Genomic DNA, 54445 nt, shown 5'->3' on the forward strand with positions numbered 1-54445 from the left:
CCGATACTGGAAACGGCCATTCAATCATTCACTATTTTCGATGAGAACACCTCGGTGTGGGAGTCCATGGAACTGCTGCGGGGCTTTCTGGGTGAAGCGGTCCCGCTGGTGGACCGGCACGGCCGGCTGATGGGAGTGGTTCCGGAAGAAGCGGTGATACGGGCGTACCTGGAAATCGTGCATGACCTGCGAGAGGAAGAAAATGAAGCGGCTTAGCCTGGCGGTCTATTCCGCAATGACAGCCGGGCTGCTGGCCTTTTCGGCTGTCTCGCAGGCACAGCGCGGTAACGAAGGGCCTGAGGTGCTTACGGTAGCAACCTGGGGTGGTGCGTACGAGGAGAGTCAGCGGCGCGCGTATTTCGATCCCTTTACCGAGGCAACTGGTATAGAAATCGAAACGGTGCATTATGATGGCGGCGTGAAGGTACTGCGAGAGCATATTGCCAGTGGCGATATCGAGTGGGATGTCATTGACATGATCCAGTCCGACGCCAGCACGGCCTGTGAAGAGGGCCTGCTGGAATCCATTGATCCGGAGATTCTGGAGGCCGCGCCTGATGGCACACCACCACAGGAGGATTTCATGGAAGGTGCCATTCACCCGTGCTTTATTACCCAGATCGTGTTCTCGACCGTTATCGGATTCGATGACAGGGCGTTTCCGGGGGTCAAGCCTGACAGTGTGGAAGACTTCTTCGACCTCAAGGCATTTCCCGGCAAGCGTGCCCTTCGAAAATCCCCGACGGGACTGTTGGAGTGGGCGTTGTTATCGCTGGCAGTGCCCAGGGAGCAACTCTATGACCTGCTCAGTACCCGGCGTGGGCTGGAGCTGGCTTCCGGACGGTTAGAGGATATTCGCGAGGCCATTGTCTGGTGGACCCGTGGGGACGAACCGGCTCAACTGCTGGCAAGTGGTCAGGCAGCCATGGCCACCGGCTACAACGGTCGCTTTTTCCATGCCAGGGCAATGGAGGGAGCGCCTATTTCAGTGATCTGGGACGGGCAACTGATCGGCTTTAACAGCTGGACCATTCTTCGTGGCACGGATCAGCCTGGTCAGGCTGCGGACTTTATCGCCTTTGCCACGCGAACGGAGAACCTGGCGGCCCAGGCCAACCTGATCAGCTACGGACCGGCCCGCAAATCGGCGCAGGAGAGGGTAGGGTTGCACACAGATACAGGCGTCCCGATGCGCCCCTATATGCCAACGGCGCCGGCCCACATGGATGCCGCCGTTGTGCGGGACCACCACTGGTATTCCCAGACCGTCAGGTTACGGGAGCAATGGTTCCGCGAATGGCTGGAACGCTGACAGACCAGTGTCAGGCCGGTTCGCAGGCTTCGGTGATGACCCGGTTACGGCCGGCGGCCTTCGCCCGGTAGAGCATGGCGTCAGCGCGGTTGATGGCATCATCGGTCCCTTTGCCGGGGATGTATTCGGCAATACCTACAGTCACCGTGACGGGTACGCCGGCAATGGGGGCCCGTTCTATCGCCCTGCGGCAGCGCTGGGCAGCATGGCGGGCAGCGCGAAGATCAACGCCGGGGGTGGCTACAAGGAACTCATCACCGCCCCACCGTGCTGCCAGGTCCACCTCGCGTACGGTGCTGGAGAGAATGTCTGCAAACCCGCTGATAACCGAATCGCCGACCTTGTGGCCGTATTCGTCATTGATGTTTTTGAACTGGTCTATATCGATAAGAATGATGGTCAGCGGACGTTGGTAACGGTCTGCCAACGCGGCCTCGGCAGACAGAAAACGGTCGGCACCACGACGGTTTGAAAGGCCGCACAGGGGGTCGGTGTTGGCCCAGTGCTGCAGGGTTTCGGCGCGGGTAAAGGCGCCCCAGGTTCGCTCGCGTATAAGGGTTCCGGCGCTGGTCAGTGCCAGCAGCACAGCCAGAAAAAGGTGGATGCGCGCCAGGTAAACCCAGTTGTGGCAGAACTCGCCCGCTGCCAGGAAACAGCTCAGAATTTCATGAACTGCCAGGGCTCCGGAAAACAGGAACGTGCCTACCCCGGTCATCATGCCGCCCCGATACCCAAGGGTGATGAAGCCACCAACAATCAGTATCCCTACAGCCCAGTAATGGCCGCCGGCCAACAAAAGAAGATGTTCATTCAAAGGGTCGCTGAACGCGAAATGCCACGCAAGACGGCTGAGAATCATGGCGCCCGCCGTGGCCACCAGGATGATCTCCATGGTTCTGAGGGAGCCTGCTCTGCGCCAAAGAGCGACACAAAGGCCGGCAAGCACCAATGCGAAGGCCGGATAGGCTACGGCAATGAAAGCGTCACCGTTTTCCCGAAATGCCCAGCTGAGCAGAATGATCGCAATGGTGAGGATGAGGACACCCAGATAGATGCTCCGCCGGTAGGTCTCAAGGCGGTTCAGTTCTGTCTGAATGGCGTGAAGGTTGTTCCCGGGTGCTGAGTCCATAGCGCTTGTAAATCCGTTTAATGTGGAATCCCCTGTACGACCTGCATGAGAACCGCAAAATAGTACATGCACACTACAGATATTATCGCGCAATCCGCTCCTGAGTCTACGATTGAGAAACGACTTCCTGTGGTCTCTGAATCTGCTCAGGTGTGCTGTTGTGCACTGCCTTCCAGAATCTCCTGAATGTCTGTGGCCGCGAGTGTTTCTTTTGCCAGAACAGCTTCCGTCAGGGCTTCCAGTTGCTGGCGGTGCTCCGAAAGGAAGTTCACCGTCGCTTTCTCGAGCTCAATCAGTTTTGCCTGAACCTCGATGTCGATCAGCTCCGCCATGTGCTCGCTGTATTCCCTTGGCTGTCCCATTTCCCGCCCGAGAAACACATGCTCTTCACCGATGCCCAGTCCCAGAGGACCGATTTTCTCACTCATGCCCCATTGTCCGAACATGCGCCTCAGCAGTTTGGTGGCTTCCTTGAGGTCGTTCTGGGCGCCGGTGCTTACTTCACCGTAAATAAGCTTCTCCGAGGAACGGCCCCCCAGCATGACCTTGATACGGTCTGTCAGATAGCTTTCGGTATAGTTATAGCGGTCTTCTTTGGGCGTCTGTTCGGTAACCCCCATCGCCATGCCGTGGGGGATAATAGTGACTCGGGTGAGCGGGTCAGCCTTGGGCATGAAATAGGCCATGATGGCATGCCCGCATTCATGGTAAGCCACCACCTGCTTTTCTTCTTGAGTCAGTTCAGCATCGCGTTCTTCCCCAAGCACGATCCGGTCGCGGGCATGCTCGAAGCAGTCGTTGTTGACCTTTTCCAGGTTCAGTCTCGCGGCAGTCAGGGCGGCCTCATTCACCAGATTTTTCAGGTCGGCACCGGAGAAACCGATGGTGCGGGCGGCAATTTCTTCGAGCTCAACATCGTTGTCCAACGGAACTTTTCTGACGTGAACTTCAAGAATAGCCTTGCGTGCTTCCTTGTGAGGCCTGTCCAGCGTCACCTTGCGATCGAAACGGCCAGGGCGTAGCAGGGCGCTGTCGAGAACGTCCGGGCGGTTGGTGGCTGCAAGCACAACAACGTTCTCATGACCTTCAAAGCCGTCCATCTCGGTCAGGATCTGGTTGAGAGTCTGTTCACGTTCATCGTGGCCCCCACCGAAACCGGCGCCCCGGGACCGCCCAATGGCATCCAGTTCATCGATAAAGATCAGTGCAGGCGCCTCCTTGCGAGCGGTTTCGAACATGTCGCGGACCCTTGCCGCGCCAACGCCAACAAACATTTCGATAAACTCGGACGCACTGATGCTGAAGAAGGGAACATCTGCTTCACCGGCAATGGCTTTGGCCAACAGGGTCTTGCCTGTGCCCGGTGGGCCGACCAGCAGGATGCCAGTTGGCATATCCGCGCCCAGGGCTTTGTACTTTTCCGGAGCCGTGAGGAAATCGATAATCTCGGTAATGTCGCGCTTGGCGGATTCGATACCTGCTACGTCAGACAGCCTCGTTCTGGAGAACTGTTTCTCCACCCTGCGAGCCTTGGAGCGGTTGAAACCCAGCACTCCGCCACCCTGCTGCATCATGCGTTTCTGGGCGTACGACCAGAACCAGAACAGTAATGCTAGAAACAGCAACCAGGGGAGTACATTGGTCAGTACCTGTTGCCATACCGGAGGCTCTGCGGGCAGGGCGCTGATGGTCACCCCGTGGGATTCCAGGAGCGGAAGCAGGTCCGGGTCTTCAATCGGCGGCCGAACGCTATGGAAACGGAGCGAACTGGTGTCCTTGGCCCAGGCTCCGCCTCCCTCCTCGGTCAGCTGACCGTCGATATGATCGGCCCGAAGGGTGACCTCCTCCACCTGTTCGTTGGCGACCGCTTCCTTGAATTGCGAGTAGGGTAATTCGGTAACCGGTGGCTGACCACCGTCCTGGAGCCAGAAAAACATCAGAATGATTGCAGCACTGAGCCATAGGAACGAGTATTGAGCCGGAACTTGCGGAGGTTGCGGTTGTTGGGATTGCTGGGGCTTTTGTGTCTCGGTCATGGTGTCCCATCTTTATGGCTGTAGAATCTCCTGCCAATGGTGTTTTACACCGCGACTGCTCAGCTAGCAAGGAATAGAACCATGATTCCACTGGACCCGGAAAACTGGAGCCTGATGCACGGCAGCCTTGTGTTTTGCGCATGCGCTGCGGTTATTGCAGTGGCCGGCACACGCATTACCCGGATTGTCGATCAGCTGGCTGATCGCACCGGCATAGGGGAAGCTGCGGCAGGTGCCGTATTGTTGGGGGCCTCGACATCTCTGGGTGGTTCCGTGCTCTCGGTTACCGCCGCCTGGAATGGTCATGCTGAATTGGCGGTGAGCAACGCGCTGGGCGGCATCGCTGTGCAAACGTTCTTTCTGGCCGTTGCGGACATGGTATACCGCCGCGCCAATCTTGAGCATGCCGCTGCATCTGTTCCAAACATGATGCAGAACGGGCTGCTCATCTGCCTGTTGGCGCTGATCCTCTTCGCTCCCTACCTGCCAGAGTACACGATTGCGGGTGTTCATCCGGTAACGCCGGTGCTGTTGGGCGTCTATTTCTACGGTATCCATCTGGTTCGCGCCGCAAACGAGTCGCCCATGTGGCGACCTTCCGTTACCAGAGACACGCGGGAAGACACCCCGGACGATCTGGCGACCATGCCACCGCTGGTCCGGCTATGGGCCGAGTTTCTGGTGCTGATGTCTGTTCTGGGACTTGCGGGCTGGACACTGGAGCCTGCCGCAACGGTGATCGCGGTGAAGACCAACCTGTCGCAAACCGTGGTCGGGGTCATGCTGACGGCCATCAGTACGTCAATTCCCGAGTTGGTTACATCCATCGCGGCCGTTCGGCGCGGTGCACTGACTCTGGCTGTCGGCGGCATCATCGGTGGCAATGCTTTCGATACCCTGTTCACCGCAGCTTCTGATATTGCCTACCGGGAAGGCTCGATTTACCACGCCATGCCGGAGGATTCAAAATTTTGGGCGGTTCTTACCCTGCTGATGTCCGGCGTGTTGATGATGGGTTTGATTCGCCGTGAGCGTCACGGTATCGGCCAGATCGGAACGGAAAGCGTGGTGATTATGTTGCTCTATGTGCTGGGCGTGGTGTTGCTGCTGGCAGGCGGTTAGTGTCCAGTGGAGACTAATCGAACCGCCTTGCCTGGCTGAAACGGTCCCGCCAGTAATACCCGTTGAGGGAGGAGTGGGTCACACCGATGGACGTTGAGGAGTGAATGAAACTGTCACCGCCCATATAGATGCCTGCATGCTGGTCTTTGCCCTTAATGCGGAAAAACACCAGATCTCCGGCCCGGAGCTGGTCCCGCTCCACGACATCGCCTGCGGAAAGCATCTGGGACGTGGTGCGGGGTAACTGGCGCCCCAGGGCTTCATCGAAGGCCGTGGCTATGAACCCGGAGCAATCGAAGCCGCTGGCGGAGGTGCCACCATAGCGATAGGGAGTGCCCTCATAGCGCTCGAACACCTGCCATAACCGGTCTGCCTTCGCGGCGTCACCGGCGGTAGCAGCTTCACCGGAAGGCTGCCACGTGGTTTCGTCGGTGGAGCGAAGGTTCTGGTTGCTGGCGCAGCCAGCCAAGGTTAGCGTGACCAGAACTGTGACAAGCGGGAGCGTCTGACATCGATTCACTGCATGTAACCTCGGACTTTTCGGTATTTTGCTACTTTAAAGGCCTGAGCATTCCTTTGTCAGGTTAAAGTTTGCTTCGATTTGTCTTCCCGAAAACGCCACTTGACGGCTTGAGGTCGATTCACGAACTATGGATGCACGCTTTCTGCCCCCGAGGTTTCAATGAGCCCGCCATTCTCTGACAAGACCCAGCGCCTTTACGTAAGAAACGCCGCTATCAACGATATTGCCGGAATCATTGCCCTGAGCCGCCGGGTGTATGAAGGGACCGGCATGTATGGTTACACGGCTGGGCCTTTGACCGGGCAGATCAATACCTTTCCGGAAGGGCAGTTTGTCGCCATGCTTGGTGACCGCGTGGTGGGCTACTGTGCCACCTTCCGCATTGGCGAGGACGTGGCGCTGGCGCCCCATGACTGGACCGAAATTACCGGTAACGGCTACGCTTCCCGGCACGACCCGGAAGGGGAGTGGCTGTATGGCATGGAGTCTGTGTGGACCCGGACTGCCGCGGCTACCGGATTGGCGAGCGCCTGTACAATGAGCGCAAGAACCTGTGTCAGTCGCTGGAATTACAGGGAGTGGTGTTTGCCGGCAGATTACCCACGCTGGCCAAACGTCTGAAAAAGTTTGACTCGGTAGAAGCCTATGTTAAGGCGGTAATGGCCAAAAAACAGCGCGATCCGGTGCTGTCATTTCAGCTGCATAACGGCTTTGAGGTCCATGGCATTATTCCTCACTACCTGGATGCAGACCATGCCTCCCTTGGCTACGGCATCCACCTGGTCTGGCGCAACCCGAAGGTGGTCCGTAGTGACGATAACGGCAAGCGTAAACGCTATGGCCGGCGGGTTCCGGATACCGTACGGATAGGTACGGTTCAGTATCAACAGCGCCGGGTGGCGTCGTTCGAGGAATTCAGCGAGATCGTCAGATACTTCGTCGACGTAGTGGCTACCTACAAGGGCGATTTCGTGGTCTTCCCGGAGCTGTTTACATTGCAGTTGCTGTCCATTGAAAGCCGCGAGGGCACGCCTGCAGAAGCCATCGAGGCGGTGACCGAATATGCGGAACCCTTCCGGAACCTGATGCGGGATCTGGCCCTTCGGCACAACATCAATATTATCGGCGGCTCAACGCCGGTCAAGGAAGACGACGGCCGCGTTCGCAATGTCGCCTACGTGTTCCTTCGGGACGGACAGGTGTTTTCACAACCGAAGATTCACCCCACCCCGAACGAGGCCTACTGGTGGAATATAACCGGTGGCAGCCGTGTTACCGCCATTGAAACCGATTGTGGGCCCATTGGCGTGCTGGTCTGTTACGACGCCGAATTCCCCGAGCTGACCAGGCACCTGGTGGACCAGGGTATCCAGATCCTGTTTGTGCCCTTCTGCACCGATGAGCGCCAGAGTTACCTGAGGGTCCGTTACTGTTGTCAGGCCCGCGCGGTGGAGAACCAGTTGTTTGTGGTCATGTCCGGCAATGTGGGCAACCTGCCCAAGGTTCCCAATATGGAGCTGCAATATGGCCAGAGCTGCATTCTGACACCCTGTGATTTCCCGTTTGCCCGCGATGGCATCGCCGCGGACACCACCCCAAACGCGGAGACAGTCGCCTTCGCCGACCTGAGGCCGGAAACGCTGCTCACTGCCCGCAACAGCGGTACGGTCAAGAATCTAAAGGACCGCCGGCACGACCTCTACACAGTGAACTGGCGTGGGCAGTAAGCCGTCATGGCCCGTTTGGTGACGTTGTTCAGGACACTACGTCGGTTACTGTTTTGGGGGCTGCTGCTCTTTCTGCTGCTTGTGATTGCAGGAGGGTGGTACGCCCGCGTTGCATGGGAGGACTGGCGGCAGGCAAACAATCTACACAGTCTCGAATGGCAGGGGATGGAGGTATCTCTGGGCGGGGTTCGGCTGCAGGATTTTTCTGCAAGCCAGGTGCGGGACGGTCAACCGTATTCACTGGAAGGTGGGGACCTGTCGCTGGGCTGGACCTGGGACTGGCATGGGCCGGCGCTCAACGTACTACGGGTGGGCCTGTTGAGAGTCGATATCCCGGTGTGGCCAGGCTCTGAACAACAGGCCGGTGCGTCTGACGGTCTTCCCGCTGATCTGCCGCTCTGGTTGCCTGAAGAGATTATGATTGATCGGCTCGCTCTTACTCTCCCCGACGAGATACGTGCCGAGGGCGATCTGGCCGTCTCAAAACTTTCGAGGCCCGACCAGCGTGAACTTGTCACCAACGCCATGAAGGTGGAGGGGGCGACTCCAGCAATTACCCTGGCCGGGTGGCAACTCCACAAAGGGCAGGCGAAGCTGGTGTTTGCCGGCAAGGCCGACGGGCAATCCGCTACCCTGGAGTTCAACGATGAAACGCGCCTGGAACTCGCCCGGGTGAATGCTCCGGCCAATGCCGCGCAATTGGACAACGTGAAGCTCAACCTGGCGGGCACGAAACTGACTACGCTGCATAGCCTGCAGCCAATGGCGCTTGAGACGCTTGCTCTTGAGGGCCCAGTGGTGGCCACGGCAGCCGCTTTCCATCATCCGCACCTGAACCCGCAGCCTTGGCGCCTCGATGGTTGGCTGGGGGGTAATCTTAAAGCCCTCAGGTTCGATGGCAGGCTTTCCTCAGACGCAGGGGCCAGCGCTGATATTGCTTTCCGTTTCCCGTTCGATGGCATTCCGGCCCTGGATGCCGAAATGACCGCCACCGGTGCAAGAGGGCACCGTGCCCTGGCCGATACCTTCACTGCCTTGCCGGAGGAACTTGAGATCGGGGAGGGCAGCATCCACACGAGCCTGGGGCTGCGTTTTCCGTCCGACGGCCTTCAGATGCAGGGAGAAATCGGCTTCGAAGACCTGGGTGGGCTGTTTGGCCGAACGGCCTGGGCCGGGCTGGCGGGCAAGGTGGCCATCGAGATTTCAGATGACAGGCTGGAGGCCGACAGCTCTGGTTTGTCGGTGGCCTCCGTTAATCCGGGCATCCCCCTCAATAACATCCAACTGGCCGGCCGTTATCGGTCGACGACTGAACAGCTTGCTGCCGGTACCCTGGTGCTGGAGCAGGGGGCTGCGGGGCTCCTGGGGGGCAATCTCCGCATTGAACCCGCAGAGTGGCAATTAACGGAAACGCCCCTGAAGATTTTGCTGGAGCTGAGCGACATTGAATTATCGCAACTGATGGAAGTCTACCCCTCAGAAGGCCTTTCGGGCAGCGGTATACTCCGGGGCACTGTGCCGGTGTTGATCGGCGAACAGGGTGTCAGTATCGATGCCGGGAAGGTTGAAGCGGAGCCCCCGGGTGGCACGCTGAAGCTGCCGGCAGAGCGGTTGAGAAGCATGGCCCAAAATAACGAGGCCATGGCTCTGGTGGTGCAGGCGATGGAAAACTTTCACTACACCGTTCTCAACAGCACGGTAGACTATGACCAGAATGGCAAACTGTTTCTGGGGTTGCGCCTCGAAGGCAGCAGCCCCGAGGTGCGCGACGGACACCCGATCGTACTTAACATTAATCTGGAAGAAGACATTCCGGCGTTGCTGACCAGCCTCCAGCTCAGTGGCCGGGTCAATGAAGCGGTGACAGAGAAGGTGCGCAACCTGATGCAGAAACGGGATGAACAAAACCAGCCAGGCCGATCGGAAAACTAATCAGGAGTAAGGCAGATGAACGGATACAGCTCGGGCGTTTTGCCTGTGAAAATTCGAAACACGCTGGGGATGGTGGCGCTGGCCCTGGGTGCCGCAGCATGCACGCCCACGGTGCAGATGGAGGCACCCAAGGAGCCCATCACGGTAAATCTTAACGTCAAAATTCAGCACGAGATCTACGTGAAGGTGGATAAAGACGTGGATGAACTCTTCGGCGAAAAGGGTTTGTTCTGATGGTCAATTCTGAATCCAGGGAGTCACTCATGAAACCTTTTGTTCAACTCGGTGCAGTCATCCTCGTACTTTGCCTGGCAATGCCCGCATTTTCGATGGGGCTGGAAGAAGCCAAAAGCCAGCTGGATGCCGCCAAGCAGCAGGGATTGGTGGGCGAAACGCCAACCGGTTATCTGGAAGTGGTCAAGGCAGACGGCAACGCCCGGGGTATTGTTGAAGCCATCAACAAGGCGCGGCGGGACGAGTACGCCCGTATCGCCGAGAAACACGATATTCCCGTGACCCAGGTGGAAACAGTGGCCGGCAAGAAGGCCCTTGAGAAAACTCCGGCTGGGCAGTACATCCTGGTGGACGGCGAGTGGGTCCAAAAATAGATGGCTCGTTTCGAGGAAATCGGCACGGCAACCATTCCCGGCAACGGCACCCGGTTGCGTCTGCTGCAGCGCAATGATGAATTTTCGATCAAGATCGCCGGGACCACCGGTGAGCTGATGAATAGCCGGCTACACGGCTCGGAAGATGCCCTGGCCACGCTTGCCTGCGAGCGCATTGCAGAGCTGCCCGGGCCCCGCGTTTTGATTGGCGGGCTGGGTATGGGATACACACTGGCCGCCGCTCTGGGCGCCTTGCCGGAAACTGCCCGTGTGACTGTGGCTGAACTCGTTCCGGAAGTCGAGGTGTGGAACCGGGGCCCGTTGGGGGCCGCAGCCGGCTATCCGTTGAACGATGCCAGAGCCAACGTCCATATCGGTGACGTAGCGGAACTGCTGCGGGAAGGCGATGGCGACTGGGATGCCATCCTGCTGGACGTGGACAACGGCCCTGAGGGGCTCACCCGTAAGGAAAATAACTGGATTTACTCCCCTGAGGGTATTGCTGCCGCCCAGAAATCTCTCAGCGCCGACGGCATCCTTGCCTACTGGTCCGCCGGGCCGGAGTACGCGTTTACCGAGAGGCTACGCCGTGCCGGGTTCTCTGTTGAGCCTGTCACAGTACGGGCTTTGCGTCCGGGCAAGGGTGCTCGCCATGTCATCTGGCTCGCCTGGTAGACGGCGGAATCCTGAACGCCTGTTGCTGAATGGTCATTCGCAATACATGCACGTGGGTTGTATTTTTAGAGGTAGGAGGCAATGCTGTGTAGTAAGAGCCTCGTTTATTCTCTGAGATACTCAGGAGGTATTTCATGAAATCCTCAATGAGTCTTACCGGCGAGCAAGAGAGCCACAAAGTAGCTGCTGTTTTCGACACTGAGAGTGACGCCAGAGGCACTGCCAGGGCCCTGTGTGAAGGAACGAGCCTGACGGATGACCAGGTGGCTGTTCTGAGCCCCCGTGACGGGCATCCGGGCAGAGAGCTGGAGCCTGAGGATCAGGGCATCTGGAACACGCTTGTACGTTCCCATGTCGGGTTGGGTGCCGGTGGTGTGGTGGCGGGTTTTGTCGTGTTTCTCGTGCTGAGTGCCCTTGGCATCGGATTTATTTCCCAGAACTCGGTGGTGGCCGCCTCAGTGCTTGCCGCGTTAGGTCTAATGGTAGGGCTGCTACTCGCAGGGGCGGTGACGATTCGTCCGGATCACACACCCTATCTGATGAAGGCACAGTCCGCGTTAAGCAAAGGCAAATACGTACTGACGGTTCACGCTTCCAGCACACAGCAACTTCAGGAAGCAAAGTCGCTTCTTGATACCCGGAATGTTAAAACCGTACAAACCATCTGATGCGGATGCTGTGGTCGTATTACGGGTTACCCGGTGCGCTGTTTGTGGCGCGTGGGCAGGTTTGTCGGCGAGCCTGGCTCCTGGCTAGTCGTCGCCTGCCTCGGCGTCCCGTATTCGCTCCTGGCGCTCGCGCTCTTCTTCCTTGGCAGCGTCAATAACCGCCATCAGTTCGTCGACATCGGCGCTTTCGGTGTCGTGTTCGAAGCAGCCAGTCAGTCGGCTGTCTGGGTGCAGGTCGCCGGACTCGTAGAGCGCCCAGATTTCCTTGCCATAATCGGTGTTCAGTAACTCCGGGGCGAAACGACCGAAATACCGGCGCATGTTGTCTACGTCCCGTTCCAGCATCTGTTCGGCGCTGTTATTCCCGGATGCATTGACCGCTTGAGGCAGGTCGATAATCACCGGGCCTGTGGCGTCAACCAGCACATTGAATTCTGACAGGTCTCCGTGAATAAGCCCGGCGCTGAGCATGCGCACCACGTCAGCAATCACCTTGATGTGGTAAGCCCGCGCCTGTTCTGGCGTGAGCGTGACGTCATCCAGCCGTGGCGCGGCCTTGCCGTCTTCATCGGCGATCATTTCCATCAACAGCACACCGTCCACGAACCCGAAAGGTTCCGGTACCCGTACGCCGGCACCGGCGAGCCGGTACAAGGCGTCTACCTCGGCGTTCAGCCAGGCATCTTCCTGTTCTTTCTGCCCGTAGCGGGTTTTCTTGCCCATGGCCCGAGCGCGGCGGCTGTTGCGAACCTTGCGGCCTTCCTGGTATTGAACGGCCTGTTTGAAGCTACGTTTCTGCGCTTCCTTGTAGACCTTGGCACAGCGCACACTGTCGCCACAGCGCACCACGAATACCTGCGCTTCCTTGCCACTCATCAACTGGTACAACACTTCGTCCACCATGCCGTCGTCGACAAGGGGCTGTAATCGTTTCGGTATCTTCATAAATCCGTCGGTTGCCTGGTTCGCCTGGCCGGCAAATCGTTCTGGCCGGCATCTCTGGGCGTATACTACCTGAAATCGGTGCCGGAACCCTCATGCCCGAAGTGATCCGCAGCTGCTTCAGATTGCGTAGTCAATCTGCAACACTGGTATAAACACCTGAGGCAGGAGAGAGTCTATGAGCAACGATCCGGTCATGCTGATCACTGGCGCTTCATCCGGAATTGGTGAGGCAACCGCGCGGGCAGCGCAAAAGGCAGGTTACCGTCTGGTTCTGTCAGCCCGCTCTGAAGACAAACTGAAACAGCTGCAAACGGACCTGGGCGGGAGCGAACGGGTAATGATCGCCCGCTGTGACGTGCAGAGCGTGGAGGACCAGCAGGCTGTAGTAGACAACGCCCTGGCCACGTTCGGGCGGATTGATGCGGTGTTTGCGAATGCTGGTCGTGGGGGTGAACCCGGCGGGTTCAGTGGCGCCGATCATGAGGTCTGGAAGGACATGATCCTGACCAATATCTACGGTGCCGGGCTGACCGTCCAGTGCTGTCTGCCTGCCCTTCGGAAAAGTCGGGGGCACCTGCTGCTGACCGGCTCTGCCGCCGGCCGGGTAACCATACCGGGCTCTATGTACAGCGCTACCAAGTGGGCGGTCTCTGCCATGGGTTATGGCGTCAGGGAGGAGCTTCGTGGCTCTGGCATTCGTGTCACTCTGGTCGAGCCCGGGATGGTGGATACACCGTTCTTTGATGAAAGCCCGGCGAACGCCCTCAAACCAGACGACATCGCCCAGGCGGTGATGTACGCGGTGTCCCAGCCAGCACACGTGGATGTTAACGAAATTCTGGTGCGACCAACGCCTCCGCTGGAATAAAGCTGCAGTTGCCGCTCAGTGAGTCGCTTCGCTGGGTGGCTTCTGGTCCATATTTCTGGCGAGTATCTTCTCGGCATCCAGTGACGCGATAGGTACCTGGGTATCCCGGGGAATATCGCCACTGAGCTGGAGGGCAACGTAACGCATGGCACATACCCGCAGAAATGACGTGAAGTTGCCAAGATCGTGCCCTGCGTCGATGGATTCGTGATAGAGCCTGGTGATCATCTGGGGCAGATTCATACCATCTCGGGCGGCGATCTCCGTGAGGGCGTTCCAGAAGGCGTTTTCCATACGAATGCTGGTAACCATACCGTCGATACGCAGGGAGTGGGTGCGGCTGACCCAGAGGTCCGAATCCGCGTGGACGAAGAGTTTGCACATGGCGTTTTCCTCATGAATCCGGGGCCGCGGTAACGGCCCCGCTCCGGTCACTTGTCCAGCAGTTTGAAAAACTGTGTTAGCCACTGGGGGTGGGCCGGCCATGCCGGTGCCGTCACCAGATTACCATCGGTTACCGCGGCGTCAACATCGATGGCGGCGAAGCGGCCACCAGCCAGTTCCACTTCCGGCTGACAGGCCGGATAGGCCGAACACTCGCGGCCTTCAAGAACGCCCGCGGCAGCCAGCAGTTGAGCACCATGGCAGATGGCCGCCACCGGTTTGTCGGTTTCGAAAAAGTGGCGCACCAGCTTTTTCACGTCCTCGTTCAGGCGCAGATACTCCGGCGCTCGGCCACCGGGTACAACCAGAGCGTCGTAATCCGCGGGATTGAGTCCGGCAAAATCCGCATTCAATGCAAATCGGTGGCCAGGCTTCTCGGTGTAAGTCTGGTCGCCTTCAAAATCGTGGATGGCAGTGGCCACGGTGTCTCCGGACTTCTTGTCCGGGCATACTGCGTGAACCGTATGACCCACAGCCTGGAGTGCCTGAAAGGGCACCATGGTTTCATAATCCTCGGTGAAATCGCCGGTAATCATCAGTATTTTTTTGCCGCTCATACCCTTCTCCTTGTGCTTGTCGGTGGTAGCCTGAATACACTAACAAGTGCCAGACGACAGCGGGTATTAGGGGAATACTACAGTGTTATGTTATAACACTGTGACGGGCTGATTCTTTTTTATTTATCAACATGGACACTCTATGACTTCACCAATACCCACCAACCTCGTTCTCGGCTTTCTGGGAGTGGGGAAGACCACGGCCATCCTGGATCTGCTCAGGCAAAAGCCGGAGGGAGAAGTATGGGCAGTTCTGGTGAACGAATTTGGTGAAGTGGGAATTGATGGCGCCATACTGGAAACCGAGGGTGCCTTTGTGCGGGAAATTCCCGGTGGTTGCATGTGCTGTGTGGCCGGATTGCCGATGCAGATTGGTCTCAATCAGCTGATCCACAAAGCGAAACCAGACAGGTTGCTGATCGAACCTACCGGGCTTGGGCATCCCTCCCAGATTATCGAGACGTTAACGGGCGAGCACTATCAGGACGTACTGGCATTGGGACCTGTGCTTTGTCTGGTGGACCCCAGGCGACTGGAGGAGCCCAGGGTTCTGAAAAATGTACAGTTCCGGGATCAGGTTGCTGCAGCCGACATCGTCGTAGCCAACAAGACGGACCTGTGCGAGCCGGAGCAGATTGCTCACTTTGATGACTGGCTGGGGAGTCTGGAGGGATCGCAGAAAGCCGTGTTTCATACCCGACAGGGCCGCATGAACACCGCGTGGCTTGATGGCGAAACCGCATTGTCAGAGGTGGCTTCGCCCAATGCGCATCATCATCACGAGCCGGCAGAGCCTACGCCCGTTCCGGATATCCGGGAGCAGCCCTGGCAACGGATCAGTAACCAGGGCCAGGGCCACTTCAGCCTGGGTTGGAGGATACATCCTGATACCGTATTTTCCGAGACTGCCTTGCTGGCGTTATCCATGGACAGCCGTTTTGTCCGCTTCAAGGCAGTGGTTCGTACCAGTGATGGCTGGCGGACCATCAACATGGCCGACGGCGCGCTGTCGGTCTCTGAATGCGAGCCAAGGGATCTGTCCCGCATCGAGCTCATCAGTGAGCAGGGTCTGGATAGCAATGAACTGGACGCCAGTCTGCGGGAGTCCGTCGCGCAAATGGTGCCGTCATGCTGAAGATTTCCAACACTGTTGAGCTGGGTGATTGGGAGATTGAGCTTACCCAGATCCGGGCCCAAGGGGCCGGAGGCCAGAACGTCAACAAGGTGGCTTCGGCGGTGCACCTGCGTTTCGATATCCTTAACTCCAGTCTGCCGCCGTTCTACAAGGAGCGGTTGATGGTGATCTCTGACCAGCGCATCAGCAAGGAAGGCATCATTGTTATCAAAGCGCAGAAATACCGCACGCTGGAACTCAACAAGGAAGATGCTCTCGGGCGCCTGAAGGAACTGATCCAGGAGGCGGTAAAACTGCAGAAAGCACGCCGGCCCACTCGCCCTACCAAGGGTTCACAACGCCGGCGTGTTGATAAAAAAACCAAAAAAGGCAAAACCAAAGCCTTGCGGGGCAAGGTGCCGCTTTAATTCAATACAGCAGGTAAGTTGCGTAACCGGCACTGATCGCCATGCCAATAACAACCGCCAGGAATACGGCCACCAGAGTCGACCGAAACAGAGACTTCAGAAGAATCACTTCTGTCAAGCTGGCACCCGCACTGCCAATGATCAGCGCCATGACGGCACCCGCACTGACACCCTTGCCCAACAGGGCTGCGGCTAGCGGGATAACGGCCTCGGCCCGAATGTAAAGCGGAGCCCCGATGAGGGCTGCGAAGGGGATCGCGAAGGGCTTGTTGGCGCCGGCGTATTCGGCCAGCAAACCGGTCGGTACGAAACCGTATATTACACTTCCAATAGAAATGCCCAGCATCAGGTATGGGAGCACTTTCCGGAAATCCGACCAGGTTTCACTCCAGAGCCCCGCGAACTTTCCGGACCGGATGTCCCAGAGAATCGATTCATAATAGGAGACGTTGGGAGCTGCATACCCCTGGCCGTAGGTAATTGAACCGCTGCCTCCAGAGCTTCCACCTGAACAGCCAGCCCCTGCATCCTTTGCTGGCTGGGGCTTGCCGGTTGCCGCTTTGCAGCCCTGAACGGTATCGACGTTCAGCACATAGCGCTCGAATCCCAGGCTCTGCAGCGACCATCCGGCTATGAGGGATACGAGGAAAGCAAAGGTAACGTATATTCCCGTCAGCTCCAGGCCGAAGGTTGCGGCAAGCAAGACCACGATGATCGGGTTTAGCAAAGGGGAGGCGAACAGGAAAACCATCATCGGACCGAATCCGGCACGGGCCCGGATAAGTCCTTTAAGCAGAGGGATTGTCGAGCAGCTGCAAAAGGGCGTAATAGCACCCAGGAACGCAGCAAGCAGATAACTACGCCCCTGCCGGGCGCTGAGCAACGCTGCGATCTTTTCCTGCGGCACATAACGCTGCAATATGCCAACGAGCCAACTGATCAACAGGAACAGAAATGATAATTCTATTGCCAGAAAAGCGAACATACCCAGGGTGTCTTGCATTTCCTGTGACATAGCAACCTCTATATTTCTAGATATATGGAAATATAAACTTAAATTGCACTGTCTTCTTGTGTCAAGTACATTTCTAGAATTATCGAATTAAAGGCAATAGTAATGACAAACGAAGAAGCAGCGCTGTGTCTGGCTGAGCTCGGGAATACTCACCGGCTGTCGATTTTCAGGTATCTCGTAAAGGCCGGCCACGATGGGGCGTCTGTTGGGGAGGTGCAGCGCCAGCTTGATATACCGGGGTCGACCCTGTCCCACCATCTCTCGCGCATGGCCAATGCAGGCCTCATTCGGCAAGTAAAGCGAAGCCGTGTTATTACGTGCCTGCCAAATTTTGAGTTGCTGGAAGAGTTGACGGGGTTTCTCCGGGAGGAATGCTGCATGGGACATGAGGTTGGCAGCGAGACTACCGGCGCTCAGTCCTAGCCCCGGAAACGCCTGTTTTCACGTGTGACTCTGGCCTCCCCAGCCCCAAACGCGCCGCTTCCTCGCGCCGGCGCAGGTAAAGATCCCGGCCAGCTGCGCCTGCCAGAAAAACAAATCCAGCGAATTCAGTGATAGCGCTGTAGTCGATAAACAGGGCATAAAGAACCAGTACAGTGCCGATCACGCACAGAATAGCCGGTAACGCTGAACGGTGACGTCGGTATCCGACAGCGATGAATAGTGTTGCAAGGATTGTGAGCAGGGCAATGGTCCCGGCCCACAGGCTTGGGGTGAGCGCCACGCCGGCCCCCAATGCCGCGAGTATGGCCACTGCAGCCAGGGCTCCATAACAATTGATCAATGCCAGTGTCAGGGTCGCCACGCCGAGAAATCCCCGCCGATGCAGGTCCGTCAGCCAGCGCCTGGGATGACATCGCCTCAACCAGCGTTGCCACCACTGCGGTGCCCGGCCAGCCCTTTGGGCCCTCAACTCAATGGAATGGGCACCAAAGCTTTTCGCAATTTCTCGGGTTTGTTGGCTGGGGCTGTGGGCGAAGTAATCCAGTCGACGCACAATTCGGATATTTTCAAACCCCGCATCACCCAGCATGGCCAGCAGGCTGTCTTCTACCGTGGCGCCAACCACGCACTCCACCCACAGGCGGGGGTCGGAGTCGCAGTCGACATTGACAGGCCGGTTTATGACAACGTCCGCCAGTTGCAGTCGTCCACCAGGTCGCAATACCCGGAACATTTCCCGGAGGGCCAGGCGCTTATTCGGTACCAGGTTCAGGGCGCCGTTGCTGGTGATGCTATCAATACTTTCGTCCGCCAGAGGCAGATGTTCGGCGGACGCCTGGATGACCCCTACATTGGGATAACGCCCGTCAGCGTGATACTTGAGTTTTCTAGTCATGGCGGCGGTCAGGTCCAGCGCAATCACCTGACCACCGGTGCCAACCCTGGAGGCCGCAATCAGCGAGTCGTTACCTGCACCGGCCCCGATATCCAGGGAGGTGTCTCCGGGGTGTAAGGCATCTGCCATGAAGGGGTTGCCCACACCGGCGAACGACGCGGCGACGCCTTGGGGCAGCGAGTCCACATCGGCGGTGGCGTAGTCAAGAAAACGAAGAGCCTGCCCGCCAACAGGAAAATGGAAGTGGGCGTCGGGTCTGTCTGCCACTGCAGTGTACATATCCTGGACGGCCTCGGTAATTTGCTGCGGTGAGTATCCAAGAACGGCAACCATGGGTGTTTCCTCCTGTTTCGGTCCGGGCCGGTCAGAAGCGCTCTATCATTTCCTTGACACGGCGTCGCAGCCTTTCCGGGGCTTCCTGCCGGCCACTTTTTGCGACCCGCTCCCGGAGTTTTCGCTCAAACTCCGCCCGGCTGAAGCAGTCGTGGCACCTTTCCAGATGCCGTTCTATTTCGGCGCTGGCGTCACCGTCCAGTTCCCGGTGCAGATAGTCCAACAGGTGCTCGACAACCTCTTCGCAGGAAATCCAGGACTCGTTCATACATCACCTCCACTGGCTCCCGGGTGCTGTCCACCGCATTTCGACAGTCCGGCCTCACGGCCCTGTTGCCATAGTGCTTTCTGCAGGAGCCCACGGGCCCGCCATAGCCGGGAACGTATTGTACCCAGGGGCAGGTCGAGCAATCGGGCTGCCTGTTCGTAGCTGTAACCTTCCACCTCGACCAGCACGGTCACGATTCGATAGGCATCCGGCAAGTTATCTATGGCTTTGCTGATGTCTTCCTGCAGCAACGTGTTGATAAATTCCTTTTCGGGTGTTCCCCACCAGAGCAGGAAGGGTTGGTGCAGTTTCTCGAACAGTGAAAACCGGTTGTCACCGTTCTCGGGTTCGAGTTCAACCTCCCTGTTCTGACGGCACTGCCGGCGTCGCCAGTGGGATATGAACGTGTGATGGAGAATCCTGAACAGCCAGCCTTCCATGTGGTCGAGATCATTGAGCTGGTCCAGCTTGCTCCAGGCAGTTGATATCGCCTCCGCCACCACATCCTCCGCATCGTCCGGATGCCTCGCCAGCCGCAGGGCGGTGCCGTACAGGCGGTCCATCAGAAGCGTTACCTGTTGCTCGAACTGGTCTCTGCGTGCCTGTTGGCTGACCACGGGAGTTGATTGCCGGGTGCTGGTTGCCATGTGCTCTCCTGTTTTTGCCACAAGGACGCGCCGGACGACGAGATTGTTCCCGCCGGCCCTGGTTGCCGATGCCGGGAACAAATCCGGTTGCGACTGCGTCCTTGCGGCCGACCGGGACAGTTCCCGGCCCACAACAACACCACCAATAGGGAGGATAGAACCCATGGCAGGCAACACAAGCATTCGTTCACCCCGCGGGCTGGATATCAACGGCCGCTGCCTTGCGATGGCTGCGCTGTTGACCGCGTCCCCGTTCACACTGGCAGTTACACCGTATAACGGCGAAGGACATATCATGGTGACGCCGTCGGACCTGGAGTGGGGGCCGGTAGGTTCAATGGCCCCTGGGGCCCAGATCTCGATCATTGAAGGGGATCTTGCAAAGGAAGAGCCGTTTACCATGCGGCTGAAGTTACCGGCGGACTACGTGATCGCCCCCCACATACATCCTGCGTATGAACGGGTGACAGTGCTCTCTGGTACCTTCCATTTTGCCCACGGAAAGGAGGTCGACCGTGACAAGGCATCGGCCCTGCCCGAGGGCAGCGTTGCTATCATGTCGCCCGGTGACCCGATGTTCGGCTACACGGAGGAAGAAGTCGTCATCCAGCTGCATGGTACTGGCCCCTGGGGTATCGAGTATCTGAATCCGGAAGACGACCCCCGGAACTGACTGGTCGTCAGTGGTGCCGGATAGCGGCGCCACTGACCTCCATGCTGCCTGGCCTGAGAGGGTGGCGCCCAGGGAAGGTGGTTTCAGTTCTTTTCCAACAATCTCGCGCCCGGCCCGTCTTCACCGAGTTCATCCCAGGGATTTCGCAGTCTGCAGGCGTCTACTGAAAGGCATCCGCACCCAATGCAACTGCTCAGTTGATCCCTGAGCCCGATGAGCATCTCGATCCGCCGGTTCAGGTCGGCCTTCCAGCTCTGTGACAGTATTTCCCAGTCTTTGGCAGTCACGGTTCGATCTGTTGGAAGAGTCGCCAGCGCCTCTCCAATCTCCGAGAGTGGAATTCCGAGCCGTTGAGCCACCTTGATGATGGCAATACGCCTTAATACATCCCGATGGAAGCGTCGCTGGTTGCCGGCATTGCGCCAACTGTCGATCAGTCCTTTTTTCTCGTAAAAATGTATGGCTGAAACGGCAACACCGCTGCGTTCCGCGACTTCCCCCACGCTCATTGCAGCCCTGATCTCGCCCTTGCCTATGCTCGCCATAGCAATCTCCAATGTTCCGGGTTATTGACCTGAAGTTTACTTGAGGTTTTAGGATGCTGTCGAACCTGATGCGACAAAGAGGAGAAAACATGAAACAGATTCAGAGTGACCTGTGGGAAACCGATGTGGAAAGCCCTTTTCCTGGCCTGACAACCCATGCCTACCTGCTGACCCGGGACGATGGCAATGTGCTGTTCTACAACACTGGCCATCAACGCGAAATTGACCGGATGGCTGAACTGGGAGGCGTGGCCTGTCACTTGCTCAGCCATCAGGACGAGTTGGGCGATACCATCAACACGATTCACCAGCGCTTTGGCGCCAGGCTCGGGGGGCACGTTCGCGAACGTGAAGAGTTTGCCAGGGTCCGCAACCCCGACATCCAGTTTGAGCAAAGAGAGACCATCCTGGGAAACGTGGAGGTCATCCCCACACCCGGCCACACACCGGGAAGCACCTGCTTTCAGGTAACTTCCCCGAACGGACTACGCTATCTCTTCACAGGGGATACCCTGTTCATGGCAGATTCGGGAGAATGGCAGGCAGGTTTCATCAAGGGCATGAGTGACCGTGATGAGCTGCGTTCCAGCCTTGAACTATTGGGCACTCTGGAGCCGGATGTTGTGATCTCCAGTGCCTTTGGTGGGTCATCCGGCTTCATGGAGGTTGGTCGGAAGAACTGGGCAGAATATGTCGAAAGGGCGCTGGCCCGGTTGTGATGGAGGCTCAGCGGGGGCGGTTTGCCCCTGCTGACGTTGCCTTCTCGCCATTTACTCGTCCACTATCGTCTCGAAGCCGCCGTAAATCAGCCGCTTGCCGTCGCACGGCATGGGATTGACGTTAGGCTGGATACGGGGGTCCTCCATCACTTTGGGCATGCCCTTGTTTCTGGCTTCACGGGATGGCCAGAGAATCCAGGAAAAAACAACCGTCTCGTCCGGCTTGCATTTCACGGCCATGGGAAAGGAGGTGATATCACCATCGGGCACGTCATCGCCCCAGCATTCCACCAGCTTGAGGGCGCCGTGATCTTTGAAAACCACGGCCGCATCGCTGGCATGTTTGATGTATTGTTCCTTGTTGGCGGTCGGTACCGCCGCTACAAATCCGTCGACGTAAGTCATCGGTGTCTCCTTGCGTCAGTCTTTCGGGGGAAGTTCACGCGCCGGGCGGACTTCAATGCTGCCAAAGCGCGCCGGAGGAATCCGGCTGGCAAGCTGCAGGGCCTCGTTCAGATCGTTGGCTTCCAGCAGGTAGAAGCCGGCAAGCTGCTCCTTGGTTTCGGCAAAGGGGCCATCCGAGATCAGCACTTCGTCATCCCGGACTCTCACCGTGGTGGCCGTCTCGATTGGCTGCAGTGGCTGGCCTGTCACGAATTTGCCCTGCTCCGTGAGCCTCTCCACTCCGGCGATGCACTCCTGGTTAAGGTCATGCCACTCCTTTTCGCTCATGCGGTTAATGATGCTTTCCTGGTAGTAAACCAGTGCTACGTATTTCATAGTGTTCACCCTGTCTGTCTGGGGATGTATCAGTGAGTCGTCCACGAGACCGTGAGATCGACAACCGCGGAATATTTTTTGTCAGGCGTTGTCCAGTTGCGCCAGTCTCTGGCTCAGGAAGCGTTGTTCCGGGCCCTGCTGGGTAAGGGCGAGTGCACGCTGATAGGCTGCCCGTGCCGATGACAGATCTCCTGACCGACGGTAGAGATCGGCCCGGGCGGCATGGAACAGGTAGTAGTTCTGGATTGCCTTGTGGCTTGCAAGATCGTCAATGAGTTTAAGGCCTTCTGCCGGAGTGCCATGCATGGCGACAGCGACAGCTCGATTCAGGGCGATGACCGGGGAGGGGACTTCACGATAGAGCGCTTCGTAGAGTCGTGCGATGCGCGCCCAGTCAGTGTCCTCGGTACCGCTGGCTTGAGCATGGGTTGCGGCAATCGAGGCCTGGAGGGTATAGGGGGCTGTCGGTGTCAGTTCCAGTGCTTTGGTCAGTGCTGTAAGGCCAGAAAGTATCTGCTCGTGGTCCCATAGATCCCGGTTCTGCTCTTCCAGGGTAATCAGATCACCGTTGTCATCCTGCCGGGCGTTGCGGCGTGAATCCTGAAGCAGCATCAGCGCCAACAGGCCGAAGACTTCACCCTCGGGCAACAGTTCGGCCAACAGGCTGGCAAGACGGATTGCTTCTCTGGCGAGGCCAAGGTTGACGATCTCATCGCCTGAACTGGAAGAATACCCCTCATTGAATATCAGGTAGATAACTTTGAGAACGTTCTCGAGGCGTTCGGGTAGTTCCCGACGTTCCGGCACCTCGTACGGAATTCTGGCTTCCTTTATCTTGCGCTTGGCACGGACAATCCGCTGGGCTGTCGTGGCGGGTTTCTGCAGCAGGGCACTTGCGACCTGTTCCGTGGTCAGCCCGCACACTTCCCGCAGAGTCAGCGCCAGTTGCGCCTCGATAGCCAGCCCGGGATGGCAGCACGTGAAGATCAGCCGTAGCAGGTCGTCGTCAATGTGGTCTGTGTCTGTTTCGGGAGTGGCGCTTTCATCGTCAGCAAGCAGGGGCTGATTGTGCCTGGCAGTCTGGCGTCGACGGATATGGTCGATGCCCCGTCGATGGCCGGCGGTTATGAGCCAGGCGGACGGGTTCTCCGGAACCCCCTGCTGCGGCCACTGTCTGAGCGCTGCGGTGAAGGCTTCCTGGGTGACCTCTTCCGCCAGGTCGAAATCGCCAAGCAGGCGTATCAGGGTGGCCTGCACCCTGCGGGAGTACTGTTTGTAGATTTCGTTGATGTGCCTGCCTGTGTTCATGGTCGCGTCACCTGGTTTCCTGCGGCGAGTGCTCTGGCCATTTTGATAACAATAATCATTGTTTTATTGTGTATTCAAGTGAATGCGATGAAAGAAATACCATCCAGGAAATGGAGAGCGCTATGACCGCATCAGAAGACCAGCTTCGAGTGTTCTACGATGGCGCCTGTCCAAGCTGCGTCAAGGACCGCAGACTCTATGAGCGGCTGGCGGGCAGGACCGGCGAATCGGTAGAGTGGGTGGATATCACCGGCCGCGACGATGAGCTTAAGCAGCGGGGCATTGAGCCAGAGGCTGCGCTTCAGGAACTGCACGTGGAAGACAGCCATGGCAACATCCATCGTGAGCTGGATGCCTATATTCTGCTGATGTCGCGGGTATGGCTTCTGAAGCCGCTCGCCTGGCTGATTGGCTTGCCCGGTATCCGGCCCGTACTGGCCAGGCTTTACCATAAATGGGTCGGTGAGCGGCTTGAAAGAACCGGTCGCCTGCCGAAGTAATCGGCTGCGGGTCGACGAATAGCGGCATTCAGTCTAGGGTTTAGTTAAGGATGTTCCCGAAGCTGCGGAGCCTGCCAATGCAAATAGCCTATCGAGCCCGTGACCTTGCGGAAGCCCATATTGTTGCCGGCCTGCTGCAATCAAGGGGCATCGAGACCCATGTGGGCGGGCACTATCTGCAGGGTGCCATGGGGGAGATCGGGGCCGCCGGTTTTACCAATGTCCATGTGGAAGATGAAGACTACGTGCACGCTCGCGCACTCGTCGCCGAATACGAAGCTGCTACACCTCCGGCACCCCCTTCAGACGAGGTTGAAGACCGGGCCAATAGCTACGCGACCTGGTTTTTATTGTTCCTGGCGGTGGTAATGGTGGTCCTGTTCGGTGCCTTGTAAGAGGCGCCCAGTGTTTTGGCGGCTCTCCGGGCCCTCGCCCGAAGAGCCAGGACCATCAGTGGCCGTAAACCCGCATGGATGTGTTGCGGATGGAAAGGTCGTCCAGTGCTACTGATCCGATCGACGTTCCGCCAACCAGAACCTGGCCGATGGACATATCGGCTTCAAACGTATTGATGTCGATTGCCAGGCTGTCGACCCCGGCTGAATTGGCATCCTTATAGATATCCATGTCCACAAGAGTGAACAGCGGTAGTAACGACGGATTGTCCGGGTCGTAACCGGCGCCGGTGATACGCATGTCACGAATTCCCATGGCCAGGAACGGCACATCCATTTCCAGTTCGTCAATGGCGAAACGGGTGGTCAGGTTCAGGGTGTCTGTATCGGTGTCCACCGTGGCCTGAGCCTGGAGAATGAGGCCTTCCGCAGAGAAGTTATCCGCCAGCAGGGTGCTCTCACCCCCGTTGCCTCGCAGTTCCCACGCACCGGTACGGACGGCAAAATCCACCGGCCGTGCGGTAATGGGAAATACGTTGATGATGGCATCGCCGTCGTCAGCAATATCAAAGTCAATCTTGATGTTGTCGATCAGGTCCGTGCTGCTGGTGCCAAAGATGGCATCCCGCCCTGACGTGAATTCCTCGAACATATCGATACGATCAGCACCGCCAACAAAGATGTCGCTGATGCCCAGCGTCCCTTCATCGGTATAGGTGAACTCGTCCATGGTGACCTGAGTTTCCAGTTCAATGGTGACACCGGCCTGACCAGTGATCTGGCCCATGTCGGAGTCATGCAGTGGTTTGAGTTCGGCATACCCGCTCAGGGGCAGGCCGGCTATGGCTAACACTAACGCTGATTTCTTCAGGCTTGTCATTGTTATCATCCTTCCTGGTGTTGTTATTGTGCCGGGAGGCCGTATAACGGCCTCCCGGACTTTCCTCAGAGGTTCGGGGTCAATGTCAGATCAATGCCATTGTCCGGACCGGCAAGGAACTGGTTCAGAACGTCAGTCAGCGGACCGCAGTTCGCGAGCGGTGGCAGGTCGTAGTTGCCGGTTACATCACCACCCTCGGACAGCGAGAAGTTGGTGCCTTCCACGGATTCCAGCCCGATATTGACCGGGTCGGCCGTGCGACAGTCGTTGCCGCCACCTACTGGAATTTGCAGGCCGAACAGCCGAACCGTAACCTTCGGAACTTTCACATAGAGCGAAGAGTTGGCCGTCAGGTTGCCGTTCACCAGCGTACCGGTGGTGACATCAGCCTGTTCGAACTCCACCCTGGCGTTAGCAGTGAGGCTCTTGAACAGCAGCGGGATCTTGAACTGTCCCTGTGTGGGATCCAGTGCAAGGTCCGCCTCGAACATGCCCGTGGCCAGCTCCAGCTGGGTTGCGATGCTGCCTGACAGCGGTAACGAACTGCCGGAGGCTTTGATGTCGGTTTGTCCTGCCAGGTCCAGGAGAACCTCGAGGGTCTCGCCACTGCCATCGTTACCCTGACCACTCAGTGGTACGGAAACGTCCGGGGTGGCCGGGTCGTCGGAGGCAATGTTCAGTGCAGCGCTGCGACCACCTGCGGCGGAGGGCGTAAAGTTGACGGCGACGGTGCAGGTTTCCTCAGGCGCGACGGTGGTGCAGTCGTTGGTCTGAATGAAATCTCCGCTGTTGGTGCCGCTGATATCGACGCCATTGATCATCAGCGATTCATTGCCTTCGTTGGAGATGGTGATTTCCGCGGAAGCCGTTTCCCCCAGCCTCACAGTGCCGAAGCTGATGTCTTCAGGCGTGACCACGATTTCCGGGATCGGAGCCAGCACGCTGGTACCTGTCAGCGGCACTTCCACAACCGGAGTCTCGGTATCGCCGGATTCGATGGTCAGGGCCGCATTCTGGTCACCTTCGCCATCCGGGATATAGGTAACGGCTACATCGCAGCTCTCGCCAGCGGCAATGGTTGTGCAGCTGTTGGTTTGTGTATACGCGGAGGCGTCGGTGCCACCGATACTGATGTTGTTGATGCCAAGCTCAGCCTGGCCAGTGTTGGAGATGGTAACCACTTCCTCCGCGGTGGTGCCGGCCTGTACGTTGCCGAAGTCGATGCTTTCCGGGCTGACGGCAATGCGTGGCTCAAACTGCTCGTCGGGGACCACTTGCAGGGTTTGCAGAATATTGTCCTGTCCCGGGTTCTGTACACACGCCGAGGTGAATTCACCAATGGGCGCCGGCGCAATGTCTCCGTTCTCGACACGGGCAATCATGTCGAGTGTAAGTCCACCGATGCTGATGACCGCTTCGCCAACATCGTCTTCGTTAAATGTAATGGCCGGAGAGGTGCCCTGTGCGGGGACGGTAAACTCGCCGGTTTCGTCGGGAATCGGTGATTGGGGGATGGTGAGCGGTACCGTCAGATCAATTTCGCGATTTGGCGTGACGACGGTTGTTTCATTGGTGGCGGTGCCCTCAATGGTGGCAGAGCCCACCAGTTTGAGGCCCAGGCGGGAATCTTCGTTTACCGTTGTCAACGCATCTACCGTGAACTCCGGAGTCGGGTCGCCCACGGTTGCCTGGGTAGGCACATCGGCGCTGATCTGCGCGCGAATCGGCTGCTCACCAATCAGCGGAAAGGGACAGGTGAATTCCAGTTCCAGTGACACGGGTTCGGCAAAGGCATTGCCGCCACCGGTCATCAACGCAGCGGCTGCTATTGCAGAACCGAGCGTACGGACGCTTTTGTTGGGTTTCCTGAGTTTCATGAGTTCGTCCTCTAGGGTTTCAGTCTTTGTTGTATGGGTATGCAGAAATCACCGATGAGGACTGCCGTATCGGTCTTGCAATCATTCCCTTTATGGCAGCGCTGGAGGTTAATCCCCCGCGCTGTTGTATTAGGCCGCCGGGGGGGAGGGACGGTCATTGCTGTGGCCGGCAGCGTTTTTGTCCAAAGCGGAGAGAAGGCGGGGGGATTTCTGTTTTCGTGACGCTCTTCAAATCCTGGTCGCCGCCGGTTGGGGGCGGGTAGGGATTTATTTAGGGTCTCGTGCCTGCCGGCGAATATCACCCGGAGTATGACCGGTCCAGGAGCGGTAGGCCTTGGTGAACCCCGCCTGGTCGCTGAACCCCAGCTTTTCGGCAATGGAGTCCAGGGGAACCGCGGTGTCGGTCAGATAGAGGGTGGCAAAGTTCTGGCGAATCTCGTTCCGCAGCTCTCTGAATGAGGTTCCAGCCGTGGCAAGGTGCTGGCGCAGGGTACGGGGGCTCATGTCGAGCCGGCGAGCGAGGTTGTCCATAGTGCAGGGGCGGCCCGGCTGGCTCATGATCATTTCCCGAACCTGCATGACCGTTTCATCGGCCTGTTCGGAGGGTTCCCGTTCTCGGGATCGGGCGTTGGCAAGAATGAACTCAAGCCCGGTGTCGTCATTGCGTATCGGCCGCCCGGACAATGGCATGGTGACCTGGCTGGCAGGGGCATTGAAGCGAAATTCGCAATCGCTGGCAACGGTATTCCATTGCTCGGGGCCCAGCCCGGTTTCAAAATCGAATTCAAAGCAGAAATGCGTACACACCTGGGAGGAAATTCGGTGGATACTGCCCATGTAGATCTTGGTCAGGCAGGGCCGCAGGTCTCCCAGGCCCCAGTTGTCGTGCAGTTGTATGCGGAAGGTGGAACCGGTAGAGCTGAGATCCATATCCATCAGTGGCAGGCCCACCCGGAGATACTGCACAATCATACTGATCAGCCGGCGCGGGTTTTCCTGCCCCAGTACCGCGAAGCCCAACAGACCGTGGGCCGGGAGGTCCAGTTGCTGGCCGAACTGAAATGCAGCCCGTTCGTCACCCATCAGCCATTCGGCCTTGCCCAGTAACTGGAGCACCTGGCCCATGGAGAGGCACGCATCCGGGTTGTCCAGCAGTTCGCTGGTAATACCGGTGTCACCAAGGATGGCGTGGCGCCTGACACCCCTGCGCTCCATAAACCGTATAAACTGCCGGGCATAACGAGCGGAGATAATGGGGACTTCGAGTGCCATACGGCTGGAAGTTTCCACCATTCGTTCCATGATAGGGACCCTTCTGTTAATGGAACTGTCGCTTTCAACGTACAGTCGTTCACTGTAATGGGGCCAGTATAGGCTGGGTTTCGGGAGCTGATTTTCCTCATCGTTCACGGTTCTGGTTACATGGCCGGAAATGACAATGAAATAATCGTTAGTTTTTGCAGGAGATGAATCCATTGGCCGAAGATTGCCCGGTCTGTGAGGTACGCGCGCTGGTGCCGTTCCAGACCATCGATAACACCCCCTATCACTGCTGCGAAGTCTGTGAGGCAACGGTTATGGACAAGTCAGCCTGGCTGGACGAGCGCAGGGAGAGAGCAGTCTATGATCTGCACGACAATGATCCCCGGGATGAAGGCTATCGCCGTTTTCTGTCGAAGCTGACCGGGCCGTTACTTGAACGACTGGCACCTGGAGCCCGGGGCCTGGACTTCGGTTGTGGCCCGGGGCCTGCGCTGGCGGCCATGCTGAGGGAAGCAGGTATGGAAATGGCGCTCTACGATCCGTTTTACTATCCTGACACCTCCGCACTGGGGCAGCAGTACGATTTTATTACCTGCACGGAAGTGGTTGAGCATCTGCATCGTCCGGCAGAGATTTTCCGTCGGCTGGACAGGCTATTGGCGCCCGGTGGCTTGCTGGGGGTGATGACCTGTTTCCAGACGGACGATGAGCGATTTGCGAACTGGCATTACCGGCGCGACCCGACTCATATTGTGTTTTATCGCCGGGCCACAATGCAGTGGCTGGCCAGTGCCCATGGCTGGGCGCTGGAGGTTCCGGCCAAGGATGTGGCCTTTTTCCGGAAGGTTTAATCGGAAGATGGGCACTCCAGTACCGGGCAGGCGTTCGGGCTGTTTGTGTTCAGTATCTCCGGGGTTGCCCCGTCGAAGCGTTCAGGTGATATAGCTGCCGCACAGCGGGCAGCGGTTTCAGCAGCGAGGGCACAGCCCTGGGCGGCCAGTGAATGAGCCAGATTGTTCCAGCCGGCCGCCACCCCGGGGAATGTTCGCGTCAAGCGCAGGTAGTGATGTGTGGCGAGCCTGGGGTTTCCCTGCTCCCAGGCGATATTCCCCTGTCCCATAATGGCGGCTGGCTGGTCTGGCCAGGTCTGTTCTGCTGTCTGATAGGCAATGGTTGCCGCCAGGGTTCTGCCTGTTGTTTCCAGATCATTGGCCGACATAAGGTATTTCAGGGCGTCGGCGGTTGCCGGCAACTGGTCAGGCGGTAACATCACAGCGGCCCAGTTTTCGGCGCGGTTCCAGGTGGCGGTGAATACTTCGAGGGATTCCTCGTGGTGTTCACGGGTATCGGTGTGAAGAACGATGTTGCGCTCCTCGGCATCGTACCCGATCACCACAGCGAAATGCCACTGGGGCCACCAGCCAAACCTCAGGTTCTGCATTACCAGCACGGGGTTACCGGCCGCCACTTCTTCCAGCAGGCTTGCCAGTGAACCGTCCAGCGGGTATACCAGCAGCCCGTGGGCGCGCGCTGCGGCCACCAGCTCCACTTTCAGACTGCCTTTGCGCCCTGGCAGGTAAACCAGTTCCTTCAGCACGTCCGGATGGGTGTTCAGGCCCTGGCTGTTGAGCATCATGGCGAGAGAAGCAGGGCCACACTGATAGCGTTCCTGAGCGTAGAAAGGAACATGCTCCAGCACTCGACGTTGATCAACGCCAGTGGCTTGATTCAGCGTGTCTGTGTCCGGCCATTGGGGGCGGTTGGCGCAGCCCGCCAGAATCGTTGCCAGTGCAACACTGACAACGATTCGCAGCAGGCATTGAGGGGTGGAGAGAGTCACAAAGTTGGCGCGCTACCGGATGCAGTTGATGAATGGATAAATGTTGGTGGCGCACAGCATGTCGGTAATGATAAAGACCAGCAGGAAAAGAACGATAATCCCCACCACGTCCTCACCGACGGGTGCCTCTGCCAGTTGTTGTTCGAAGGTCGAGAGTTCCGCTGGTGTCAGATTCTGGATGCGTTTTTCCACCTGTTCCTGGCTGACGCCCATGTCTGCCAGCTTTTCTTTCACGTCGTCCCGCTCAAGCATGTCCAGCAGGGACTGGCGATCGAGATCAGCGCGCTGCTCGGTCAGCAACTCGCCGGTGCCAACCATCCCTGCCGATGCAGACGATGCCCAGACCGTGCCAAAAGCCATCATGATGGCCATAAAAAATGATACGTACCGCAGGTACTTTCTTATGGTCTGCATTCCATTCTCCTCGCTTTCGTTTATGAAACACGCTTCCCGGATTCCGGACTGGCGGATTGTACTTCAAGGCGTCTTTCCGGCCAGTTCAGAATTGCTGAACGGGTGACCATACGCTCTGCCAGTTCGGGAAAATCCTGTTCAATAACGTTGGCCGCAAATTCCGATAGAAACGCGGACTTAAGAGTAGCACGCGCTTTCTGGGTTCCAGGTTCCAGATAAGGCGCGGAAGAGAGCAAAAGAAACCCGTCGTCGGGTATCCGGGCGCTCTCCATATTGGCTCTGATAATGCCGGCCGCCTGGCGGATGGGATGGGACAGGTCCGGGCTGTAGGGCCCGATGATCAGTGCCACATTGGGAACATGGAGAAAATCGAAACCCCGTCCGACGCAGATAACCCACTCACGGTGTTCAATGTTCAGTTCCCGATCGCTCTTCCTGATGTCGGTGATGTGCCGGATGTTGCCATGTACCAGCGGTAACAGGTCCCGTTGCACCGGAATTGGCATGTCGGGGTAGAGCGCGGCGAGTCGTGAGCCAATCCCTCCAGCCTTTGCTGGTGGGATCGTGGACAGGTCCAGCCTCTGGTCATCGCGGCCGTGGAGAACCAGTGCATCTTCATCGGTTTCGAAGCCGCAAACCAGCGGGTAGACCGTCTGATGGCCACTGCCGAACAGCACCTCCACCTGGCGGCGAATACCGAAGGCGTGCGCACGGGCCGCATCACGGTCACAGTTGAAGCCGGCACACCCCCTTTCCCTGGCACCTTTGGAATAATGGTAGGTGATGATGATGAGCACCCGCCTGCCGGCGCTGACGGCCTCTTGCACTGTGTCGGCAAGCATATCTCCAAGATAGGGCCAGCCCAGGTCAAAAATGCCGCCCAAGTTGCGAAAGGGGTGGATGATGCCCAGGGGCGTCTGAGTCACATAGGGCAGATGAATGCGCCCATCCATGCACTTCATGGCAATGATCAGCGTATTGTGTTCCGCCAGGTAACGCTGGCGGGCCAGGTGATTCTCCGCGCTGCAGAAGCTTGCTGAATGGTTTCGGCTCAACTCCATCAGCCAGTCAATCCTTTGATTGATGGGCCGGGAATGGTCGGGTGTGTTCATTGGAATCACCTCTTCAAGTTTAAAACGTAGACAGTCCAGTCGCCTCCATCAACCTGTATTGCCAGTATCGTAACCGGGATTCATCTGCCCAGGCCTCATACGGCAGACTCATGACCGGCGTGTCGCCGGGGCCATGGTTCCATTGCTCATCAAAAAAGCCCGCTGCTTTGAGGACCGTTTCAGAATGCGTTGTTGAACCGATGTGAACACTGGTCTCAAGGTTCAGGTCATCCAGGTTCCTGCGGGTGAAGTTGGCGGAGCCCAGCAGCAGTTGGGCATTGCCATTGTAATCCCGCCTCACAAGGAGCTTGGTGTGGCATTGCTCACCCTCGGTGTGGCACCAGCGTACCGGTACGCCGGCGCTGTTGAGCTCCATGGCAGCCTGCCGATTGGGGATGCCGCTCTTCTCGAGCCCGAAAGCGTCGTTGTTGGCGTCCAGCAGCACACGGACTTCCACACCCCGTGCATGGGCCTGTTTCAAGGCGCGCACCAGGGTGCGGTGGGAGAGGTAGAAGATGGCCAGATCGATGCGGTCTCCCGGTGCGGCCGTGCCAATAATGTCCATGGCGGACGATAGAATGGCGGATTCGGTGACGATTCTGATCGTCTCCTGCGAGTCGGTCTCAGCTTCAGGCAGGCTGCCCAGTGCGGTATCCACCGCGGAAGTATCGGCACCGGACATCACCAGCACGGCCCGCTCCGTTCTTAGCAGGTCGGCCACGGCCGGCCCCCCGAACCGCAGGCCGACGTTGCTGTGCTGGCTGCTGCCGTCGTGTGGGTTGGCTGACGTGACCAGTGCGATCAACCTTTCACCACGGTCCGCCACTACGGTTTTGCGATGGTTGGCTTTAAAATTGGGCAGGGCCAGATAACTGCGCAGGGTGACGGGCTGTTCGCCCAGGGCATTGGGCAGCCAGCCGGCAGACGCTGAATTGCCCATCCACTGAAAACCGACACGCCACAGCCCTGACCAGGCGGGGTTGCTGTCTCGCAGTCGTTCAAGGCGCGTTTCCACAACCGGTATGCCGGCTTGGCGCAGTTGCTGGAAATGGGTTGACGTTGTACCGCCATAAACGGTGTTGATGGGGTCGGATATTACCACAATGTCCATCTCGGGATGGGCCTGCTTGCGTGCGATCAGGGCGTCGGTAAGTTGGCCGGCCAGCGGTGTCTGCCGGGTGCCGTCAGCGCGGGAGTCATTGAAGAGGAACATATCTACCAGCACAAAGCGCTGCGCATTGGCGATCATTCCGAAAATTTCATCGAAGATTTCGTGGTCCAGCCGCGGCGCTTCGTTACCAAAGTGCAGGGTTCTGTCTGTGAGCAATCGTGGATTGATCAGTGGCTGTGCGTCACCATGGTAGCTTAGCCCCTGGGGCAGGGATTTGAAGGAGTGATAGAGGCTGGTGGTGGTGATTGCCAGAACAAACAGGCCAATCAGTAACTTGAATGTCATTGCTATGCTTCCCGGCGGAGACGTCCATGGAGAGGACTATACGGCACATGGCTCGGTGGCGTCCTTTACACCACTGTCATCACCGATTAATTGTGGCAGAGACGTGATGGTTATCCCAGCTAAACAAACCTTTACAAAAAACAGCCCCTGGTAACCTATCACTGCCCGGGCTCACTTTCTAAACTTGCGGGACTGACCATTTACAATAACGGCACCCGTGAACTCACTGGCTTTTGTATTTTCTCGCATTTTCAGTTTGCGCCTGCTCATTATTGGGCTGGCGCTTGCCTGTGTCTTCATCGGTGAAGCCCTCCCGATGCTGGGCTGGGTGGATCGTATCCTTTTCGGGTCACTGGGCAACCCTTCCGGTATTGGCGATGCCAGCGCGGTGTTGGCTATGTCACCGGAGGTATTCGCCTCAGCCATGGAGCTGCGCGAGTTGTCCGAGCCACCCTGGTCTGCGGTTGCAATCCGGGCCGGGCTAATGGTGTCTGCGCTTTTTCTTGTGCTTGCGGTTCCGCGTATGGGTGCAGGGGTGGCCCTGCCTGTTATTCTGCTGGCGGCGGGTTCACTGGTGGTGCTGCAGGCTGCCTTCATGTTTTACCGTGACGCCTGGCTGCCGCTCGGGGAAGTCGTGACGCTGCTGGTGGCAGGGTACATTATCATGCTGTTCTGGCTGCAACCGCGACGGGATATCGACGCGCTGTCCGAAAATGTGCAGGTGGCCCGCACCCGTCTGGGCAGGCTGTTGTTGCAACAGGGCCAGCCGGAGGAAGCTCTGGAAGTGCTGTCTGACTGCCCTCCGAGTGAAGATACCCTTGGTCTGCAGTACGATATCGCGATCCAGCAGGAACGCAAACGGCAGTATGACCGGGCTTGTGCCACCTATCGGCAGATTCTTGATCAGAAGCGTAAATACCGGGATGTCGGCCGACGCCTGGCGGCCCTGGAAAACCTGAATGCGGAAGGCGCCGCTACGATGGTGGGAAGCTTCGACAGCACCCGAACGCTGGTGTTGCCCGAACAGAGTGTAAGCCGGCCAACCCTGGGCCGCTATGAGATTGAGCGGGAGATCGGGCGGGGCGCCATGGGCGTGGTCTATCTCGGCAAGGACCCGAAAATTGCGCGTACCGTTGCCATCAAGACACTCAGCTACCAGGCCTTCGACGATAACGAACTGCGGGACCTGAAGTCCCGGTTCTTTCGGGAGGCTGAAGCGGCGGGGCGTCTGAGTCATCCGGCCATCGTTACTGTCTATGATGTAGGAGAAGAAGCGGACCTGGCGTTTATTGCCATGGACTACGCCAGGGGGCGGCCACTCAGCGAGTTTGGTAAACCGGGCCGGTTGCTGCCCCTGGCTACTGTTCTGGACATTGTCGCCAGGGTGGCTGATGCCCTGGATTATGCCCACCGCCAGAAGATCATTCACCGGGACATAAAACCGGCCAACATTATCTTCAACCCGGACAGTGGTGAAGTAAAAATCACCGACTTCGGAATTGCCAAGATATCGGACGATTCACGGACGCGTACCGGACATGTCATGGGGAGCCCGCTGTATATGTCTCCTGAGCAGCTCAAAGGGCAGAAGGTTACTGGCGCTTCTGACACCTACAGCCTGGGTGTCACGCTCTACAAACTGGTTTGCGGAGAAACGCCTTACCAGGGGGATACGCTGGCCAACCTGACTTACCAGATTCTCAACAAGCGCCCGAAGAGTGTCCGTGAGTTCAATCCGGAACTACCCAATGGCGTTGTCCGTCTTATCAATAAAGCCATACAGCGGGAGCCGGCCAAGCGTTTCCTGAGCGCCGCCACCATGGCGGAAGCGCTGCGACGTCAGGCATCCCGCGAGGCGAAGGAGGAAGCGTCGTGATGACTCCCCGGGTAGCCGGCCTCACCGATGTCGGGGCCGTGCGAGCAGCCAACCAGGACGCCATAGACTGGCAGGTCAGTGATGATAACCGACAGGTGTTGCTGGTCGTTGCGGACGGCATGGGCGGCTATCAGGGCGGAGAAATTGCCAGCCGGATTGCGGTAGAGACGGTCATGGAATCCCTGAAAGGCTATCTTGAGGCCGGAAACAGGAGTGACGAGCCCGCGGACGCCATGCAGGCCGCGATCAACCTTGCCAATGAGCGGATACAGGCGCGCAGAGCCACGGATCCGGAGCTTTCCAGGATGGGCACGACACTGGTGATCGCCTGGGTAATAGACGGCGAAGCCTACATAGCCCACCTGGGGGATTCCCGCTGTTATTTTGTTCACGAGCGGGAACTGCGGTGCCTGACCCGCGACGACACTGTGGTTCAGAACATGCTGGAGGACGGCAGCATCCAGCCGGACGATGTGCCCCACGTGCCATTTCGCAATGTTTTGACCCGTGCCCTGGGTGCGTCGTCAGCACTTGCCAGTTTTACGCGGCTGGCACTGGAGCAGGGCGACTCCCTGCTTTTGTGCTCAGACGGGCTCACCGGGGCGTTACCGGAAGTGGACTGGTTGCCAGTGATATCAGGCGCGGGGGCGCCGGAAGACAAGGTCCGGGCGCTGATCAATGCAAGCCTGGCTAATGAAGCGGCGGATAACGTGTCTGTCGTTCTTTTGACACTCGATTAGAAAAAAGGAGCCCTGTATGGCGTCACTTTCCCAACTGGTGGACAACGTTGTAGTGACAACATTTGAACTGGACCAGCCCGAGATTCGTGTCGGCAGGGGCGGAGACAATGACCTTCGCATTGATGAAATTTCGGTGAGCGGTCACCACGCGGTTATCGAAGCGGTCCCCAATGCTTACCTGGAAGATACCGTGGATTTCTACATCACCGACAGCAACAGCACCAACGGTACCTTCGTAAACGATATCCGCATCAACGGGCGCCAGCGCCTTAACAGCAATGACCTGGTGCGCATTGGCTGGAACGAGTTCCGGTTTGTGGATGAAGATGAAAACGCGATGGAGAAAACCGCCTATATTCTCGACTAGACGCTAACGGTTCATCACTATCCGGGAAAAACGGTCCAGCAGGGAAGAGGCCTCGGGCGCGTTTTCCACTCCGGCCAACAGGGTGTCGGCATCAAGGCCTTCCTTTTTAAGATCCGGTGCCTGGACCTCAAGGTAAGCCCGCATCACCTCCAGCGAAAATTCCGGATGGAACTGAACACCCCAGGCGCATGGCCCCAGCCGGAAAGCCTGGTGGGGCTCGAATTCATTGCGGGCCAGCAGAACGGCGTCATCAGGTAACCGCAGAACAGATTGCCGGTGGGTGAGCTGGGCCGGAAACTGACGGGGAAGCCCTTGCAGCAATGGGTCATCCGAGGCAGCGTCCAACAGCTCGACCGTGTGGGTGCCGGTTTCCCGGCCCCGGGGATGAAAGCCCACTTCCCCTCCCAGAGCGTGAGCCAGCAACTGATGGCCATAGCACACACCCAGTAACGGAATCTCGGCCCTGACCGCGTGGGCAAGCCAGTCACCGGTCTGCTCGCTCCATGGCTCCCGGTCGCTCACCATGGCAGGCGAGCCGGTGATTACAATGCCGTCCCAGTCTTCCGGCCGGCCCGGAAGGTCGTCTGCAGTCACGTCCACCACCTCGACATTGAGCTCCGGCGCCAACCGGGCTGCGAACCAGCTGTCAAAATCCCCGAATGTCTCACGGAGGGGGGGGTAAGTGGTGCCGGTTTTCAGTATGACGACCTTTGGCACTTTACTGCTCCTGTTGGTCTGCAATCACAGCGTTATGGTAGACGTTCTGCACGTCATCCAGGTCATTCAGCATGTCCATGAATTTCTCGAACAGCTCGATGTCGTCGCCTTCGATCGTTGTCGTGGTCTGGGGCAGGAACTGGATTTCGTCAACCTCGAATTCCAGGCCTTCAAAGGCTTCCTGCAGGGCCTGGCGGGCCTTGGCGTATTCCGTGTGGGGTGCGAACACGGTAATCATGCCGTCTTCCTGTTCAATGTCAGTGACATCCACGTCAGCCATCACCAGCGCTTCCAGGGCCGCTTCTTCGTCATCGCCCCTGAACCCGAATATGGCGCAGTGATCGAACATGTGGCTGACGCTGCCCTGGGTGCCGATTTTGCATTTGGTCTTGGTGAAAGCCAGGCGAACGTCGCCAAAGGTGCGGTTGGGGTTGTCTGTCAGGCAATCAATAATGGCCATGCAATTACCCGGCCCGAAGCCCTCATAGCGCGCAGGGGAGAAGTCCTCACCGGTTCCGCCCTGGGCTTTCTCGATGGCTTTCTCTATAACGTGTGCCGGTACCTGATCTTTCTTGGCGCGATCTATCAGGCCGCGCAATGACAGGTTGCTGTCCGGGTCAGGGCCGCCGGACTTGGCACACACGTAGATTTCGCGACCGTATTTGCTGTAAACCTTGGTTTTGGCGGCGGCCGTTTTGGCCATGGAGTCTTTGCGGTTCTGGTAGGCTCTGCCCATTTCGCTGCCTCAATGTTGTTTCAAAAGTGCGAATTTTACTCGACAAAACAGGCCGGTGACAGAGTTATTTCCGGGCTGTGTGCTTCATCCAGAGTTGTAAACCTTCGCCGCTTTAGAGTCAAAGACGCGGGTACAGATCATGGCCCGCACCCGGTGACGAGAGTGTTACCATGTCGTCACTCACCTGCTGGAAAAGGAGCTGCCCATTTATTCACGGAACAAAGGTAAGTATGCTCTTGCTCATGACACACCGTCAGGGTCGCAAAGCACTCACGGAGGACCTGCGATCCTGAACCCGGGAGTAGAATGATGAAACGTGCAACAGTCCTGTCACTAGGCCTGGCCCTTGTTATGGCATTGCCCGGCCTGGTTACGGCTCAGGAGGCTCAGCCGCAGCAGGCAAGCGGCCAGTCTTTCGTCGGCTCCGGGCTTATGACGCCGGAAGAACGGGAGCAGTTACGTGAGCGGATACGTTCCGCCGGCAGTCAGGACGAACGTCAGGCGATACTGGACGAGCATCGCCTGAAAATGGCAGACCGCGCCCGGGCCCAGGGGATGGACCCGGAAAGCGTCGAGGGCTTGCCATCGTCTTCGAGCGATGACCCGCGCAGCCGCCAGATCCGTGGCCAGCCGGGTGGCGTACCTCAGGGCCCCGCTGCGGCTCCCGGTCCGGGTGTCGGTGTGAATACGGGGCCAACAACCGGCACTGGCCGAGGGCCCCAACAACCGGTGCCCGGACAGCAGGACCGTGCCGGTGGCGTTCATTAATCGCTACGCTGACAGATGGTCCACGGGCTGGCGGTAATTTTCCTGGCTGACCATGTCTATACCGCAGTCGACACTGGATACCCAGTTGAGGAACTGATCTACCATGGCGGGGCCTTCAAAGCGCTTGCCGTGCTGAGGCACAAAAGCGCTGACCTCCATCTGCCGAACCATATTGTCCCACAACCCATACACCGGCCGGATCATGCGACCTATTGCGCCGGGTCAATAAACGGAGATCCATCAAGTACTGTTTGCAACGGCGTTCAGGCCAGCCGGGGAACGCGTCGAATGCCCTTACGAATGCCCTGGTCCAGTGCTGAACTTACCAGTTTGCCGGTGTAGGGGACGATGTCGTCGAATAAAATGGTGTACTGCACCCGGGTTCTGCCATCCTCGGCGTCTTCGAAACGGATCCGGCCGAGATGATTGCGGATGGGGCTCATGCTGGAAATGGTGTATTCGATCAGTGTGCCCGGCTCAAAGGTGATCACCGTTTCCTTGAGGCCGATAGGGCCGATCCCGATCTTGCGGATGGACCCCACGCCATTCGGGTCGGCCTGGTCGCTGTCGCGGATTCGTTTTGCCGGTGCGCCCAGCAACTTGCCAAAGCGTTCATGGTCGGCGAACAGGGCAAATACCCGGTCCCGCGGTACATCAAAGGTTTCATCAATTTCAATGGTGTAGGTCGCCATAACTGCACTCTTGATAGACTGTTTCAGACAGAGTATCGGGTTATGTGCTACAACAAAAGTCGTAGGACACCGATGACCAGGCTCTGGCCCGAAAGGGCCATTTCAAAACAATTCAGACAGCAAAGGCATTCTGATCTGCATGGACGAGAACCAGAACAACCAATCGAACAGGGAACCGGGCAACGAAAAAACAACCCGTTCCGATCTTGCCACGCCCCTTAACGGCCTGTTTGCACTGGGCATCCTCTACACCCTCTATCTTGCCCATCAGATTATATTGCCAATCGTGCTGGCGATACTGACCAGCCTTTTGCTGTTTCCGCTGGTCCGGAAAGCCTATGAAAAAGCCGGCATTCCAAGGGTGCTCAGTGCTCTGGTGCTGGTTCTTCTTGTCCTTGCCGGGCTCGTTGGTGTTGGCTTTGCGGTTGCCACGCCTGCGCTTGAGTGGGCACAAAAGGCACCGCAGGGCATCTCCCGTTTACTGGTGGGAGAGAGCGGCCTGAAGAGCCAGATCGACAAGGTCAATGAGTCCGCCAAGAAGGTGGAAGAGTCCATGGAGGAGCTCTCGGAAGAGGAGGGTGATACGGGCGCAACCAGGACCGTCGTCCTGCAAACCGATTCCTGGCGCAACCAGCTAATGACCAAGGCCCGCAACGGAGCCGCCGGGCTGGCTCTGGCGTTGGCACTGACCTATTTCCTGCTGGTAGGCGGCGACCGCATCATCCAGAACTTCGTGCGTCAGCTACCCCGGGGACAACGACGGAATGTGCTTCATATCGCCCGCGACTCCCAGCACGAGATCGCCCAATACCTGGGCGTGCTCAGCCTCAGTAACCTGCTCGTGGGCACCATAACCGGTCTTATTTGCTGGGCCGTTGGCCTGCCTGACCCCGTTGTCTGGGGCCTGGTTGCTGGTCTGGCCCGGTTCATTCCCTATCTGGGCGTGATCCTTACCATCACCCTGCTGGCCGTGGTATCCGCCACCAGCCTGGACACTCTCTGGATGATGGCCATCGCACCGGTCGGGTACCTTGCCCTGACATCCACGGTAGGTTTTTTCATCGAGCCCTGGATCCATGGTTTTCGCATGGCTATCAACCCGGTCATCATTTTCGTTTCCATCTTCTTCTGGGGCTGGTTATGGGGCCCGGTCGGCGTTCTGTTGGCCGTGCCACTGATGACCGTGATTCAGGTCGTGCTCAAACAGATCCCGAAGCTGCGCCCGATCTATAAGGTCATTGCGCGCTGATGCTATCCTGATGGGATATCCCGCACAAAGAGGAGCAGAACGCCATGATCCCCAAGACCATGAAAGCCATGCTGCTCACCGGCCACGGTGGCATTGAAAAACTGCAATACGCGGAAGATGTACCAACGCCGGAGCCAGAGTGGGGCGAAGTACTGGTTCAGGTGACTGCTACGGCCAAGAACAACACCGACCGCAAGGCACGGGAAGGCCTGTATCCGACGAAGGAAAAAGGCGAAGTCACGTCTTTCCAGATGGGCGGCGCGCCAACCCTGACCTTCCCCAGAATCCAGGGCGCGGACGTTGTGGGCCATGTTGTCGCGGTGGGCGAAGGTGTTGATGAGTCAAGGATAGGCCAGCGCGGCCTGCTGGACTTCAACCTCTATGCCGATGACCGCCAGGATATCAACCTGACGCCGGACTATTACGGCCACGGGGCTGACGGGGGGTTCGCCGAATACGTTGCGGTGCCGTCTGATCAGTTCCATCACGTCGAAAACACCGAACTGGCGGATGCCGAGCTCGCATCCATGGGCATGTGTTCCTATCAGACTGCACTGCACATGCTGACCTCTGCCAGAGTAAAGCCGGGTGAACACGTGCTCGTCACCGGTGCCAGCGGTGGTGTCGGTACTGCGCTTATTCAGCTATGCCGTGTCATGGGAGCCATTCCCTATGCACTGAGCCAACAGGACAAGGCGGAAGCGCTGGTGAAACTGGGGGCCGCAGCGGTACTGGATCGCGCGGATATGAGCGGTTTCACCGATAAGGTACGTGCCGTTACCGGCGGGCGGCCTGTAGACGCGGTGATGGACCTGGCCGGCGGCGACATGACCGATAAATTCATCGACACCATGATTTTCGACATGAACAGCCGCAGCGACTATCCCCGCCTCAGCATAGCCGGCGCCAGCGCAGGCAACCTCACTGAAATCATGTGGACCCGGATCTACCTCTACCAGGTGCAGGTGTTCGGCGTGTCACACGGCACCCGGGAAGAAGCCGCGCAACTGGTGGCGTGGATCCGCAGCGGCCAGTTAAAGCCGGTATTGCACGCTGCCTTCAAGCTTTCGGATCTGCACGAGGCAGAGCGCTACTTCGTTAATCGTAACAGCAACTATTTTGGCAAAATTGTGATCGTACCGGACGCGCAGTGGGCCGAACACGGCTCCCCTTTCGCCCTGGAGAAGAAATGATGCACCCCGAGCTTAACCTGCAATTGATGGATACCCACGCCGGCGGCGATGTTAGCCGGATTGTGACGGGCGGTATTATGCAGCTTCCGGGGGCAACGGTGCGTGCCCAGATGGAATACCTGAGGGACGAGGCGGACGGCCTGCGCAGACTGCTTCTGCAGGAACCCCATGGCATTCCCGAAATGTCGGTCGATCTGCTTGTCGCACCGAGTGACCCCGAAGCTGTTGCAGGCTACATCATCATGGAGGTTATGGGGTACCCGATATACTCCGGCTCGAACACCATCTGCACCGCTACCGCTGTCCTGGAGACCGGTATTGTACCCAAGCGGGAGGGTTGGCAGAGCTTTGCACTGGAGGCCCCGGCGGGGCTTGTTCATATTGACGCCCTGGTGCGGGACAATGTGGTTGAAGCCATCACCTGTGAGGGGCTTCCCAGCTATATCGATACCTACCGGGAGACTATTCACGTTCCTTCCATCGGCAACGTCACCTACAGTGTTGCCTACAGTGGCGGGTTTTATGCCCTGGTGGACGCCACCAGCCTGGGCTTCTCCCTGACGCTGTCCGAAGAGCGCAGGCTTGCCGAGTGTGCCTCTCACATTACCGAAGCGATACAGGCAGAGCGGGGATTTTCCCACTATACGCTCGGCGATGTAGGGCCCTTGCCGTTCCTCCATTTCATGGGCCCTGTTGAACACCTGTCGGACCATTCTTACCGTTCCCGTTCGGCAACCTATGTGCATCCTGGTGTGATCTGCCGCAGCACCACGGGCACCGGAACCTCGGCACGGCTTGCATTGATGCACTACGAGGGCACCATCAACCCTGGCGACAGGCTGGAAACCGTTTCCTTGAGGGAAACCGGGTTTATCGGTGAGTTCACGGGTATACGTCAGGAAGGCTCCCACCAGGTGGTTGAAAATACCATTACCGGCAAGAGCTACGTGCTGAACCGGTCTGACATTATCGTGAACTGTGAAGACCCGCTGGTAGACTGCGGCGGCCTCACCCATATTCTGACCAGCGCCCACCCCGAGTGACTGGCGGTTAGTGTTCTTTGAAACGTGGCATAAACCCTGCAAAAGATGACTCCTACGTGCGATTGGTGGCTGTCCCGGCGGGCACCAATCTCAATTCATGCACCAAACAAGTGCGGCCGGACCTGATCCGGGGCGAGTTTGGGGAGGTGAGGGGAAAGGCTCATGATGAACAAGGAACTGATGACCGCAAGAATCCTGGAGGCCAAAGTCGGCAAAGGCATGACCTGGGAAGCGATTGCCGAGTCCATAGGTATGTCGCCGGTATTTACCACGTCGGTGTGTTTCGGTATGAACAGTTTTCCCGAAGACAAGGCGTTCGCGCTGTGTGAGACTCTCGGCCTCGGCAAGGACGTAGCCTTTGCCCTACAGGAGCTCCCGAAGAAATCGTGGGACGGCGGCGTACCGCAGGACCCGCTGATCTATCGTCTGTATGAGGTGGTTGGCGTGTATGGCGATACCATGAAAGCACTGATCCACGAAAAATTCGGCGACGGCATCATGAGCGCCATTGATTTCACCATGGACATTGAGAAGGAGGAGAATCCCAAGGGTGACCGAGTTGTGGTCACCATGAACGGCAAGTTCCTGCCCTATAAGGCCTGGTGATCTCCGTTAGTTTGGAAGTTGCCTGCTTTTTGTAGCCTGCTGGTTTTGCGGGCGGATACGGGGGGTGGGGGTATTTTTTCTTCTGGAAAAAGAACTCGCTTCGCTCAGACATCTTTTTCCTTGCCAGAAAAAATACCCCCACCCCCCTATCGACGTGCAGCACAGGGATACTCAGGTCGAGGAAGCCGCGAACCTGCCTTGGTCAGCTCGGCGCGGGGTGGTATCTGGATTTTTTGCCAGAAAAAGATGTCTGAGCGAAGCGAGTTCTTTTTCAAAAAAAATACAGATGCCACCCCGCAAGCCCGCCCGCAAAACCGCCAGGCTACGAGAAAGAGGGCTCCCCCCAAAGCCTCAGGCCATCTGAACCCGAACTCCAGAACCCTGAACAGAGACGACTTCTGAAACCGTATGCAGCTTCTCCAGTTGCGACTGGAGCATGGTGATTGGCCTGGTGCCTTCCAGGGTCAGGGCGATGTCGAGATGGTCTCCGGCGGATTCGACCGCCATGGTGGCGATGCGGAAGCCGCGGATGCGGACTACCTGGCACAGGCGTTCCAGGGCGGCGGCTTCCCGCGTCATGCGGCAGTTCAGGGTATAGCTGGATATCGGGCGGTCCATTTGCGGGGTCATGCTACGTGCTCCTTGCTGGTTGTACCGGTGCGTCGGGTTTCGTCGATCATGTCGCGGTTGCTGGCACCGGGTTTGACGATGGGCCAGACATTCTCTTCACGGCTGATGGCCACGTGCAACAGCATCGGGCCGTTGAAGGCCAGGATGGTTTCAATGCCGCGTCGTACCTGGTCGGTGCGCTCGATGTGTAACGCCGGGATGTCGAAGGCGCGGGCCATGGCTACGAAGTCCGGGTTGTCGTCCAGGTTTATCTGGCTTTCCCGGTTGTTGTAGAACAGCTCCTGTTGCTGGCGCACCATGCCCAGGCACTGATTGTCCATCACGATCAGTTTGACCGGAAGGTTGTAGCGGCGAATGGTCGCCAGTTCCTGGGCGTTCATCATGAACGAGCCGTCGCCGGTGACGTTGATGACGGTGCTGTGGCGGTCGGCGAACTGGGCCCCGATGGCGGCGGGCAAACCGAAGCCCATGGTACCCAGGCCGCCACTGGTGAGGTGGTGACGTGGGTGGTCGAATTCGTAATGCTGGGCCACCCACATCTGGTGCTGGCCTACATCGCAGGCGATAACGGTGTCATTCGGAGCAATGCGGGAAAGCTGGCGGATAAACGCCGGGCCGGTGATGGGGGCCAGAGGCTCTTCGTTGTCCGCAGCCTGGAAGCCGCCGGTGGTATGCCAGGTGCGGCATTGTTTCTGCCAGTCCCCGATGGCCAGGGGATTCTTTGCCATTTCTGCGGTCAGCGCCACCAGGATTTCATTCAGATCTCCACGGACGGCGAGATCGGCCGGGCGCAGTTTGTTGATCTCGGCCGCGTCCGCGTCGATGTGAATCAGCTTCGCATTGGGCGCGAAGCCCTCCAATTTGCCGGTGGCGCGGTCGTCCAGGCGGGCGCCGATGACCAGCAACAGATCGCATTCGTCCACCGCCCTGTTGGCGACGCGGGAGCCATGCATACCCAGCATGCCAAGACTGTAGGGGTTGTGTTTGCCGGGGTTTCCGATGCCCTTGAGTGTCACAACCGCCGGCAGAGCTGAGGATTGAGCAAAGGCCCGGAAGTTGACTTCGGCATTGGCCAGGCTGATGCCGCCACCGCTGTAGAGCAAAGGCTTGCGGGCGGCGCGAAGCATACTCAACGCCTCGCTCAGATCCGGGCAGTCTGTCGTCTGGTGGGCGGATTCCGCGATAGCGGCGGCACTAACCTCGGTGAGCAGAAGGTCCTTCGGGATATCAATCCATACCGGCCCCGGCCGACCGCTCTGGGCCAGTTCCATCGCTTCTTCCATAATGGCGGGCAGGGCGTCCGCGTCGTCGATCAGGTAGCTGTGTTTGACGATGCCCAGGGTCATGCCCAGTACGTCGGTTTCCTGGAACGCATCGGTACCTATCAGGCCTGAAGGAACCTGGCCTGTGATCACCAGCATGGGTATGGAATCCCTGTGAGCATTGGCAACGCCGGTAATCAGGTTGGTTGCGCCGGGGCCGGAGGTGGCAATGCATACCCCCAGCTTGCCACTGGCCCGGGCGTAGCCGTCGGCAGCGAGGGCGCAGCCCTGTTCATGGCGGCACAGCACATGCTCCACGCCCACATCGTCCACCAGCGCGTCATAGAGTGGCATGATGCAGCCACCCGGATAACCGAAAACCGTGCTGATGTCATGGCGGTGGAACGCTTCAAGAATGTGCTGTGCGCCGTTCATGGTCGTTTTCCCTTTTTGTTGCTGCCAAAAAAAAGCCCCCGGGACCTTTCGGTGCCGGGGGCTTTTCGTGTCTTGTCAGGTTGTTGCTATCTCACCCTCTTGTCCACGCAAAGTCCCCCGGACGGTACCACGACCACCAGGACTAGCTTCACAAGGACAATCACTGAGTTGAGATTCATAAAATCAGGATCTGCTCTGAATTTGTAAAAAATTTATGTGTAGAATCTACCCCACGGAAATAATCGGATGCAACCGTTTTCTGGCAGTTTTTTTTTCGTGCAGGAACCGCAGTTTTTACTGAAACCACCTGTTTCACCTGTGAGCGATCAATGACAAAAGCAAAACTGGGATCCATCGGCCTGTCGTTTCTGGTACTGGCGTTACTGGTTGTCTGGATGGCAACGGGCAACGTCAGGGAGGCACGCGATGAAGCGCCGGAAGCGCCGCCTGAACAGGAAAAAGGTGTGCCTTCGGTGCAGGTCGACATGTTGCGGGAAAGGCCCTACGAGCCGGCGCTGATGGTGCAGGGGCAACTGGAGCCCTGGCGGAGTGTGGCTATCGGTGCCCGGGTGGCCGGAACCGTGGAAGAATTGATGGTGGAGCAGGGCGACCGGGTCGCTGAAGGCGACGTTCTGCTGCGCCTGTCCGAGGATGGTCGCGGCACAGCCGTGGAACAGTGGCAGTCCCGGCTGCGTAAGCTGGAGGCAGACCTCGCGGCCGCCAGACGTCTGCGTGCCCGTGATCTCACGTCCGAATCTGAAGTGCTGACCCTGCAAAGTGAACTCTCGGCCGCCCGGGCAGAACTGGCACAGGCGCGCCTGTCAATGGACAACCTGACCCCACAGGCGCCGTTTGACGGCACTGTTAATCGTCGCGACGTGGATCTGGGCGACCTGGTTCAGGTGGGTTCGCCCTTGCTGGAACTGGTCCGGATCGACCGGCTGAAAGCAACCGGCCAGATTCCACAGCAGTCTGTAGGCAGTGTGGAGGAGGGCCAAAAAGTGGCAATTCGCACACTGGATGGCGATACGCTGGAAGGTCAGGTGAGCTTTGTGGCCAGTGCGGCTGACCGGGAAACCCGCAGCTTTGCCGTGGAAGTGACGGTTGAAAACCCTGAGCGCGAACGGGTAGCGGGCGGTAGCGCGACGCTGCGGATTGCACTGCCGGAAGTCAGGGCCATGTTTATTTCACCCGCCTACCTGAGCCTGGGCGATGACGGCCGCCCTGGCCTCCGTTATGTGGGCGAGAACAACGAAGTCGTGTTTACCACGGTCAAACTGCTGAACGTCACAACCGATGGCGCCTGGGTAACCGGTTTGCCGGAAGAAATCCGGTTGATCACCCGTGGCGCCGGCTTTGTGTCCATCGGGCAGCGGGTTCGCCCGGTGAGCCGTGATTCGGACCGGGGCTGACGGTATGCGAACCCTGATATTCGCAGCGCTTGACCGCAGTCGAACAACGCTTCTCACGCTTGTGTTCCTGATTCTTGGCGGGATAGCAGCGTTCCAGGCTATTCCCAAGGAGGCCAACCCGGACGTCACCATTCCCATGATCTATGTCTCCATGACGCTGGAAGGCATCAGCCCGGAAGATGCCGAACGTCTGCTTATCCGTCCCATGGAGCAGGAGTTGCGATCCCTTGAAGGGATCAAGGAAATGCGGGGCACGGCCTCGGAGGGCCATGCCTCGGTGATGCTGGAGTTCGATGCCGGGTTTGATCCTGACGTGGCGCTTCAGGATGTACGGGAGAAGGTGGATACTGCCCGCAGCGAGCTTCCTCAGGAGGCGGACGAGCCCAGGGTGAACGAGATCAATGTGGCGCTCTTTCCGGTGATGTCCGTTGGTCTTTCCGGACCCCTCTCCGAGCGTGAGCTGGTCACCATTGCGCGGCGATTACAGGACGCCATTGAAGGTATTCCGGAAGTGCTGGAAGTGAATATCGGTGGCGATCGGGAGGATTTGCTGGAAGTCGTCGTCGATCCCCAGGTACTGGAAAGCTATGGCGTTGATTTTGACCGGTTAGCGTCGCTGGTTACCCGCAACAACCAACTCGTGGCCGCCGGTAGCCTGGATACCGGCGCCGGTCGCATGGCCATGAAGGTCCCGGGTGTGATCGAGTCGGTCGAGGACGTGATGTCCATGCCCATCAAAGTGGACGGCGACACCGTGGTTACCTTTGGCGACGTTGCCATGCTGCAGCGGACGTTCAAAGATCCTACCGGTTACGCCCGCATCAATGGAGAGCCGGCGCTGGTACTGGAAATCTCCAAGCGTACCGGTGCCAACATCATTGAGACCGTTGGCGAGGTCAAGGCATTGATTGCGGCCGCGGGGCCGGAGTTACCGGACGAACTGGAAGTCCGTTACATCATGGACCAGTCCACGGAAGTGCGGGACATCCTCAGCGATCTGCTCAACAATGTGCTCACGGCCATTGTGCTGGTGATCATCCTCATCATTGCCGCCATGGGCCCCCGTTCTGCGCTTCTGGTGGGCCTGACCATACCCGGCGCCTTCCTTACCGGTATTCTGGTTATCTGGGGTATGGGCCTGACCCTCAACATCGTCGTCCTGTTCAGTCTGATCCTGGTGGCGGGCATGCTGGTGGACGGGGCAATCGTGGTTTCCGAACTGGCCGACAGAAACCTTTCCGAAGGCCAGAGCGTGCGGTCGGCATGGGGAGAGGCGGCCAGCCGAATGGCCTGGCCGATCATCGCCTCCACCGCGACCACTCTCGCGGTCTTTATCCCGTTGCTTTTCTGGCCCGGCGTGGTGGGGGAATTCATGAAGTTTCTGCCCATGACCGTCATCATCTGTCTGACGGCCTCCCTTGCGATGGCACTGGTGTTTTTGCCGGTTCTCGGCAGTATCAGCGGCGGCCGCCGCAAGCCTCAGGCGGCGCCGGACGGCCGAATGACCGCGCTGTACCGGAAACTGCTGGAGCGCCTGCTGGCGGCACCGGGATTCACACTGCTGGGAGTTCTGGCAGTGGTTGTGGTGATCTACGTGGCTTACGGCAAGTTCAATCATGGAGTGGAATTCTTTCCCAGTGTCGAGCCTGACTCGGCGCAGGTCCAGGTGCGGGCAAGGGGCGACATGTCCGTGACGGAACGCGACGCCATCGTACGGGAAGTTGAGCAGCGGCTGCAGGGAATGCCGGAAGTGAAAGCGTTGTATGCCCGCTCAATGGTCAGTCCCGAAAACCAGATGTCACCAGATGTTATCGGCGTGCTGCAATTCCAGTTTATCGACTGGTTCGAGCGCCGTTCCGCCACCAGGATTCTGGAGGATTTTCGCGAGCGCACGGCCGACATTCCCGGAATCAGGCTGGAGTTTCGTAAACAGGAAGGCGGCCCGGCGGACGGGAAGCCCATAGAACTTATGGTCAGCAGTCTCGACAGTGACAAACTGGACGAGTATGTCGGCCTGATCCGGCAACGTATGGCCAACATTGACGGCTTCGTGGATATTGAGGACGACCGCAGTCTGCCGGGAATCGAGTGGCGACTGAATGTGGACCGGGCGTCGGCAGCCCGCTTTGGTTCCGATGTGCTGAGTGTGGGCAGCGCCGTGCGCCTGATAACCAACGGCCTGGTGCTGGCCACTTACCGCCCGGAAGATGTGCGTGACGAGGTGGACATTGCCGTGCGGGTACCCAACAATTGGCGTGAGCTGGATCAGTTCCAGCGTCAGACCATCAATACCAGCCGGGGGCAGGTGCCATTGTCCCAGTTCGTGGAACTGGAAGCAGGCGACAAGACCGGCAGCATCGTACGGGTTGATGGCCAGCGAACGGTGACGATCAAGTCAGATATAGAGCCGGGCCGCAGGGTCGACGAGTTGCTCAGAGCCCTGCAGGCAGACATGCCCGAGACCCCCGAAGGAATGTCTGTCCGCTTTGCCGGTGAAAACGAGGATCAGCAACAGGCGTCCAACTTCCTGGCGTCCGCGTTCATGGTGGCCATTGCCCTGATGCTGCTGATTCTGGTGACCCAGTTCAACTCCCTGTACCAGACCCTGCTGATTCTGTCCGCCATCGTGCTTTCCACGGCAGGGGTTCTGCTCGGCCTGCTTCTCAATGGTCAGTCTTTTGGCATCGTGATGGTGGGAATGGGGATTATTGCCCTGGCGGGAATTGTGGTAAACAACAACATCATTCTGATCGACACCTACAACCAGATGCGGAAAAGCGGCATGGAAGCCTTTGAGGCCGCACTGGACACCGGGTGCCTGCGTCTTCGTCCGGTGCTGTTGACGGCAATTACAACCATTCTTGGGTTGATGCCGATGGTGCTTGGAGTGAACGTGGACCTTATCACCCCGTCTCTGGGTCTTGGTTCACCGTCAACCCAGTGGTGGACCCAGTTATCCAGCGCGATCGCCGGAGGGCTGGCGTTTGCCACCATGCTGACCCTGTTGCTGACACCCGCGTTGCTGGTTCTTGGTGACAAATCCGGGCGTAAACTGAATCAGCTATCCTACTGGCTGGTGAAAAAACGTTCGACCAACTGATCGAAGGGTAATGGTCTGCTGTACAGGTAACCCTGGAGGTAGTCGCAACCCTGCCTGCGAAGCCATTGTTCGTGGGCCGCGGTTTCCACGCCTTCGGCCACGACGGACAGCCCCAGTCCTTTCGCAAGCCCGAGAATGGACAGGATGATGGCGCAGTCATCCTCATCGTCCGGGATGTTGCTGATGAACGAGCGGTCAATCTTGATGCGGGAAAACGGCAGGCCCTTGAGCCGTGACAGAGACGAGTAACCGGTTCCAAAGTCGTCGATGGACAGTTGCGCGCCTGCGGCCACCAGCTCCTCGAGGAGAACGGAAATGGCATTGAGATCACCCTGGATAGCATCCTCGGTGACTTCGAAATGCAGCGTATTGACGGGAACATCTTGTTCGGCACACATCGTCTTTATGCGCCGGGGAAGCTCGGCAACCAGGACCTGCTCGGGGGCCAGGTTCACCGACACTTCCGGCAATGTGATCTGACGGTTTCTCGCCCACTGCCAGTGCTCACAGACCCGGCGCAGAACGCAATCCCCAAGTGCATACATCAGGCCTCCGCCTCTGGCAATGTCGAGAAACTCGATGGGAGACAGCCATCCCCGCTCTGGGTGGTGCCAGCGCACCAGAGCTTCGACGGATTCCACACTGGAGCCGGAGGCATCGGTTATCGGCTGATAGAAGACATCAAGTTCGTGTTCTTTTATGGCGCTGCGCAGGTCGTTTTCCAGCTCAAAGCGGGAACGTGCGCTTACCTGGATACTGGAATCGAAAAAGCTGAACCGGCCCCGGCCCTGGTGTTTGGCGTTGTACATGGCCGCTTCCGCGCCGCGAAGCAGCTCCTCCGTGGTACTGCAGTCACCGGGAAGGTGGCAGATACCGAGGCTGACGCCTACGGTGATCGAGTGCCCGTTCAGGCGGATGGGCTTGCTGACCTCGTGTCGGATTCTTGAAGCCGTTTGCTCCAGCGTATCCGGATCTGTGCGGTTGCGAATAATAAGGGCGTATTCGTCACCACCAATCCTCGCGAGCAGATCCTTGCCGGGAACGTTGATCTGCTTCAGCCGCTGCCCGATTTCTTCAATGACATTGTCGCCTACTTGAGCTCCGAGCCCGTCATTAATGGATTTCAGCCTGTCCACATCCACCCATATCAGCGCCAGGGTGCCGAGCCCGCGCCGCTCGAGCTTCTCGACCAGGTAACCAACTCGGTCCCGCAGGGAGTTAATATTCAGCAGCCCCGTCAGTGAGTCGTAGCGGGTGGCGTACTCCAGGGCCTGTTTCGAATCGAGCCAGGCCTCATGGGTATTCATCAGGCTGATGGTATCGGCGATCGCGATGACGAATGATATTTCCGGCAGCGTCCACTGGCGGCGGGTTGTCGATTCCAGGCAGAGCACTCCACTGAGCCGTGCGCCGTCAAAAATGGGCGCATCCAGCATGGAGCGTATGCCCCTGGGCACAAGGTAACCGGGGGCAAAGGCACGGGTTCGTGGATCTTCCTGTGCGTCGGGAACAGACAGCACCCGCTCGCTCTCCAGGGCGGAAAAATACTCCGGGTTTGCTGACTTGTAGAGACTGGTCGCCTTCGCGTTTGCCCCATCCGGCGTATGCAGCCATTCAGATTCAATGTGTTCACGTTGTTCGGGAAACTGCCAGACACTGACTCGCTCCACCTCCAGCTGTTCTGCACACAGCGTTGTCAGCGCCGCGAGTTTGTGTTGGCGCTCTCTGTTGATAAACGCCGGGCTGTGGCTCAGCTCCATCAGTGCCTTGTGATAGTTCACAAAGGTATCCGTATCCTTCATAGGGTCTGGCTTTTAGTGGTGAGTGGCGGGTGCCTCGTCCATGTGGTCTCAGCTATGCCTACATACTGGCATCGGCTTGAGGCAGTGTCCAACGCTTGACTGCAGGCGTTGCTGGACAAGTGCCATTTGTGAAGATTTGTTGTGTGATTGCGTCATTTTATTGTGTTTACGAAGAAGTTCCCGTTTCTGGTTCATAATGGAAAAACTGGGTCGCAATCAGGTTTTCGTCACGCCGGGGTCGCTCTTGAACAAAACCATCATACAGCTACTGTTGGTTCTGGTTACTGCATTGCCGGTAGTGGCTTCGGCCCGGCCGGCGATGTGGGACGGTCAAGCCGGCCACATGGAGCTCTCGCGGTTCGTTGACTACTGGGCGGAACCGTCCGGCCCGGCCAACCTGGAATCAGTGCGGAACCTTCGGGAGGACCAGTGGCAGCGGAACGGTAAGGACAGTGTAAGCCTCGGATACGGCGACGAGGTCTACTGGTTCCGGGTTCGCATCGGCAATCAGGGTGCACCCTCAGCCCCACTGTTCCTCGAAATTGGCTACCCGGTACTCGACCATGTCGAGGTTTACCTGGTTAATGGTGGCAGACTCGCAGAGCGACATGTTATGGGTGATAAGAAGCCGTTTCGTGATCGGCTCGTTGATCACCGCAATTTTCTCGTTCCGTTGACCCTGTCACCCGGCGAGAACCTGTCCGTTTACATTCGTGTGGATACCAGCAGTTCCATGCAGGTGCCTCTCACCCTTTGGGATCAGGCGGCTTTTTACGTGGCTGAGCAGTCCCGAAGCATGTTTGAAGGAGTCTATTACGGCATCGTGCTGGTGATGATTCTGTATAACCTGTTCGTTTATGTCGCGGTAGGGGAGCGCAGTTTTCTCTACTACGTGGGCTATATTCTGGCCATGCCGCTGTTTCTGGCGAGCCTGCATGGCGTCAGCTTCCAGTACCTTTGGCCCGAGGCAACCCGCTGGAATGATCAGGCAATCATCGTATTTCTCAATCTGGTGATCCTCTTCGGGGGCGCTTTCAGCGTTCGTTTTCTCAATGTGTCCCGTAGCAACCACCCGATAATGAACCGGCTGACCATGTCGCTGATGGTTGTAGCCGCGTTGATGGCAGCCGCCGGTATTCTTGTCCCTTACCATCTGATGATCCTGCCATCCATCGTGGTGGCTTTCCTGGGATGCACGGGCATGCTGATACTGAGCCTCATGCGCTGGCTGAGGAAAGACCCTGCCGCACGATACTACGCACTGGCCTGGGTCTTCATGCTGTTTGGCGGTATTGTCCTCGCGCTCAGTAAGTTCACCATGTTGCCCCGCAATCTGTTGACGGAAAACGCCACTCAGGTGGGGTCAGCCATCGGCGTCATCCTGTTGTCGGTCGCCCTGGCGGACAGGCTGAACAAGGAAAAAAAGCGTGCCTTTGAGGCCCAGCAGCGGTTGCTTCAGGAGGAACGCAAAGCGCGGATGGCGCAGGAAAAGTCTCTCCGGATCCAGCGGGAAGCCAACACTCTGCTTGAGCAGAGAGTGCATGAGCGTACCCAGGATCTCGAAGTCGTCAACGACCAGCTGCGGGAGCTGAGCTCTACCGATGCCCTTACCGGCCTCAAGAATCGGGGACATTTCGATCGGGCGTTCAGTTCTGCAGTTGTGAAGGCGTATCGTTTCGAACAGCCGCTCTCACTGTTACTGCTGGATATTGACCATTTCAAGAAGTTCAACGACACCTATGGCCACCTTGTCGGGGATGACTGCCTGCAGATGGTGGCTAATTGTATTCGCCAGTATGTCACCCGTCCTCAGGATCTGGCTGCGCGATACGGTGGCGAGGAATTTGTGGTGCTTTTACCGGATACACCGGAAGAGGGCGCCTTGCGGGTTGCGGAAAAGATCCGTCAGGAGATCGAGCAGACAGGATTCCGGATATCCGAGGAAGTATTACACCTGACGGTGAGCATCGGCGTGTGTGCCGTCTGTCCTCACCAGGCCGATGCCACCAAGGCCATTTTCTGCTGGGCGGACGAAGCGCTCTACGAGGCCAAGGGGCGAGGGCGCAATCAGGTTGTCGTCAGTGAGCCCCCACCTGTTCAGGAGGCGGAGCCCGCCATCGGCTGACATTGATTGAGGGTGATGTCCGGCCATTCCATGGTGTCTTCCAGTGCAAAGGCCAGTTCCAGCAATGTACGCTCCTCGCCGTGTCGCCCCATAAGCTGAATGGAAACCGGCAGGTTATGACGGCCCAGGGTGGCGGGCAGCGAGATGGCGGGGGCGCCAGTGGCATTTGCCAAAGGGGTAAAGCTTACGTAGCGGGTCAGACGGTCAAACAGGGTATCAAACTCCAGCTCCGGGGCCAGA

General features: G+C 58.1%; 59 protein-coding genes (2 of these 59 cut by a window edge). 30 read left to right on the top strand and 29 right to left on the bottom strand.

From position 1 onward, the window contains the following. On the top strand, window positions 1-216 hold the end of the coding sequence (locus ABJM11_RS13760; protein ID WP_348296449.1) for a chloride channel protein. It extends 1515 nt beyond the left edge of the window; only the last 216 of its 1731 coding nucleotides appear in the window; its start codon lies off the left edge, out of view; the stop codon is at window positions 214-216. Further along, on the top strand, window positions 203-1312 hold the full coding sequence (locus tag ABJM11_RS13765) for an ABC transporter substrate-binding protein (RefSeq protein WP_348296450.1): 1110 nt from the start codon (window positions 203-205) through the stop codon (window positions 1310-1312). The genes ABJM11_RS13760 and ABJM11_RS13765 overlap by 14 nt, the downstream gene beginning before the upstream one ends. A gap of 10 nt (window positions 1313-1322) precedes the next feature. Here ABJM11_RS13765 and ABJM11_RS13770 read toward each other — a convergent pair whose 3' ends face one another. Together ABJM11_RS13770 and ftsH are read right to left on the bottom strand one after the other, a co-directional pair. Then, entirely contained in the window at window positions 1323-2441 is a 1119-nt protein-coding gene (locus tag ABJM11_RS13770) for a GGDEF domain-containing protein (RefSeq protein ID WP_348296451.1), read from the bottom strand. Between the two features lie 146 nt (window positions 2442-2587). Next, window positions 2588-4477, bottom strand: coding sequence for an ATP-dependent zinc metalloprotease FtsH (ftsH, locus tag ABJM11_RS13775; protein WP_348296452.1), 1890 nt, complete (start codon window positions 4475-4477; stop codon window positions 2588-2590). Between the two features lie 81 nt (window positions 4478-4558). Between ftsH and ABJM11_RS13780 the strand changes: the two genes are divergently transcribed. Beyond that, window positions 4559-5599, top strand: coding sequence for a sodium:calcium antiporter (locus ABJM11_RS13780; RefSeq protein ID WP_348296453.1), 1041 nt, complete (start codon window positions 4559-4561; stop codon window positions 5597-5599). A gap of 13 nt (window positions 5600-5612) precedes the next feature. On the opposite strand, the gene ABJM11_RS13785 is transcribed toward ABJM11_RS13780, so the two are convergent. Then, window positions 5613-6119, bottom strand: coding sequence for an NlpC/P60 family protein (locus ABJM11_RS13785; RefSeq protein ID WP_348296454.1), 507 nt, complete (start codon window positions 6117-6119; stop codon window positions 5613-5615). A gap of 162 nt (window positions 6120-6281) precedes the next feature. Here ABJM11_RS13785 and ABJM11_RS13790 point away from each other — a divergent pair, with 162 nt between their 5' ends. The 7 genes from ABJM11_RS13790 to ABJM11_RS13820 all read left to right on the top strand — a co-directional run bounded on the left by ABJM11_RS13790 (window position 6282) and on the right by ABJM11_RS13820 (window position 11732). Beyond that, window positions 6282-6743: a hypothetical protein gene (locus ABJM11_RS13790; protein WP_348296455.1), complete on the top strand. Its 462-nt coding sequence runs from the start codon at window positions 6282-6284 to the stop codon at window positions 6741-6743. A gap of 38 nt (window positions 6744-6781) precedes the next feature. Then, the gene (locus ABJM11_RS13795; RefSeq protein ID WP_348296535.1) at window positions 6782-7849 is read left to right on the top strand and encodes a carbon-nitrogen hydrolase family protein; all 1068 of its coding nucleotides are present in this window, start codon (window positions 6782-6784) and stop codon (window positions 7847-7849) included. Window positions 7850-7855: 6 nt separating this feature from the next. Next, the gene (locus ABJM11_RS13800) at window positions 7856-9781 is read left to right on the top strand and encodes a YdbH domain-containing protein (protein ID WP_348296456.1); all 1926 of its coding nucleotides are present in this window, start codon (window positions 7856-7858) and stop codon (window positions 9779-9781) included. Window positions 9782-9850: 69 nt separating this feature from the next. After that, window positions 9851-10015: a YnbE family lipoprotein gene (locus tag ABJM11_RS13805; protein ID WP_191967019.1), complete on the top strand. Its 165-nt coding sequence runs from the start codon at window positions 9851-9853 to the stop codon at window positions 10013-10015. Window positions 10016-10044: 29 nt separating this feature from the next. Continuing rightward, window positions 10045-10389, top strand: a complete 345-nt coding sequence (locus ABJM11_RS13810; protein WP_348296457.1) for a YdbL family protein — start codon at window positions 10045-10047, stop codon at window positions 10387-10389. Then, entirely contained in the window at window positions 10390-11064 is a 675-nt protein-coding gene (locus tag ABJM11_RS13815; protein WP_348296458.1) for a hypothetical protein, read from the top strand. A 134-nt stretch (window positions 11065-11198) separates the two neighbouring features. Further along, window positions 11199-11732 carry a hypothetical protein gene (locus tag ABJM11_RS13820; RefSeq protein ID WP_348296459.1) on the top strand — a complete coding sequence of 178 codons (534 nt, stop codon included), beginning with the start codon at window positions 11199-11201 and terminating at the stop codon, window positions 11730-11732. 84 nt (window positions 11733-11816) lie between these two features. Here ABJM11_RS13820 and ABJM11_RS13825 read toward each other — a convergent pair whose 3' ends face one another. Beyond that, on the bottom strand, window positions 11817-12677 hold the full coding sequence (locus ABJM11_RS13825) for a PA4780 family RIO1-like protein kinase (protein ID WP_348296460.1): 861 nt from the start codon (window positions 12675-12677) through the stop codon (window positions 11817-11819). Window positions 12678-12852: 175 nt separating this feature from the next. Here ABJM11_RS13825 and ABJM11_RS13830 point away from each other — a divergent pair, with 175 nt between their 5' ends. Then, the gene (locus ABJM11_RS13830; RefSeq protein ID WP_348296461.1) at window positions 12853-13545 is read left to right on the top strand and encodes an SDR family oxidoreductase; all 693 of its coding nucleotides are present in this window, start codon (window positions 12853-12855) and stop codon (window positions 13543-13545) included. 15 nt (window positions 13546-13560) lie between these two features. On the opposite strand, the gene ABJM11_RS13835 is transcribed toward ABJM11_RS13830, so the two are convergent. Together ABJM11_RS13835 and ABJM11_RS13840 are read right to left on the bottom strand one after the other, a co-directional pair. Beyond that, complete coding sequence (locus ABJM11_RS13835) at window positions 13561-13929, bottom strand: ribbon-helix-helix domain-containing protein (RefSeq protein WP_348296462.1); 369 nt, start codon at window positions 13927-13929, stop codon at window positions 13561-13563. Window positions 13930-13976: 47 nt separating this feature from the next. Then, entirely contained in the window at window positions 13977-14546 is a 570-nt protein-coding gene (locus tag ABJM11_RS13840) for a DJ-1/PfpI family protein (protein WP_348296463.1), read from the bottom strand. Between the two features lie 142 nt (window positions 14547-14688). Here ABJM11_RS13840 and ABJM11_RS13845 point away from each other — a divergent pair, with 142 nt between their 5' ends. Further along, window positions 14689-15681 (top strand): GTP-binding protein, encoded by a 993-nt coding sequence (locus ABJM11_RS13845; protein ID WP_348296464.1) that lies wholly within the window; start codon window positions 14689-14691, stop codon window positions 15679-15681. Next, window positions 15675-16088: an alternative ribosome rescue aminoacyl-tRNA hydrolase ArfB gene (arfB, locus tag ABJM11_RS13850; RefSeq protein ID WP_348296465.1), complete on the top strand. Its 414-nt coding sequence runs from the start codon at window positions 15675-15677 to the stop codon at window positions 16086-16088. The genes ABJM11_RS13845 and arfB overlap by 7 nt, the downstream gene beginning before the upstream one ends. 1 nt (window position 16089) lies before the next feature. On the opposite strand, the gene ABJM11_RS13855 is transcribed toward arfB, so the two are convergent. After that, the gene (locus ABJM11_RS13855) at window positions 16090-17103 is read right to left on the bottom strand and encodes a permease (protein WP_348296466.1); all 1014 of its coding nucleotides are present in this window, start codon (window positions 17101-17103) and stop codon (window positions 16090-16092) included. Window positions 17104-17205: 102 nt separating this feature from the next. Here ABJM11_RS13855 and ABJM11_RS13860 point away from each other — a divergent pair, with 102 nt between their 5' ends. Beyond that, complete coding sequence (locus tag ABJM11_RS13860) at window positions 17206-17526, top strand: helix-turn-helix domain-containing protein (RefSeq protein WP_348296467.1); 321 nt, start codon at window positions 17206-17208, stop codon at window positions 17524-17526. Here the strand turns inward: ABJM11_RS13860 and ABJM11_RS13865 are convergent. The 3 genes from ABJM11_RS13865 to ABJM11_RS13875 are packed head-to-tail and all read right to left on the bottom strand — an operon-like array spanning window position 17507 to window position 19690. Further along, window positions 17507-18775, bottom strand: coding sequence for a MerC family mercury resistance protein (locus ABJM11_RS13865; RefSeq protein ID WP_348296468.1), 1269 nt, complete (start codon window positions 18773-18775; stop codon window positions 17507-17509). The two genes, ABJM11_RS13860 and ABJM11_RS13865, sit on opposite strands and share 20 nt — an antisense overlap. A gap of 31 nt (window positions 18776-18806) precedes the next feature. Beyond that, window positions 18807-19043 (bottom strand): zf-HC2 domain-containing protein, encoded by a 237-nt coding sequence (locus ABJM11_RS13870; RefSeq protein ID WP_348296469.1) that lies wholly within the window; start codon window positions 19041-19043, stop codon window positions 18807-18809. Continuing rightward, window positions 19040-19690 carry an RNA polymerase sigma factor gene (locus ABJM11_RS13875; protein WP_348296470.1) on the bottom strand — a complete coding sequence of 217 codons (651 nt, stop codon included), beginning with the start codon at window positions 19688-19690 and terminating at the stop codon, window positions 19040-19042. The genes ABJM11_RS13870 and ABJM11_RS13875 overlap by 4 nt, the downstream gene beginning before the upstream one ends. A gap of 163 nt (window positions 19691-19853) precedes the next feature. Here ABJM11_RS13875 and ABJM11_RS13880 point away from each other — a divergent pair, with 163 nt between their 5' ends. After that, window positions 19854-20363: a cupin domain-containing protein gene (locus ABJM11_RS13880; protein WP_348296471.1), complete on the top strand. Its 510-nt coding sequence runs from the start codon at window positions 19854-19856 to the stop codon at window positions 20361-20363. Window positions 20364-20446: 83 nt separating this feature from the next. On the opposite strand, the gene soxR is transcribed toward ABJM11_RS13880, so the two are convergent. After that, window positions 20447-20908 carry a redox-sensitive transcriptional activator SoxR gene (gene soxR, locus ABJM11_RS13885; protein ID WP_348296472.1) on the bottom strand — a complete coding sequence of 154 codons (462 nt, stop codon included), beginning with the start codon at window positions 20906-20908 and terminating at the stop codon, window positions 20447-20449. A gap of 89 nt (window positions 20909-20997) precedes the next feature. Here soxR and ABJM11_RS13890 point away from each other — a divergent pair, with 89 nt between their 5' ends. Beyond that, window positions 20998-21627 carry an MBL fold metallo-hydrolase gene (locus tag ABJM11_RS13890; protein ID WP_348296473.1) on the top strand — a complete coding sequence of 210 codons (630 nt, stop codon included), beginning with the start codon at window positions 20998-21000 and terminating at the stop codon, window positions 21625-21627. Window positions 21628-21678: 51 nt separating this feature from the next. Here the strand turns inward: ABJM11_RS13890 and ABJM11_RS13895 are convergent, their stop codons facing one another. The 3 genes from ABJM11_RS13895 to ABJM11_RS13905 form a co-directional block, all read right to left on the bottom strand. Next, window positions 21679-22032, bottom strand: a complete 354-nt coding sequence (locus ABJM11_RS13895; RefSeq protein WP_348296474.1) for a DUF1428 domain-containing protein — start codon at window positions 22030-22032, stop codon at window positions 21679-21681. Window positions 22033-22047: 15 nt separating this feature from the next. Beyond that, window positions 22048-22407: a YciI family protein gene (locus ABJM11_RS13900; RefSeq protein ID WP_348296475.1), complete on the bottom strand. Its 360-nt coding sequence runs from the start codon at window positions 22405-22407 to the stop codon at window positions 22048-22050. Between the two features lie 81 nt (window positions 22408-22488). After that, complete coding sequence (locus ABJM11_RS13905) at window positions 22489-23715, bottom strand: RNA polymerase sigma factor (protein ID WP_348296476.1); 1227 nt, start codon at window positions 23713-23715, stop codon at window positions 22489-22491. A gap of 122 nt (window positions 23716-23837) precedes the next feature. Between ABJM11_RS13905 and ABJM11_RS13910 the strand changes: the two genes are divergently transcribed. Then, entirely contained in the window at window positions 23838-24215 is a 378-nt protein-coding gene (locus tag ABJM11_RS13910; RefSeq protein WP_348296477.1) for a DUF393 domain-containing protein, read from the top strand. 77 nt (window positions 24216-24292) lie between these two features. Next, window positions 24293-24610 carry a DUF2007 domain-containing protein gene (locus ABJM11_RS13915; RefSeq protein WP_348296478.1) on the top strand — a complete coding sequence of 106 codons (318 nt, stop codon included), beginning with the start codon at window positions 24293-24295 and terminating at the stop codon, window positions 24608-24610. 55 nt (window positions 24611-24665) lie between these two features. Here ABJM11_RS13915 and ABJM11_RS13920 read toward each other — a convergent pair whose 3' ends face one another. The 3 genes from ABJM11_RS13920 to ABJM11_RS13930 all read right to left on the bottom strand — a co-directional run bounded on the left by ABJM11_RS13920 (window position 24666) and on the right by ABJM11_RS13930 (window position 28669). Then, a complete protein-coding gene (locus ABJM11_RS13920; protein WP_348296479.1) occupies window positions 24666-25490 on the bottom strand; it encodes a DUF6160 family protein in 825 nt (274 codons plus the stop codon). A gap of 65 nt (window positions 25491-25555) precedes the next feature. Continuing rightward, the gene (locus ABJM11_RS13925; RefSeq protein ID WP_348296480.1) at window positions 25556-27367 is read right to left on the bottom strand and encodes a choice-of-anchor D domain-containing protein; all 1812 of its coding nucleotides are present in this window, start codon (window positions 27365-27367) and stop codon (window positions 25556-25558) included. 267 nt (window positions 27368-27634) lie between these two features. Continuing rightward, window positions 27635-28669, bottom strand: a complete 1035-nt coding sequence (locus tag ABJM11_RS13930; protein WP_348296481.1) for a helix-turn-helix domain-containing protein — start codon at window positions 28667-28669, stop codon at window positions 27635-27637. A gap of 173 nt (window positions 28670-28842) precedes the next feature. Between ABJM11_RS13930 and ABJM11_RS13935 the strand changes: the two genes are divergently transcribed. Next, window positions 28843-29481 (top strand): class I SAM-dependent methyltransferase, encoded by a 639-nt coding sequence (locus ABJM11_RS13935; protein WP_407069997.1) that lies wholly within the window; start codon window positions 28843-28845, stop codon window positions 29479-29481. On the opposite strand, the gene ABJM11_RS13940 is transcribed toward ABJM11_RS13935, so the two are convergent. From ABJM11_RS13940 to ABJM11_RS13955, 4 genes are read right to left on the bottom strand one after another with little or no spacing between them, the layout of a single operon-like run. Then, window positions 29478-30470, bottom strand: coding sequence for a PA2778 family cysteine peptidase (locus tag ABJM11_RS13940; RefSeq protein WP_348296482.1), 993 nt, complete (start codon window positions 30468-30470; stop codon window positions 29478-29480). The genes ABJM11_RS13935 and ABJM11_RS13940 overlap by 4 nt on opposite strands. A 12-nt stretch (window positions 30471-30482) precedes the next feature. After that, window positions 30483-30884 (bottom strand): PA2779 family protein, encoded by a 402-nt coding sequence (locus ABJM11_RS13945; protein ID WP_348296483.1) that lies wholly within the window; start codon window positions 30882-30884, stop codon window positions 30483-30485. Window positions 30885-30904: 20 nt separating this feature from the next. Beyond that, a complete protein-coding gene (locus ABJM11_RS13950; protein ID WP_348296484.1) occupies window positions 30905-31996 on the bottom strand; it encodes a hypothetical protein in 1092 nt (363 codons plus the stop codon). Window positions 31997-32015: 19 nt separating this feature from the next. After that, window positions 32016-33452 (bottom strand): phospholipase D-like domain-containing protein, encoded by a 1437-nt coding sequence (locus ABJM11_RS13955; RefSeq protein ID WP_348296485.1) that lies wholly within the window; start codon window positions 33450-33452, stop codon window positions 32016-32018. A gap of 256 nt (window positions 33453-33708) precedes the next feature. Between ABJM11_RS13955 and ABJM11_RS13960 the strand changes: the two genes are divergently transcribed. The 3 genes from ABJM11_RS13960 to ABJM11_RS13970 are packed head-to-tail and all read left to right on the top strand — an operon-like array spanning window position 33709 to window position 36435. Then, window positions 33709-35328, top strand: coding sequence for a serine/threonine-protein kinase (locus tag ABJM11_RS13960; protein ID WP_348296486.1), 1620 nt, complete (start codon window positions 33709-33711; stop codon window positions 35326-35328). Continuing rightward, window positions 35328-36068 carry a protein phosphatase 2C domain-containing protein gene (locus tag ABJM11_RS13965; protein ID WP_348296537.1) on the top strand — a complete coding sequence of 247 codons (741 nt, stop codon included), beginning with the start codon at window positions 35328-35330 and terminating at the stop codon, window positions 36066-36068. Before ABJM11_RS13960 ends, ABJM11_RS13965 begins: the two co-directional genes overlap by 1 nt. A gap of 16 nt (window positions 36069-36084) precedes the next feature. Then, window positions 36085-36435, top strand: coding sequence for an FHA domain-containing protein (locus tag ABJM11_RS13970; protein ID WP_348296487.1), 351 nt, complete (start codon window positions 36085-36087; stop codon window positions 36433-36435). Between the two features lie 3 nt (window positions 36436-36438). Here the strand turns inward: ABJM11_RS13970 and ABJM11_RS13975 are convergent, their stop codons facing one another. Then, on the bottom strand, window positions 36439-37152 hold the full coding sequence (locus ABJM11_RS13975) for a glutamine amidotransferase (RefSeq protein WP_348296488.1): 714 nt from the start codon (window positions 37150-37152) through the stop codon (window positions 36439-36441). Window position 37153: 1 nt separating this feature from the next. Continuing rightward, a complete protein-coding gene (locus ABJM11_RS13980) occupies window positions 37154-37888 on the bottom strand; it encodes a YebC/PmpR family DNA-binding transcriptional regulator (protein ID WP_348296489.1) in 735 nt (244 codons plus the stop codon). A 309-nt stretch (window positions 37889-38197) separates the two neighbouring features. On the opposite strand from ABJM11_RS13980, the gene ABJM11_RS13985 reads away from it, so the two are divergent. Next, window positions 38198-38656 (top strand): hypothetical protein, encoded by a 459-nt coding sequence (locus ABJM11_RS13985; RefSeq protein WP_348296490.1) that lies wholly within the window; start codon window positions 38198-38200, stop codon window positions 38654-38656. A gap of 3 nt (window positions 38657-38659) precedes the next feature. Here the strand turns inward: ABJM11_RS13985 and ABJM11_RS13990 are convergent, their stop codons facing one another. Both ABJM11_RS13990 and ABJM11_RS13995 read right to left on the bottom strand, forming a co-directional pair. After that, entirely contained in the window at window positions 38660-38860 is a 201-nt protein-coding gene (locus ABJM11_RS13990) for a hypothetical protein (protein ID WP_348296491.1), read from the bottom strand. Window positions 38861-38919: 59 nt separating this feature from the next. Continuing rightward, window positions 38920-39348, bottom strand: coding sequence for an SRPBCC family protein (locus ABJM11_RS13995; protein WP_348296492.1), 429 nt, complete (start codon window positions 39346-39348; stop codon window positions 38920-38922). Between the two features lie 139 nt (window positions 39349-39487). Between ABJM11_RS13995 and ABJM11_RS14000 the strand changes: the two genes are divergently transcribed. The 4 genes from ABJM11_RS14000 (at window position 39488) to cynS (ending at window position 43439) form a co-directional block, all read left to right on the top strand. Then, window positions 39488-40597, top strand: coding sequence for an AI-2E family transporter (locus ABJM11_RS14000; RefSeq protein WP_348296493.1), 1110 nt, complete (start codon window positions 39488-39490; stop codon window positions 40595-40597). A gap of 44 nt (window positions 40598-40641) precedes the next feature. Beyond that, entirely contained in the window at window positions 40642-41790 is a 1149-nt protein-coding gene (locus ABJM11_RS14005) for an alcohol dehydrogenase catalytic domain-containing protein (RefSeq protein WP_348296494.1), read from the top strand. Beyond that, a complete protein-coding gene (locus ABJM11_RS14010) occupies window positions 41790-42833 on the top strand; it encodes a proline racemase family protein (RefSeq protein ID WP_348296538.1) in 1044 nt (347 codons plus the stop codon). The genes ABJM11_RS14005 and ABJM11_RS14010 overlap by 1 nt, the downstream gene beginning before the upstream one ends. Before the next feature lie 162 nt (window positions 42834-42995). Further along, a complete protein-coding gene (gene cynS, locus ABJM11_RS14015; protein ID WP_348296495.1) occupies window positions 42996-43439 on the top strand; it encodes a cyanase in 444 nt (147 codons plus the stop codon). A gap of 351 nt (window positions 43440-43790) precedes the next feature. On the opposite strand, the gene ABJM11_RS14020 is transcribed toward cynS, so the two are convergent. Both ABJM11_RS14020 and ilvG read right to left on the bottom strand, forming a co-directional pair. Next, window positions 43791-44069: an ACT domain-containing protein gene (locus ABJM11_RS14020; RefSeq protein WP_348296496.1), complete on the bottom strand. Its 279-nt coding sequence runs from the start codon at window positions 44067-44069 to the stop codon at window positions 43791-43793. Then, window positions 44066-45766, bottom strand: coding sequence for an acetolactate synthase 2 catalytic subunit (gene ilvG, locus ABJM11_RS14025; protein WP_348296497.1), 1701 nt, complete (start codon window positions 45764-45766; stop codon window positions 44066-44068). The genes ABJM11_RS14020 and ilvG overlap by 4 nt, the downstream gene beginning before the upstream one ends. A gap of 329 nt (window positions 45767-46095) precedes the next feature. Between ilvG and ABJM11_RS14030 the strand changes: the two genes are divergently transcribed. Then, on the top strand, window positions 46096-47178 hold the full coding sequence (locus ABJM11_RS14030; protein WP_348296498.1) for an efflux RND transporter periplasmic adaptor subunit: 1083 nt from the start codon (window positions 46096-46098) through the stop codon (window positions 47176-47178). 4 nt (window positions 47179-47182) lie between these two features. After that, complete coding sequence (locus tag ABJM11_RS14035; protein ID WP_348296499.1) at window positions 47183-50278, top strand: efflux RND transporter permease subunit; 3096 nt, start codon at window positions 47183-47185, stop codon at window positions 50276-50278. On the opposite strand, the gene ABJM11_RS14040 is transcribed toward ABJM11_RS14035, so the two are convergent. Continuing rightward, window positions 50245-52059 (bottom strand): sensor domain-containing phosphodiesterase, encoded by a 1815-nt coding sequence (locus tag ABJM11_RS14040; RefSeq protein ID WP_348296500.1) that lies wholly within the window; start codon window positions 52057-52059, stop codon window positions 50245-50247. The genes ABJM11_RS14035 and ABJM11_RS14040 overlap by 34 nt on opposite strands. 265 nt (window positions 52060-52324) lie before the next feature. Here ABJM11_RS14040 and ABJM11_RS14045 point away from each other — a divergent pair, with 265 nt between their 5' ends. Then, window positions 52325-54205 (top strand): diguanylate cyclase, encoded by a 1881-nt coding sequence (locus ABJM11_RS14045; protein ID WP_348296501.1) that lies wholly within the window; start codon window positions 52325-52327, stop codon window positions 54203-54205. Here the strand turns inward: ABJM11_RS14045 and ABJM11_RS14050 are convergent. Then, on the bottom strand, window positions 54178-54445 hold the 3' end of the coding sequence (locus tag ABJM11_RS14050; protein ID WP_348296502.1) for an amidase. 1205 nt of this gene lie beyond the right edge of the window; the window shows 268 of its 1473 coding nt (coding positions 1206-1473); the start codon falls outside the window, past its right edge; its stop codon occupies window positions 54178-54180. The genes ABJM11_RS14045 and ABJM11_RS14050 overlap by 28 nt on opposite strands.

This window comes from Marinobacter sp. (genome assembly GCF_039977835.1).
In the GTDB taxonomy this organism is placed as follows: domain Bacteria; phylum Pseudomonadota; class Gammaproteobacteria; order Pseudomonadales; family Oleiphilaceae; genus Marinobacter.

Bases quoted from the DNA above. Each gene is read 5' to 3' on its own strand.
- ABJM11_RS14020 (WP_348296496.1), bottom strand. From the start codon at position 44,069: ATGACCCCGCAAATGGACCGCCCGATATCCAGCTATACCCTGAACTGC.
- ABJM11_RS13985 (WP_348296490.1), top strand. From the start codon at position 38,198: ATGAAACGTGCAACAGTCCTGTCACTAGGCCTGGCCCTTGTTATGGCA.
- ABJM11_RS13845 (WP_348296464.1), top strand. From the start codon at position 14,689: ATGACTTCACCAATACCCACCAACCTCGTTCTCGGCTTTCTGGGAGTG.
- ABJM11_RS13805 (WP_191967019.1), top strand. From the start codon at position 9,851: ATGGTGGCGCTGGCCCTGGGTGCCGCAGCATGCACGCCCACGGTGCAG.
- ABJM11_RS14035 (WP_348296499.1), top strand. From the start codon at position 47,183: ATGCGAACCCTGATATTCGCAGCGCTTGACCGCAGTCGAACAACGCTT.
- ABJM11_RS13830 (WP_348296461.1), top strand. From the start codon at position 12,853: ATGAGCAACGATCCGGTCATGCTGATCACTGGCGCTTCATCCGGAATT.
- ABJM11_RS13930 (WP_348296481.1), bottom strand. From the start codon at position 28,669: ATGGAACGAATGGTGGAAACTTCCAGCCGTATGGCACTCGAAGTCCCC.
- ABJM11_RS13810 (WP_348296457.1), top strand. From the start codon at position 10,045: ATGAAACCTTTTGTTCAACTCGGTGCAGTCATCCTCGTACTTTGCCTG.
- ABJM11_RS13890 (WP_348296473.1), top strand. From the start codon at position 20,998: ATGAAACAGATTCAGAGTGACCTGTGGGAAACCGATGTGGAAAGCCCT.
- ABJM11_RS13820 (WP_348296459.1), top strand. From the start codon at position 11,199: ATGAAATCCTCAATGAGTCTTACCGGCGAGCAAGAGAGCCACAAAGTA.
- ABJM11_RS13945 (WP_348296483.1), bottom strand. From the start codon at position 30,884: ATGCAGACCATAAGAAAGTACCTGCGGTACGTATCATTTTTTATGGCC.
- ABJM11_RS13995 (WP_348296492.1), bottom strand. From the start codon at position 39,348: ATGGCGACCTACACCATTGAAATTGATGAAACCTTTGATGTACCGCGG.
- ABJM11_RS13915 (WP_348296478.1), top strand. From the start codon at position 24,293: ATGCAAATAGCCTATCGAGCCCGTGACCTTGCGGAAGCCCATATTGTT.
- ABJM11_RS13920 (WP_348296479.1), bottom strand. From the start codon at position 25,490: ATGACAAGCCTGAAGAAATCAGCGTTAGTGTTAGCCATAGCCGGCCTG.
- ABJM11_RS13925 (WP_348296480.1), bottom strand. From the start codon at position 27,367: ATGAAACTCAGGAAACCCAACAAAAGCGTCCGTACGCTCGGTTCTGCA.
- ABJM11_RS13780 (WP_348296453.1), top strand. From the start codon at position 4,559: ATGATTCCACTGGACCCGGAAAACTGGAGCCTGATGCACGGCAGCCTT.
- ABJM11_RS14010 (WP_348296538.1), top strand. From the start codon at position 41,790: ATGCACCCCGAGCTTAACCTGCAATTGATGGATACCCACGCCGGCGGC.
- ABJM11_RS13990 (WP_348296491.1), bottom strand. From the start codon at position 38,860: ATGATCCGGCCGGTGTATGGGTTGTGGGACAATATGGTTCGGCAGATG.
- ABJM11_RS13875 (WP_348296470.1), bottom strand. From the start codon at position 19,690: ATGGCAACCAGCACCCGGCAATCAACTCCCGTGGTCAGCCAACAGGCA.
- ABJM11_RS13825 (WP_348296460.1), bottom strand. From the start codon at position 12,677: ATGAAGATACCGAAACGATTACAGCCCCTTGTCGACGACGGCATGGTG.
- ABJM11_RS13970 (WP_348296487.1), top strand. From the start codon at position 36,085: ATGGCGTCACTTTCCCAACTGGTGGACAACGTTGTAGTGACAACATTT.
- ABJM11_RS13790 (WP_348296455.1), top strand. From the start codon at position 6,282: ATGAGCCCGCCATTCTCTGACAAGACCCAGCGCCTTTACGTAAGAAAC.
- ABJM11_RS14030 (WP_348296498.1), top strand. From the start codon at position 46,096: ATGACAAAAGCAAAACTGGGATCCATCGGCCTGTCGTTTCTGGTACTG.
- ABJM11_RS13880 (WP_348296471.1), top strand. From the start codon at position 19,854: ATGGCAGGCAACACAAGCATTCGTTCACCCCGCGGGCTGGATATCAAC.
- ABJM11_RS13770 (WP_348296451.1), bottom strand. From the start codon at position 2,441: ATGGACTCAGCACCCGGGAACAACCTTCACGCCATTCAGACAGAACTG.
- ABJM11_RS13795 (WP_348296535.1), top strand. From the start codon at position 6,782: ATGGCCAAAAAACAGCGCGATCCGGTGCTGTCATTTCAGCTGCATAAC.
- ABJM11_RS13865 (WP_348296468.1), bottom strand. From the start codon at position 18,775: ATGGTTGCCGTTCTTGGATACTCACCGCAGCAAATTACCGAGGCCGTC.
- ABJM11_RS13765 (WP_348296450.1), top strand. From the start codon at position 203: ATGAAGCGGCTTAGCCTGGCGGTCTATTCCGCAATGACAGCCGGGCTG.
- ABJM11_RS13800 (WP_348296456.1), top strand. From the start codon at position 7,856: ATGGCCCGTTTGGTGACGTTGTTCAGGACACTACGTCGGTTACTGTTT.
- ABJM11_RS13855 (WP_348296466.1), bottom strand. From the start codon at position 17,103: ATGTCACAGGAAATGCAAGACACCCTGGGTATGTTCGCTTTTCTGGCA.
- ABJM11_RS14005 (WP_348296494.1), top strand. From the start codon at position 40,642: ATGATCCCCAAGACCATGAAAGCCATGCTGCTCACCGGCCACGGTGGC.
- ABJM11_RS13840 (WP_348296463.1), bottom strand. From the start codon at position 14,546: ATGAGCGGCAAAAAAATACTGATGATTACCGGCGATTTCACCGAGGAT.
- ilvG (WP_348296497.1), bottom strand. From the start codon at position 45,766: ATGAACGGCGCACAGCACATTCTTGAAGCGTTCCACCGCCATGACATC.
- arfB (WP_348296465.1), top strand. From the start codon at position 15,675: ATGCTGAAGATTTCCAACACTGTTGAGCTGGGTGATTGGGAGATTGAG.
- ABJM11_RS13980 (WP_348296489.1), bottom strand. From the start codon at position 37,888: ATGGGCAGAGCCTACCAGAACCGCAAAGACTCCATGGCCAAAACGGCC.
- ABJM11_RS13950 (WP_348296484.1), bottom strand. From the start codon at position 31,996: ATGAACACACCCGACCATTCCCGGCCCATCAATCAAAGGATTGACTGG.
- ABJM11_RS13900 (WP_348296475.1), bottom strand. From the start codon at position 22,407: ATGAAATACGTAGCACTGGTTTACTACCAGGAAAGCATCATTAACCGC.
- soxR (WP_348296472.1), bottom strand. From the start codon at position 20,908: ATGGCGAGCATAGGCAAGGGCGAGATCAGGGCTGCAATGAGCGTGGGG.
- ABJM11_RS13895 (WP_348296474.1), bottom strand. From the start codon at position 22,032: ATGACTTACGTCGACGGATTTGTAGCGGCGGTACCGACCGCCAACAAG.
- ABJM11_RS14000 (WP_348296493.1), top strand. From the start codon at position 39,488: ATGGACGAGAACCAGAACAACCAATCGAACAGGGAACCGGGCAACGAA.
- ABJM11_RS13870 (WP_348296469.1), bottom strand. From the start codon at position 19,043: ATGAACGAGTCCTGGATTTCCTGCGAAGAGGTTGTCGAGCACCTGTTG.
- ABJM11_RS13835 (WP_348296462.1), bottom strand. From the start codon at position 13,929: ATGTGCAAACTCTTCGTCCACGCGGATTCGGACCTCTGGGTCAGCCGC.
- ABJM11_RS13910 (WP_348296477.1), top strand. From the start codon at position 23,838: ATGACCGCATCAGAAGACCAGCTTCGAGTGTTCTACGATGGCGCCTGT.
- ftsH (WP_348296452.1), bottom strand. From the start codon at position 4,477: ATGACCGAGACACAAAAGCCCCAGCAATCCCAACAACCGCAACCTCCG.
- ABJM11_RS13955 (WP_348296485.1), bottom strand. From the start codon at position 33,452: ATGACATTCAAGTTACTGATTGGCCTGTTTGTTCTGGCAATCACCACC.
- ABJM11_RS13965 (WP_348296537.1), top strand. From the start codon at position 35,328: ATGACTCCCCGGGTAGCCGGCCTCACCGATGTCGGGGCCGTGCGAGCA.
- cynS (WP_348296495.1), top strand. From the start codon at position 42,996: ATGATGAACAAGGAACTGATGACCGCAAGAATCCTGGAGGCCAAAGTC.
- ABJM11_RS13815 (WP_348296458.1), top strand. From the start codon at position 10,390: ATGGCTCGTTTCGAGGAAATCGGCACGGCAACCATTCCCGGCAACGGC.
- ABJM11_RS13905 (WP_348296476.1), bottom strand. From the start codon at position 23,715: ATGAACACAGGCAGGCACATCAACGAAATCTACAAACAGTACTCCCGC.
- ABJM11_RS13860 (WP_348296467.1), top strand. From the start codon at position 17,206: ATGACAAACGAAGAAGCAGCGCTGTGTCTGGCTGAGCTCGGGAATACT.